The organism is Dactylosporangium sp. NPDC049742 (assembly GCF_040674675.1).
Taxonomy (GTDB): domain Bacteria; phylum Actinomycetota; class Actinomycetes; order Mycobacteriales; family Micromonosporaceae; genus Dactylosporangium; species Dactylosporangium maewongense.
On record NZ_JBFANF010000062.1, the window covers coordinates 1 to 56,988 of the forward strand.

Annotated in this window: 49 protein-coding genes, 3 pseudogenes and 1 riboswitch (1 of these 53 only partly in view); of the genes and pseudogenes, 22 read left to right on the top strand and 30 right to left on the bottom strand. The window is 73.4% G+C overall.

Annotated elements, in window-relative coordinates; all coding sequences use genetic code 11:
- The 4 genes and pseudogenes from AB0J72_RS46070 to mraZ all read right to left on the bottom strand — a co-directional run.
- Positions 1–238 (bottom strand): annotated as a pseudogene (locus AB0J72_RS46070) (penicillin-binding protein 2); the annotation flags it as partial.
- A gap of 263 nt (positions 239–501) precedes the next feature.
- Positions 502–1,062, bottom strand: a complete 561-nt coding sequence (locus AB0J72_RS46075; protein WP_363411891.1) for a hypothetical protein — start codon at positions 1,060–1,062, stop codon at positions 502–504.
- A gap of 36 nt (positions 1,063–1,098) precedes the next feature.
- A complete protein-coding gene (gene rsmH, locus AB0J72_RS46080; RefSeq protein ID WP_363411893.1) occupies positions 1,099–2,052 on the bottom strand; it encodes a 16S rRNA (cytosine(1402)-N(4))-methyltransferase RsmH in 954 nt (317 codons plus the stop codon).
- 335 nt (positions 2,053–2,387) lie between these two features.
- On the bottom strand, positions 2,388–2,819 hold the full coding sequence (gene mraZ, locus AB0J72_RS46085) for a division/cell wall cluster transcriptional repressor MraZ (RefSeq protein WP_344504031.1): 432 nt from the start codon (positions 2,817–2,819) through the stop codon (positions 2,388–2,390).
- Positions 2,820–3,259: 440 nt separating this feature from the next.
- Between mraZ and AB0J72_RS46090 the strand changes: the two genes are divergently transcribed.
- A complete protein-coding gene (locus tag AB0J72_RS46090; RefSeq protein WP_344503914.1) occupies positions 3,260–4,504 on the top strand; it encodes a MurT ligase domain-containing protein in 1,245 nt (414 codons plus the stop codon).
- Positions 4,494–5,207 (top strand): glutamine amidotransferase, encoded by a 714-nt coding sequence (locus AB0J72_RS46095; protein ID WP_363411895.1) that lies wholly within the window; start codon positions 4,494–4,496, stop codon positions 5,205–5,207. Before AB0J72_RS46090 ends, AB0J72_RS46095 begins: the two co-directional genes overlap by 11 nt.
- Positions 5,208–5,265: 58 nt before the next feature.
- On the opposite strand, the gene leuS is transcribed toward AB0J72_RS46095, so the two are convergent.
- Both leuS and AB0J72_RS46105 read right to left on the bottom strand, forming a co-directional pair.
- Complete coding sequence (gene leuS, locus AB0J72_RS46100; RefSeq protein ID WP_363411897.1) at positions 5,266–8,103, bottom strand: leucine--tRNA ligase; 2,838 nt, start codon at positions 8,101–8,103, stop codon at positions 5,266–5,268.
- Between the two features lie 186 nt (positions 8,104–8,289).
- The gene (locus AB0J72_RS46105; RefSeq protein ID WP_363411899.1) at positions 8,290–9,897 is read right to left on the bottom strand and encodes a serine/threonine-protein kinase; all 1,608 of its coding nucleotides are present in this window, start codon (positions 9,895–9,897) and stop codon (positions 8,290–8,292) included.
- A 283-nt stretch (positions 9,898–10,180) separates the two neighbouring features.
- On the opposite strand from AB0J72_RS46105, the gene AB0J72_RS46110 reads away from it, so the two are divergent.
- From AB0J72_RS46110 to AB0J72_RS46120, 3 genes are read left to right on the top strand one after another with little or no spacing between them, the layout of a single operon-like run.
- Positions 10,181–11,239, top strand: a complete 1,059-nt coding sequence (locus tag AB0J72_RS46110; protein ID WP_344503910.1) for a MoxR family ATPase — start codon at positions 10,181–10,183, stop codon at positions 11,237–11,239.
- A gap of 2 nt (positions 11,240–11,241) precedes the next feature.
- Positions 11,242–12,540, top strand: coding sequence for a DUF58 domain-containing protein (locus AB0J72_RS46115; RefSeq protein ID WP_344503909.1), 1,299 nt, complete (start codon positions 11,242–11,244; stop codon positions 12,538–12,540).
- Positions 12,537–15,020, top strand: coding sequence for a DUF3488 and transglutaminase-like domain-containing protein (locus AB0J72_RS46120; protein WP_363411901.1), 2,484 nt, complete (start codon positions 12,537–12,539; stop codon positions 15,018–15,020). The genes AB0J72_RS46115 and AB0J72_RS46120 overlap by 4 nt, the downstream gene beginning before the upstream one ends.
- A gap of 1,786 nt (positions 15,021–16,806) precedes the next feature.
- Here AB0J72_RS46120 and AB0J72_RS46125 read toward each other — a convergent pair.
- Positions 16,807–17,190: a DUF3040 domain-containing protein gene (locus tag AB0J72_RS46125; RefSeq protein WP_363411903.1), complete on the bottom strand. Its 384-nt coding sequence runs from the start codon at positions 17,188–17,190 to the stop codon at positions 16,807–16,809.
- Between the two features lie 151 nt (positions 17,191–17,341).
- A complete protein-coding gene (gene dinB, locus AB0J72_RS46130; protein ID WP_363411905.1) occupies positions 17,342–18,655 on the bottom strand; it encodes a DNA polymerase IV in 1,314 nt (437 codons plus the stop codon).
- Between the two features lie 127 nt (positions 18,656–18,782).
- Between dinB and AB0J72_RS46135 the strand changes: the two genes are divergently transcribed.
- Positions 18,783–19,193, top strand: coding sequence for a hypothetical protein (locus AB0J72_RS46135; protein WP_363411907.1), 411 nt, complete (start codon positions 18,783–18,785; stop codon positions 19,191–19,193).
- Here AB0J72_RS46135 and AB0J72_RS46140 read toward each other — a convergent pair.
- From AB0J72_RS46140 to thiE, 9 genes and pseudogenes are all read right to left on the bottom strand, one after another.
- Positions 19,190–20,338, bottom strand: coding sequence for a nucleotide pyrophosphatase/phosphodiesterase family protein (locus AB0J72_RS46140; RefSeq protein ID WP_363411909.1), 1,149 nt, complete (start codon positions 20,336–20,338; stop codon positions 19,190–19,192). The two genes, AB0J72_RS46135 and AB0J72_RS46140, sit on opposite strands and share 4 nt — an antisense overlap.
- Positions 20,338–21,060, bottom strand: coding sequence for a methyltransferase domain-containing protein (locus AB0J72_RS46145; RefSeq protein ID WP_344503903.1), 723 nt, complete (start codon positions 21,058–21,060; stop codon positions 20,338–20,340). Before AB0J72_RS46145 ends, AB0J72_RS46140 begins: the two co-directional genes overlap by 1 nt.
- A 20-nt stretch (positions 21,061–21,080) precedes the next feature.
- Entirely contained in the window at positions 21,081–22,619 is a 1,539-nt protein-coding gene (gene thiC, locus AB0J72_RS46150; protein WP_363411911.1) for a phosphomethylpyrimidine synthase ThiC, read from the bottom strand.
- Between the two features lie 128 nt (positions 22,620–22,747).
- Positions 22,748–23,584 (bottom strand): bifunctional hydroxymethylpyrimidine kinase/phosphomethylpyrimidine kinase, encoded by an 837-nt coding sequence (gene thiD, locus AB0J72_RS46155; RefSeq protein ID WP_363411913.1) that lies wholly within the window; start codon positions 23,582–23,584, stop codon positions 22,748–22,750.
- On the bottom strand, positions 23,581–24,096 hold the full coding sequence (locus AB0J72_RS46160) for a thiamine phosphate synthase (RefSeq protein WP_363411915.1): 516 nt from the start codon (positions 24,094–24,096) through the stop codon (positions 23,581–23,583). Before AB0J72_RS46160 ends, thiD begins: the two co-directional genes overlap by 4 nt.
- Positions 24,090–24,836: a thiazole synthase gene (locus AB0J72_RS46165; protein WP_363412006.1), complete on the bottom strand. Its 747-nt coding sequence runs from the start codon at positions 24,834–24,836 to the stop codon at positions 24,090–24,092. Before AB0J72_RS46165 ends, AB0J72_RS46160 begins: the two co-directional genes overlap by 7 nt.
- A 43-nt stretch (positions 24,837–24,879) precedes the next feature.
- A complete protein-coding gene (gene thiS, locus AB0J72_RS46170; protein ID WP_344504029.1) occupies positions 24,880–25,086 on the bottom strand; it encodes a sulfur carrier protein ThiS in 207 nt (68 codons plus the stop codon).
- Positions 25,085–25,195: riboswitch (TPP riboswitch) on the bottom strand. It overlaps the preceding gene by 2 nt.
- Positions 25,196–25,220: 25 nt before the next feature.
- A complete protein-coding gene (gene thiO, locus AB0J72_RS46175) occupies positions 25,221–26,273 on the bottom strand; it encodes a glycine oxidase ThiO (RefSeq protein ID WP_363411917.1) in 1,053 nt (350 codons plus the stop codon).
- 545 nt (positions 26,274–26,818) lie between these two features.
- A pseudogene (gene thiE, locus AB0J72_RS46180) lies at positions 26,819–27,415 on the bottom strand (thiamine phosphate synthase); the annotation flags it as partial.
- Positions 27,416–27,427: 12 nt separating this feature from the next.
- On the opposite strand from thiE, the gene AB0J72_RS46185 reads away from it, so the two are divergent.
- Positions 27,428–28,402 (top strand): aldo/keto reductase, encoded by a 975-nt coding sequence (locus AB0J72_RS46185; RefSeq protein WP_363411919.1) that lies wholly within the window; start codon positions 27,428–27,430, stop codon positions 28,400–28,402.
- 58 nt (positions 28,403–28,460) lie between these two features.
- Here the strand turns inward: AB0J72_RS46185 and AB0J72_RS46190 are convergent, their stop codons facing one another.
- A complete protein-coding gene (locus tag AB0J72_RS46190) occupies positions 28,461–28,901 on the bottom strand; it encodes a hypothetical protein (protein ID WP_363411920.1) in 441 nt (146 codons plus the stop codon).
- 171 nt (positions 28,902–29,072) lie between these two features.
- Here AB0J72_RS46190 and AB0J72_RS46195 point away from each other — a divergent pair, with 171 nt between their 5' ends.
- Positions 29,073–29,438: a hypothetical protein gene (locus tag AB0J72_RS46195; protein WP_363411922.1), complete on the top strand. Its 366-nt coding sequence runs from the start codon at positions 29,073–29,075 to the stop codon at positions 29,436–29,438.
- On the top strand, positions 29,431–29,829 hold the full coding sequence (locus AB0J72_RS46200) for a hypothetical protein (protein ID WP_363411924.1): 399 nt from the start codon (positions 29,431–29,433) through the stop codon (positions 29,827–29,829). The genes AB0J72_RS46195 and AB0J72_RS46200 overlap by 8 nt, the downstream gene beginning before the upstream one ends.
- Before the next feature lie 3 nt (positions 29,830–29,832).
- Here AB0J72_RS46200 and AB0J72_RS46205 read toward each other — a convergent pair whose 3' ends face one another.
- From AB0J72_RS46205 to AB0J72_RS46220, 4 genes and pseudogenes are all read right to left on the bottom strand, one after another.
- Positions 29,833–33,156, bottom strand: coding sequence for an error-prone DNA polymerase (locus tag AB0J72_RS46205; protein WP_363411926.1), 3,324 nt, complete (start codon positions 33,154–33,156; stop codon positions 29,833–29,835).
- The gene (locus AB0J72_RS46210) at positions 33,156–34,694 is read right to left on the bottom strand and encodes a DNA polymerase Y family protein (protein WP_363411931.1); all 1,539 of its coding nucleotides are present in this window, start codon (positions 34,692–34,694) and stop codon (positions 33,156–33,158) included. Before AB0J72_RS46210 ends, AB0J72_RS46205 begins: the two co-directional genes overlap by 1 nt.
- 85 nt (positions 34,695–34,779) lie before the next feature.
- Positions 34,780–35,358: pseudogene (locus AB0J72_RS46215) on the bottom strand (hypothetical protein); the annotation flags it as partial.
- Positions 35,359–37,317: 1,959 nt separating this feature from the next.
- Complete coding sequence (locus AB0J72_RS46220; protein WP_363411933.1) at positions 37,318–37,851, bottom strand: SAV_6107 family HEPN domain-containing protein; 534 nt, start codon at positions 37,849–37,851, stop codon at positions 37,318–37,320.
- Between the two features lie 102 nt (positions 37,852–37,953).
- Here AB0J72_RS46220 and AB0J72_RS46225 point away from each other — a divergent pair, with 102 nt between their 5' ends.
- On the top strand, positions 37,954–38,082 hold the full coding sequence (locus tag AB0J72_RS46225; RefSeq protein WP_363411935.1) for a hypothetical protein: 129 nt from the start codon (positions 37,954–37,956) through the stop codon (positions 38,080–38,082).
- Positions 38,083–38,257: 175 nt separating this feature from the next.
- Here the strand turns inward: AB0J72_RS46225 and AB0J72_RS46230 are convergent, their stop codons facing one another.
- Positions 38,258–38,818, bottom strand: a complete 561-nt coding sequence (locus AB0J72_RS46230; protein ID WP_344506327.1) for an XRE family transcriptional regulator — start codon at positions 38,816–38,818, stop codon at positions 38,258–38,260.
- Between the two features lie 47 nt (positions 38,819–38,865).
- Here AB0J72_RS46230 and AB0J72_RS46235 point away from each other — a divergent pair, with 47 nt between their 5' ends.
- The 8 genes from AB0J72_RS46235 to crtI are packed head-to-tail and all read left to right on the top strand — an operon-like array spanning position 38,866 to position 45,871.
- On the top strand, positions 38,866–39,774 hold the full coding sequence (locus tag AB0J72_RS46235; protein WP_363411937.1) for a class I SAM-dependent methyltransferase: 909 nt from the start codon (positions 38,866–38,868) through the stop codon (positions 39,772–39,774).
- Between the two features lie 42 nt (positions 39,775–39,816).
- Positions 39,817–40,761: an EamA family transporter gene (locus AB0J72_RS46240; RefSeq protein WP_363411939.1), complete on the top strand. Its 945-nt coding sequence runs from the start codon at positions 39,817–39,819 to the stop codon at positions 40,759–40,761.
- 10 nt (positions 40,762–40,771) lie between these two features.
- Positions 40,772–41,260 carry a YbaK/EbsC family protein gene (locus AB0J72_RS46245; RefSeq protein WP_363411941.1) on the top strand — a complete coding sequence of 163 codons (489 nt, stop codon included), beginning with the start codon at positions 40,772–40,774 and terminating at the stop codon, positions 41,258–41,260.
- Positions 41,257–41,925, top strand: a complete 669-nt coding sequence (locus tag AB0J72_RS46250; RefSeq protein ID WP_363411943.1) for a monooxygenase — start codon at positions 41,257–41,259, stop codon at positions 41,923–41,925. Before AB0J72_RS46245 ends, AB0J72_RS46250 begins: the two co-directional genes overlap by 4 nt.
- The gene (locus AB0J72_RS46255) at positions 41,922–42,458 is read left to right on the top strand and encodes a GNAT family N-acetyltransferase (protein WP_363411945.1); all 537 of its coding nucleotides are present in this window, start codon (positions 41,922–41,924) and stop codon (positions 42,456–42,458) included. The genes AB0J72_RS46250 and AB0J72_RS46255 overlap by 4 nt, the downstream gene beginning before the upstream one ends.
- A complete protein-coding gene (locus tag AB0J72_RS46260; protein WP_363411947.1) occupies positions 42,455–43,195 on the top strand; it encodes a carotenoid biosynthesis protein in 741 nt (246 codons plus the stop codon). The genes AB0J72_RS46255 and AB0J72_RS46260 overlap by 4 nt, the downstream gene beginning before the upstream one ends.
- Positions 43,177–44,370 (top strand): glycosyltransferase, encoded by a 1,194-nt coding sequence (locus AB0J72_RS46265; RefSeq protein WP_363411949.1) that lies wholly within the window; start codon positions 43,177–43,179, stop codon positions 44,368–44,370. The genes AB0J72_RS46260 and AB0J72_RS46265 overlap by 19 nt, the downstream gene beginning before the upstream one ends.
- A gap of 40 nt (positions 44,371–44,410) precedes the next feature.
- The gene (gene crtI, locus AB0J72_RS46270; RefSeq protein WP_363411951.1) at positions 44,411–45,871 is read left to right on the top strand and encodes a phytoene desaturase family protein; all 1,461 of its coding nucleotides are present in this window, start codon (positions 44,411–44,413) and stop codon (positions 45,869–45,871) included.
- Positions 45,872–46,115: 244 nt separating this feature from the next.
- Here crtI and AB0J72_RS46275 read toward each other — a convergent pair whose 3' ends face one another.
- Both AB0J72_RS46275 and metF read right to left on the bottom strand, forming a co-directional pair.
- A complete protein-coding gene (locus tag AB0J72_RS46275; RefSeq protein ID WP_363411953.1) occupies positions 46,116–46,805 on the bottom strand; it encodes a CDP-alcohol phosphatidyltransferase family protein in 690 nt (229 codons plus the stop codon).
- Positions 46,786–47,703 carry a methylenetetrahydrofolate reductase [NAD(P)H] gene (metF, locus tag AB0J72_RS46280; RefSeq protein ID WP_363411954.1) on the bottom strand — a complete coding sequence of 306 codons (918 nt, stop codon included), beginning with the start codon at positions 47,701–47,703 and terminating at the stop codon, positions 46,786–46,788. The genes AB0J72_RS46275 and metF overlap by 20 nt, the downstream gene beginning before the upstream one ends.
- 185 nt (positions 47,704–47,888) lie before the next feature.
- Here metF and AB0J72_RS46285 point away from each other — a divergent pair, with 185 nt between their 5' ends.
- Complete coding sequence (locus tag AB0J72_RS46285; RefSeq protein ID WP_363411956.1) at positions 47,889–49,328, top strand: helix-turn-helix transcriptional regulator; 1,440 nt, start codon at positions 47,889–47,891, stop codon at positions 49,326–49,328.
- Positions 49,329–50,188: 860 nt separating this feature from the next.
- Positions 50,189–51,253 (top strand): polyprenyl synthetase family protein, encoded by a 1,065-nt coding sequence (locus AB0J72_RS46290; RefSeq protein WP_363411958.1) that lies wholly within the window; start codon positions 50,189–50,191, stop codon positions 51,251–51,253.
- On the opposite strand, the gene AB0J72_RS46295 is transcribed toward AB0J72_RS46290, so the two are convergent.
- The 4 genes from AB0J72_RS46295 to AB0J72_RS46310 all read right to left on the bottom strand — a co-directional run bounded on the left by AB0J72_RS46295 (position 51,189) and on the right by AB0J72_RS46310 (position 52,806).
- Positions 51,189–51,524, bottom strand: coding sequence for a lycopene cyclase domain-containing protein (locus AB0J72_RS46295; protein ID WP_363411960.1), 336 nt, complete (start codon positions 51,522–51,524; stop codon positions 51,189–51,191). The two genes, AB0J72_RS46290 and AB0J72_RS46295, sit on opposite strands and share 65 nt — an antisense overlap.
- Positions 51,521–51,853, bottom strand: a complete 333-nt coding sequence (locus AB0J72_RS46300) for a lycopene cyclase domain-containing protein (RefSeq protein ID WP_363411962.1) — start codon at positions 51,851–51,853, stop codon at positions 51,521–51,523. Before AB0J72_RS46300 ends, AB0J72_RS46295 begins: the two co-directional genes overlap by 4 nt.
- A gap of 2 nt (positions 51,854–51,855) precedes the next feature.
- A complete protein-coding gene (locus tag AB0J72_RS46305; protein ID WP_354903467.1) occupies positions 51,856–52,203 on the bottom strand; it encodes an Rv2175c family DNA-binding protein in 348 nt (115 codons plus the stop codon).
- 117 nt (positions 52,204–52,320) lie between these two features.
- On the bottom strand, positions 52,321–52,806 hold the full coding sequence (locus AB0J72_RS46310) for a hypothetical protein (protein WP_363411965.1): 486 nt from the start codon (positions 52,804–52,806) through the stop codon (positions 52,321–52,323).
- 89 nt (positions 52,807–52,895) lie between these two features.
- On the opposite strand from AB0J72_RS46310, the gene AB0J72_RS46315 reads away from it, so the two are divergent.
- Together AB0J72_RS46315 and AB0J72_RS46320 are read left to right on the top strand one after the other, a co-directional pair.
- Positions 52,896–54,887: a PASTA domain-containing protein gene (locus tag AB0J72_RS46315; RefSeq protein ID WP_363411967.1), complete on the top strand. Its 1,992-nt coding sequence runs from the start codon at positions 52,896–52,898 to the stop codon at positions 54,885–54,887.
- An 89-nt stretch (positions 54,888–54,976) separates the two neighbouring features.
- Positions 54,977–55,837: a deoxyribonuclease IV gene (locus AB0J72_RS46320; protein ID WP_363411969.1), complete on the top strand. Its 861-nt coding sequence runs from the start codon at positions 54,977–54,979 to the stop codon at positions 55,835–55,837.
- A 919-nt stretch (positions 55,838–56,756) separates the two neighbouring features.
- Here AB0J72_RS46320 and AB0J72_RS46325 read toward each other — a convergent pair.
- Positions 56,757–56,988, bottom strand: partial view of a hypothetical protein gene (locus tag AB0J72_RS46325; protein WP_363411971.1) — the 3' portion only. It continues 206 nt past the right edge of the window; 232 of the gene's 438 nt are visible here — the last part of the coding sequence; its start codon lies off the right edge, out of view — the gene reads right to left on this strand; its stop codon occupies positions 56,757–56,759.

Below are 56,988 nucleotides of genomic sequence, written 5' to 3' on the forward strand. Positions count from 1 at the left end.
TCCGCCGCGGGTCGGTCGCCCGCCGCGGGTGCTGGTCCGCGGCGGTGTCCGGATCGCGCGGGCTGTCGGCGGCCCGGCCGGCGGCGCGGCGGCCGGTGTCGGCGCGGCCGCCCTGCAGCACCTCCAGCGCCGGCCGGAACGGGTCGCCCCGCCCCGTGCCACCGTGCTCGACCGACGCGTCGCGGACGGAGCGGCCCCGGGGCGTGTAGCGGCGCGCCTCGGACATCGTGCCGCGCACCGGCGGCTCGGCCCCGGGGTCGGTCCCGGGACTGGCCCTGGGGTCGCCGGCACGGGAACGGGCGGCCGCACCGGCACCCCCCGCGCCTGCGCGACCGCCCGTCCGCTGTCGGCCGGCGTCACTGCCGCGACCGGCCTCCCGTCCGGCGCCCCCGCGCCGCTCGGTGCTGCTCCGCCGATCAGGAGTGTCGCCAGCCATCGTCCTGCAACTTCCCGTTGTTGAGTTTGGCTTCGTCGCTGTGCCTCGGATGTGCTTCTAGCTGCTTACTTGCCGGGGCCGGGCATCTCGAGCCGGCTGCCGTCGGGCAGCTGCAGGTACGCCGGCGTGCGCGACGGCACGAGGCCCAGCCGCTTGGCCCGCGCCGCGAGCGTCACCGGCGACTCCTTGTCGGCCAGGTCGCTGCGGAGCCGCGCCTCGTCACGGTCGAGGGTGCTCTGCTTCGTCCTGAGCGCGTCGAGCCGGAACGCGTTCTCGGCGATCCGCGTGTTGAGCACGAGGATGCCGATCACGCCGAGGAGCACCAGCACGAGCACGAGCGCCACGAACGGCGCGCGCGGCGCGGTGACCGGCGCCGGTGGCGCGACGCGCAGCCTCGGCCGCTGCTCGTCCCGGACCTTCTTCTCCTGCGGCGCCCGCCGCGGGATCGCCGGTCTGTCCTGCGGTGCAGGCTGGGTGGTCCCCCGATCCGGCTGGAGCGCCGTCGCGCCGTCGATCGGCGCGTCGCTCCGCTCGTCAACCTGGCGCGCCGTGGTCCGGCCCCCCGACCGCGATGCACCCTGCTGACTTCTGCGCGGCCGGTCGGCCGGCAGTGTCGTCACGTTCATCTCACACCTCCCCCAGAGGTTGTGCCTTTGTTGCCGCTACTTGCTGTCCGCGGGTTTCCTGCGTTCGACGGCTCTGAGCCGCACGGACGCCGCCCGTGGGTTGGCCGCCACCTCGGCCGCGTCGGGGAGCTCCGCTCCCCTGGTGAGGACTCTCAGCTCCGGCTCGCTGCCCGCCGGCACGAACGGCAGCTCGACCGGCACCGTCGACCGCGACCGCCCGGCGATCGCCTGTTTGACCAGGCGGTCCTCGAGCGAGTGGTACGACAGCACGACCATCCGGCCGCCCGGCTTCAGCGCGTCGAGCGCCGCCGGCAGCGCCCGCTCGAGCACGGTGAGCTCGCCGTTGACCTCGATCCGCAGCGCCTGGAACGTGCGTTTGGCCGGATGCCCGCCGGTCCGCCGCGCCGGCGCCGGGATCGAGTCCCGGACCAGCTCGGCCAGCCTGGCGGAGGAGTTCAGCTCCCCCTTGCCGCGCTCCCGGAGGATCGCCTGCGCGATCCGGGAGGCGAACTTCTCCTCCCCGTACACCCGCAGGACGCGGGCGAGATCGCCGTGGCTGTAGGTGTTGACCACCTCGGCCGCGGTGACGCCCCGCGTCTGGTCCATCCGCATGTCCAGCGGCGCGTCCTGGGCGTAGGCGAACCCACGATCGGCCTCGTCGAGCTGCATCGACGACACCCCCAGGTCGAACAGCGCTCCGTCGATCCCTTCACCGTCCAGCACCTCCTCGAGCTCGTCGTAGACGGCGTGCACGAGGCGGGTCCGGTCCGCGTACGGCGCCAGCCGCTGCCCCGCGAGGCGCAGCGCCTGGGTGTCGCGGTCCAGGCCGAGCAGCCGCACCTCCGGGTGCGCCAGCAACACGGCTTCGGCGTGCCCACCGAGGCCGAGCGTGGCGTCCAGGTGCAGCGCGCCCGCGTGGTCCAACGCCGGGGCGAGCAGCTCGAGGCAGCGCTCGAGCAGCACGGGAACGTGAATGTCCCGCTCCCCCATCGTCGACCCCCTACCGCGGCGGGTTCGCGGCCCGCCGTCGTGCTGAACGTTGCTGTTCCCTGTGCTCCGGTGAGCTGAAACGTGATTCACGTCCTGCTTCGCGGGTCGGCGGCGGTTTCCGGTGCGCTGCTGCGCATTCCGTGCGGTGCTGTGCTCCGGCGCGCCGTTGTGCTGATCGCGCGCCGTTGTGCGTTTCGGTGCGGTAGTGCACGAGCGCCGTACCGCCAGCTCCCCATCCGCTCGCTCCGCCCTGGCGCCGGGGAAGTGGCGTCAGGACCTTGGAGCGGCTGGAGAGCTCGCGGCACGGCGTCCGACTGGGTGCCTGCAGATGGACCTCACAGCCCGCCCGGCAGCACCCCCTCCTCGATCCCGGCGAAGTCGTCTTCGCTTTCGGCAAGGTAGGTGTCCCATGCCTGGCGGTCCCAGATCTCCACCCTGGTGCTCGCGCCGATCACGACGAGCTCGCGGTCCAGCCCGGCATACTCGCGGAGATGCGGCGGGATGGTGACCCGACCCTGACGGTCGGGGACCTCGTCGTGAGCACTGGCGAAGAACACCCGGCTGTAGGCCCGGGCGGCCTTGTGGGTCATCGGTGTCGCACGAAGCTGTTCGGCGATCCGGGCGAACTCGGCGCCGGGAAACACGTAGAGACAGCGCTCCTGCCCCTTGGTGATCACGACACCTCCCGCCAGCTCATCCCGAAACTTGGCCGGCAGGATCAACCGGCCCTTGTCGTCCAGGCGGGGAGTGTGGGTGCCGAGAAACATCGACATCCACCCCTTCCCACCGCGAACGGTCCCCCCGGGGCCGGCCGAGCCCCCCGGCTCCGCCATCGCGCTCCACTGTACTCCACTTCCCTCCACCGTCAACGAGAAAACACCGGAAGTGACATCGGCGTGCGTGAAGAAATCCCACGTCAAACGGGGTGCGCCGGGGTGGAGGGCGGTTGGCCGACCGGTCACCCATACGGTCGGTTCGGCTGATCGTAAATATGGATAAACCGCCCATGAGGTCGGACTTCGCCGGTGCTTTATGGCTCCGTTAAGGTCCTCCGCGGCGCTGTTCCGGATGCAGTGGAGGGAAGTGGAGGGTTCCGGGACGAGCGGTGGGGTGAGCCCGCGGTCGGTTGTCGGACGGTGGACGGCGTTGGGTGCGTGATCCGTGGCAGGTAGGGTCTGCGGCATCGCCGGAAGACAGTGGAAGTGAGATGACGGACCACAAGCTCCCGATGCGGGCGAAGCTCGCCACATCGTTGTCGCGCGGCGCTGCCGCACTGTCCCGCGCCACCGGCCGGGGTGACGGCTCCGTCATCGGCGGCCGGCTCGCCCTGATGGTCGACCCCAACCTCCTCGCCGAGCTCGCGGCGGGCCGGGAGATCGCCCTGATCTCGGGCACCAACGGCAAGACCACCACGACCCGGCTCACCGCGGCCGCCATGGGCGTGCTCGGCGACGTCGCCACCAACAGCCTCGGCGCCAACATGCCCACCGGGCACACGTCGGCCCTGGCGAAAGCGGGCGCCACGCCGTATGCGGTGCTGGAGGTCGACGAGCACTACCTGAAGCAGGTCCTCGACGCGACCCGCCCGAGGGTCGTCGCGCTGCTCAACCTCAGCCGCGACCAGCTGGACCGGGCCAAGGAGGTCGCGATGATGGCGGCCCTGTGGCGCGACGCGCTGCCCGGCCGCGACCTGCACCTCGTCGCCAACGCCGACGACCCGATGGTGGTGTGGGCGGCGGGCAAGGCCGTCGCCTCCGGCACCGGTGTCACCTGGGTCGCCGCGGGCCAGCGCTTCCACGACGACTCGTGGGTGTGCCCCGAGTGCGGCGCCTCCATCTTGCGCAACGGCGACCAGTGGGCCTGCGTCGCCGGCAACCTGAGCCGGCCGGTGCCGACCTGGGCCGTCTCCGGCGACGGGGTCGTCGACAGCACCGGCGCCTATCACCACATCGAGCTGCAGCTGCCCGGCCGGGTCAACCGCGCGAACGCCGCGACCGCCCTCGCCGTCGCCGCCCACTTCGGCGTCCCCCCGGCGAAGGCCGTGCCCGAGCTGGCGAAGGTCGCCTCGATCGCCGGCCGCTACGCGGTCGTCGAGCGCGACGGCAGGGTCGTGCGCCTGCTGCTGTCGAAGAACCCGGCGGGCTGGCTCGAGGCCTTCGACATGGCCGACGACGTGCCGACACTGCTGTCCATCAACGCCCGCGACCCCGACGGCCTGGACACGTCGTGGCTCTACGACGTGGACTTCTCGCCCCTGCGCGGGCGGCGCGTCCTCGTCACCGGCGACCGGGCCATGGACCTCGCGGTCCGGCTCGAGGTCAACGAGGTGCCGTTCGAGCACGTCAAGTCGTTCTCGCAGGCGCTCACGCTGATCCCGCCGGGCCGTCTCGAGGTCATCGCCAACTACACCGCATTCCAGGACATCCGAGCGGAGCTGGACCGTGTCAACTGAGTCGCGCCTGCGCCTGATCTGGCTGTACCCGGACCTGCTGTCCACGTATGGCGACCGGGGCAACCTGCTGATCCTGGCCCGCCGCGCCGACCTGCGCGGCCTGCCGGTCGAGTGCGCCGAGGTCCGCGCCGACCAGGCGGTGCCGTCCGACGGCGACGTGTACCTCATCGGCGGCGGCGAGGACGGCCCGCAGGCCCTGGCCGCCCAGCGCCTGATCGCCGACGGCGGCCTGTGCCGGGCCGTCGACCGCGGCGCCACCGTCTTCTCCGTGTGCGCCGGCTACCAGCTGCTGGGCAACTCCTTCTACGCCAAGGGCGCCAAGTGCGCCGGCCTGGGCCTGCTCGACCTGGACTCCGACCGCGGCGAGACCCGCGCCGTCGGCGAGCTGGCCGGCGAGTGCGACCCGGCGCTGGGCCTGCCGACCCTCACCGGCTTCGAGAACCACGGCGGCCGGACCCACCTCGGGTCCGGTGTCCGCCCCCTGGCCCGGGTCACCGCCGGCATCGGCAACGACGGCCGCTCCGAGGGCGCCTGGCACGGCCGGATCCTGGGCACGTACTCCCACGGCCCGGCCCTCGCCCGCAACCCCGGCATCGCCGACCTGCTCCTGCGCTGGGCCACCGGCATGACCATGGAGCCGATCGACGACCGCTGGCCGACCCGGCTGCGCGACGAGCGCCTCGGCGCCGTCCTCAACAAGTAGCCGCCGCACACGCGAAGGGCGCCCCCGGAGAACCGGAGGCGCCCTTCGCGTGCTCGATCTAGACGACGATCGAGACCATGCGGCCCTGCACGACGATGACCTTCTTCGGGGTCTTGCCGGCCAGCTGCGCGGCGACCTCGGCCAGGGCGGCCTCGCGGACCGCCTCCTCCGGCGCGTCGGCGGCGATCTCGAACGTGCCGCGGACCTTGCCGTTGACCTGCACCGGGTACTTCACCGACTCGGCGACCAGGAACGCCGGGTCGGCGACCGGGAAGTCCGCGTAGGCGATCGACGACCCGTTGCCCAGGCGCTGCCACAGCTCCTCGGCCAGGTGCGGCGCGAACGGGGAGACCATCCGCACCAGCGGGTCGACGACCTCGCGGGGGGCGCCGGCCGGGGAGACCTGGGTGGCGCGGTTCGTCAGCTCGATCAGCTTCGCGATCGCCGTGTTGAAGCGCATCTCCTCGATGTCGACCCGGACGCCGTCGATGACGCGGTGCAGCAGGCGGCGGGTCTCGTCGTCCAGGACCGTGTCGGTGACGCGGGTCGCGTCGGTCTGCTCGTCGACGACCAGGCGCCAGACGCGCTGCAGGAAGCGCTGCGCGCCGACGACCGCGCGGGTCTCCCACGGGCGGGACACGTCCAGCGGGCCCATGGACATCTCGTAGACGCGGAAGGTGTCGGCGCCGTACCGCTCGCACATCTCGTCGGGCGTGACGACGTTCTTCAGCGACTTGCCCATCTTGCCGTACTCGCGCTTGACCTTCTGCGAGCCGTAGAAGAACTGCCCGGGTGAGCGCTCCTCGACCTCCTCGGCGGGCACGTAGACGCCGCGCTCGTCGGTGTAGGCGTAGGCCTGGATGTAGCCCTGGTTGAACAGCTTGCGGAAGGGCTCCTCGCTGCTGATGTGGCCCAGGTCGAACAGCACCTTGTGCCAGAACCGCGCGTACAGCAGGTGCAGCACGGCGTGCTCGACGCCGCCGACGTACAGGTCCGCGCCGCCGACGTCGCCGGGCTTCTGCGGGCCCATCCAGTACCGCTCGTTGTCGGCGGCGACCATGTCGTCCTTGTTGGACGGGTCCAGGTAGCGCAGCTCGTACCACGACGAGCCCGCCCACTGCGGCATGACGTTGGTCTCGCGGGTGTACGCCTTGGGCCCGTCACCCAGGTCCAGCGTGACCTCGACCCATTCCTTGGCGCGCGACAGCGGCGTCTCGGGCATGCTGTCGGCGTCGTCGACGTCGAACGTCCGCGGCGAGAAGTCCTCGACCTCGGGCAGCTCGACGGGCAGCATCGAGTCGGGCAGGCCGATCGGCAGGCCGGTCTCGTCGTACACGATCGGGAACGGCTCACCCCAGTACCGCTGCCGGCTGAACAGCCAGTCCCGCAGCCGGTACGTGATGGCGCCGACGCCGTGCCCCTCGGCCTCCAGCCACTCGATGATCCTGGCCTTCGCCTCGACGACACCCAGGCCGTCCAGGAAGGAGGAGTTGATCGCCGGGCCGTCGCCGGTGAAGGCCTTCCCGTCGAAACCGTCGGTGGGCCGCACCGTCCGGATGATCGGCAGGTCGAAGACCTCGGCGAACTCCCAGTCGCGCTCGTCCTGGCCGGGCACCGCCATGATCGCGCCGGTGCCGTAGCCGGCCAGCACGTAGTCGGCGATGAAGACGGGGACGCGCGAGCCGTTGACCGGGTTCACCGCGTACGCGCCGGTGAAGACGCCGGTCTTCTCCTTGGCGTCGGCCTGCCGCTCCACGTCGGACTTGCCCGCCGCGAACTCGCGGTAGGCGGCGACCGCCTCACCCGGGGTGGCGTGCCCGCCGGTCCAGACCGCGGGGATGCCGTCCGGCCAGGCGGCGGGGACCAGCGAGGAGACCAGCTCGTGCTCCGGGGCCAGCACCATGTACGTGGCGCCGAACAGCGTGTCGGGGCGGGTCGTGAACACCCGGATCGCGGCACCGGTGCCGGTGGCGAAGTCGACGTGCGCGCCCCGGGACCGGCCGATCCAGTTGCGCTGCATGGTCTTGACCTTCTCCGGCCAGTCCAGCCGCTCCAGGTCGTCCAGCAGCCGGTCACCGTACGAGGTGATCCGCATCATCCACTGCCGCAGGCTCCGCTTGAACACGGGGAAGTTGCCCCGCTCGCTGCGCCCGTCGGGGGTGACCTCCTCGTTGGCCAGCACGGTGCCCAGCCCCGGGCACCAGTTGACCGGCGCCTCGGAGATGTACGCCAGCCGGAACCCGTCGATCACCTCGCGCCGCTCGACCGGCGTCAGGTCCGCCCACGCGCGGCCGTCCTCCAGCGCCCGCGCGCCGGAGGTGAACTGCTCGATCAGCTCCTCGATCGGGCGGGCCTTCTGCGCGTCGGGGTCGAACCAGGAGTTGAAGATCCGCAGGAAGATCCACTGGGTCCAGCGGTAGAAGTCGGTGTCGGTGGTGGCGACGCTGCGACGGTCGTCGTAGGCCAGCCCCAGCCGGCGCAGCTGGCCACGGTACCGCTCGACGTTGGCCTCGGTGGTGACCCTCGGGTGCGTGCCGGTCTGCACCGCGTACTGCTCGGCGGGCAGGCCGAACGCGTCGAAGCCCATCGGGTGCAGCACGTTGTAACCGGCCATGCGGAAGTACCGCGTGTAGCAGTCGGTGCCGATGTAGCCCAGCGGGTGACCGACGTGCAGCCCCGAGCCGGACGGGTAAGGGAACATGTCCATCACGTACAGCTTCGGCGCGCCCGCGCGCGGGTGGCTCGGGTCGCTGAGCGGGCCGGTCGGGTTCGGCGCGTAGAAGGTGCTGTGCTCCGACCAGTAGTCCTGCCAGCACGCCTCGATGTCCGCCGCCATCGCCGCCGTGTAACGGTAGGGCGGGATGTCGACCGCTCCGTCGGTCACAGCCTCACTCATGACTTCTCGCCGCCTTCGGGTCTCGGGTGTCCAACATTGTCCGGGCATGAAAAAACCCCTCACGCAGGAGGGGTCGCCGTGCGGACGCAGTCAGTGCGTCAGCACGGCTCGCTAAGAAGCCGGACAGCCCATGTCATGCCTCGGAGTGTACCGCAGGGTCCGCGCCCGCTCGCAGCGCGTTTGTTTTCAGTCGCGGACGGCCGCCGGTACACCGCCGGAGCACCGCACCTCGAACCGCAGGCGCTGCCCGGCCAGGCTGAACTCCACCCGCGACTTGTTGCGCGGCCCCGCCTGCAGGGAGACCAGGCTGCCACCGGCGGCGGGCTCGGCGCCGGTCACGTTGACCTGGTCGCCGGCGCACGCCGCGACGACGACCCCGCCGGGCGTGCCGATCCTGACGGGCGGCCCCTCCACGGGGGTGGTCTGTCCCCTGCCGGTGTTGCCGGTGTGCCCGGGGTTTCCGTTCCCGTTCGCGGCGTCTGTACCGACCGGGCCGCCGCCGCCCGATCCGCCGGCTCCGCCGGACGTGCCGCCGCTCTGACCGCCCGCACCGGTGCTCGGGCCGACGTCCGCCGGGGTGGCCGGGGTGTCCGGCGAACCGGTCGCGGCCGGCGCGCCGCGGGCCGCACCCACGGTGACCTGCGGCTCGCTGGTCGGGCGGCTCAGCGCGAACGTCACCAGCAGCACGGCCACCGCCACCACGACCGCCATCCCGGCGAGCACCCGCCGCCGCTCACCCGCGTCGTCACCGGTGTCGTCACCGGTCGCGTCCGTCGCGTGCTCTGCTTCGGCTGGCGCGACCGGGACGGGGGCAACGGGGGCGGTGGCGTCCGGGGCCGGATCGACGGGGGCGGTGGCGTCGCCGAGGGCCGTGGTGCCGTCCGTCCGGGCCGCTGCTCCGGCGGCCGTCAGCCGCGGCGGCACCGCCGGTACCAGATGCAGCTCTTCGGCGCTCGGACGCGGCGACACGCCCGCCGCCGCGGCGAGCACGGCCGCCGCCTCCTCCGCGGACGGTCGGGCCGCGGGCGCCTTGACCAGGCAGCGCATGCACAGATCCCGGACCTGCGGCGGCACGCCCGGCAGGTCGGGCAGCGGATCGGGCGCCACGGTCACGTGCGAGCGCAGCATCTGGGCGGTGGTCTCGCCGTCCCACGGCAGGCGGCCGGTGAGGCACCGGTAGAGCAGCATCCCGAACGCGTACACGTCGCTGGCGGGCACCGCCTCGTCGCCGACGAGCCGCTCCGGCGCGAGATAGGCGGGCGTGCCGAGGACCAGGCCGGCGTCGTCGAGGCCGCCGTCCGGGTCGCCGTGGACGCCGACGATGCCGAAGTCGAGGAGCTTCGCCGCGCCCGGGGTGAGCACCACGTTGCCGGGTTTGACGTCGTGGTGCACGAAGCCCTCGGCGTGCGCGGCGGCCAGGCCGGCGGCGACCTCGGCGCAGACCCGGATCGCCGCGGCGGGGCTGAGCGGGCCCGCGGTCAGCCGCTCGGCGAGCGTCGGCCCGCGCAGCAGCTCCATCACCACGAACGGGCTGCCACCGGCGGTCTCGCCGTAGTCGTAGACCCCCGCGACGTTCGGGTGCGAAAGGCTCGCCGTGGCCCGCGCCTCGGTCCGGATCCGCTGGCGCCAGGCGGGGTCGGCGGCGAACGGGCCGGCGAGGACCTTGACGGCGACGGCCCGTCCGAGGACCTCGTCGCGGGCGTCCCAAACGACCGACATGCCGCCTTCGCCGAGCCGGTCGGCGAGGCGGTAGCGACCGTTGAGGAGCTGCCCGACATTCTGCTCCTCGTGCATGGGTCCAGTCTGCCGGAATCGGCGCCGGCCGCATCCCGGCAGATCCGTTTGTTGGACATTTGCGGGGGTACGTGCGGCTCGCCGCGGGCCCGCGGAAAAAACGTCGCGGACAGTCACGGCCGTGATGTCCGGAATGACGTTTTCCGGTGCGGCGCGGTGTGCGATCCCCGGCTAGCCTGAGGGGATATAAACGGCTCGGCTTGCCAACGTTTCCGTGCAACCGGGCGGTCCACCTACGGGTCTATCACCTAACGGTGGCCACAGCAGGAAACGAGGAGGCCAGTTGACCAGGCACCGCACGTTCGAGGAGCTCGGGGCCCCACTCCCCAGCCCGGAGTTCCGCGCCGCGACCGATGCGATCGTCGCCAACATCGAGCAGGTCATCGAGGGCAAGACCGCCACCGTGCGGCTCGCGCTCGCCGTGCTGCTCGCTGAGGGCCACCTCCTCATCGAAGACGTACCCGGCGTCGGCAAGACCAAGCTCGCCAAGGCCCTGGCGAAGTCGATCGACTGTTCGGTCCGGCGCATCCAGTTCACGCCCGACCTGCTGCCCAGCGACGTCACCGGCGTCAGCGTCTACAACCAGGAGACGCGCGACTTCGAGTTCAAGCCGGGCGCGGTGTTCGCCAACATCGTCGTCGGCGACGAGATCAACCGGGCCTCGCCGAAGACGCAGTCGGCGCTGCTGGAGAGCATGGAGGAGCGCCAGGTCACGGTCGACGGCGCGACCTACCCGCTGCAGGTCCCGTTCATGGTCATCGCCACGCAGAACCCGATCGAGATGGAAGGCACCTACCCGCTGCCGGAGGCGCAGCGCGACCGGTTCACCGCCCGGATCGCGATGGGCTACCCCGACATGGGTGCCGAGCTCGCGATGCTCGACGTGCACGGCCGCCACGACGCGCTCGACGACATCCTGCCCGTCTCCGACGCCACCCAGGTCCGCCGCATGATCGCCACCGTCCGTGACGTACACGTCGCCGACGCGGTGAAGCAGTATGCGGTCAACATCGTCACCGCCACCCGCGAGTCCGGCGAGCTGCGTCTGGGCTCGTCGCCCCGCGCGACGCTCCAGCTGCTGCGCACGGCCCGCGCCGTCGCCGCCCTCGAAGGGCGCGAGTTCGTGCTCCCCGACGACCTGCAGGCCCTGGCCGTGCCGGTCCTCGCGCACCGGGTCATCCCGACCGCCGAGGCGCAGCTGTCCCGCCGCACCACCGACGCGATCATCGCCGAGCTCGTCCACCGGCTGCCGCTGCCCTCGGACCGGCAGCCGCGCTCGCCGTATGACACCCGACCGGCCGACCGCACCCAGCCGCGCGGGCAACAGTTCGGGGGTCGCTGAGCATGCGGGAGGCGCTGCGGGGGCTCACCACCCGGGGCCGTAGCTTCCTGGCCGCCGCCGCAGCGGCCCTCATCGCGTCGCTGATCCTGGGCGAGCGCGACCTGCTCCGGGTGGCGGTGCTGCTCGCGGCGCTGCCGCTGCTGTCCGCCGCGTATGTGGGCCGCACCCGGTACCGGCTGTCCTGCAGCCGCACCCTGGACCCGCACCGGGTGCAGGTCGGCGCCAGCGCGCGGGTGATCCTCCGCCTGCAGAACCTGTCCCGCCTGCCCACCGGCACGATGCTGCTCGAGGACCGGCTGCCGTATGCGCTCGGCAGCCGGCCGCGGCTGGTGCTGGAGAAGCTGGGCGCGCACCAGGCGAGCTCCGTGGCCTACACGGTGCGCGCCGACGTCCGCGGCCGGTATGAGGTCGGCCCCCTGGTCGTGCGGCTCACCGACCCGTTCGGGCTGTGCGAGCTGACCAGGGCGTTCCCGTCGGTCGACCGGCTCACCGTCATCCCGCAGGTCGTGCCGCTGCCGTCGGTGCGCCTCGCCGGCGAGTTCGCCGGCTCCGGGGAGAGCCGGGCCCGGTCGGTGGCCGTGCACGGCGAGGACGACGCCGCGACCCGCGAGTACCGCTACGGCGACGACCTGCGCCGGGTCCACTGGCGCTCCACCGCCCGGACCGGCGAGCTCATGGTCCGCCGCGAGGAGCAGCCGTGGGAGAGCCGGGCGACGGTCGTGCTCGACACGCGCTCCACCGCCCACCGCGGCGAGGGACCGACCGCCAGCTTCGAGTGGGCGGTGTCCGCCGCGGCCAGCGTCGCGGTGCACCTGCGCCACGCGGGCTACAAGATGCGCCTGGTCACCGACGCCGGGGTCGACGTCGACGCGACCGAGATCGACGGCGACGGTCCCCTGCTGGATCAGCTGGCCGACGTACGGCTGGCGCAGCGCGGCGACATCGGCACGCTCATCGAGCGGGTCCGGCGGCGCAGCGACGGCGGGCTGATCATCGGCATCTTCGGGCTCCTGTCGTCGGCGGAGGCCGAGCTCCTGGCCGGGTTCCGGTCCAACAACGCGACCTGCGTCGCCCTGTTCATCGACTCCTCGACGTGGCTCAACCTGCCGACGGCGGCCCGCGAGGAGGCCGACAAGGCCCACGGCGTCGCCTCCCTCGCGCTGCTGCGCAGCGGGTGGCGGGTCGTCGAGGTGCCGCACGGTGCGAAACTGCCGGCACTGTGGCCACAAGCGGGACGGGGGTCGCAGGGCTTCGCCTGGCGGGCCGCGTCGGCCGAGAGCGTCGCCGGAGGCGTGCGGTGAACCAGCGCAAGCACCTGACCCTGATCGCGGCGGGGTCCGCCTACCTGTCGGCGCTGCCGCTGTTCAACGTCTTCGAGGAGATCACCTGGGCGGTCCGGGCGTTCCTCGTCGTGGCCGCCATGTGCGGCGTGGCGGTGCTGGTCCGCAGCCTGCGGGCGCCGACGTGGGCGCCGAGCGCCGCGATGGCGGTCGCCGCGCTGTTCGGGCTGACCTGGCTCTACCCGAGCTCCACGGAGTACATCGGGATCATCCCCTCCCCCGGCACGCTCAAGCACTTCGGCCAGCTGCTGAGCACCGCGTCGACCGAGATGAGCGAGTTCGCGACGCCGGTCGGTGACCGGCCCGGCTTCCTGTTCCTGGCCACGCTCGGCGTAGCGGTCGTCGCCCTCGTCGTCGACCTGTTCGCCGTCGTGCTGCGCCGCCCCGCCCTCGCCGGCCTGCCGATGCTCGCGATCTACTCGGTGCCGGTCACCGTCACCGCCGAGAGCACCAGCTGGCTGCCGTTCGCGCTCGGCGCCGTCGGGTTCCTGTGGCTGCTGGTCACCGACAACGTCGACCGGGTCCGCCGCTTCGGCCGCCGCTTCACCGGCGACGGCCGCGACGTCGACCTGTGGGAGCCCTCGCCGCTCGCCGCCGCCGGCCAGCGCCTCGGCGCGGTCGGTGTGATCGCGGCCGTGCTGCTGCCGCTCGTGCCGTTCGCGATGCCCGCCGGCGTGATCGACTCGATCGGCGCCGGCGCGGGTGGCGGCGGCGGGATCGGCCCCGGCGGCAAGAACGGCAAGCAGGTCAGCATGTTCGCCCTGCTCTCCGGCCAGCTCAACCGGGACAAGTCCTTCGACATGGTCAAGGTGACCAACGTCAGCAACGACCCCAACCCGTACTACCTGCGCTTCAACGTGCTCGAGGAGCTCACCAGCAAGGGCTTCAACGCCAAGCCGATCACCGGCGGCAAGAGCGTCAGCGCCGGCCTGGCCGCCCCCGGCTGGAACGGGTCCGTGAAGACCACCACCCACAAGGCCAGCATCGAGGTCACCAACGAGCTGGCGATCTACTTCCTGCCGATCTACACCTGGCCGACGAAGCTGGAGAAGATCGACAACAACTGGTCCTTCGACCCGAACACCGCCGTCGTGTACTCCAGCAAGCAGACGACGGCGAAGAAGAAGTACACCGTCGAGTACACCCGCCCCGAGATCAGCCCCGACGACCTGCGCAAGGCCGCGCCGATCAAGGAGAACGACCCGGCGGTGCACGGCACCCTGACCGTCCCGGCCAACAACACCGTCAAGGACAAGGTCGCCGAGCTCACCAAGGGCAAGACCACGGAGTACGACAAGGTCAAGGCGATCTACGAGTACTTCTCGCAGGCCAACGGCTTCGTCTACGACACGAGCACCGGCTCGGACACCAGCGGCTCGGCCATCGCCGACTTCCTCAAGAACAAGCGCGGCTACTGCGCCCAGTACGCGGCCGCCTTCGGCTGGCTCCTGCGCGAGGCGAAGATCCCGTCCCGGGTCGCCTTCGGCTTCGCCCGCGGCGGCACCCGCCAGGGCCAGACCATGACGCTCACCAACTTCAACCTGCACGCGTGGACCGAGGTGTACTTCCCGGGCTACGGCTGGCTGCCCTTCGACGCCACGCCCCCGCAGGCGATCGGCGGGTCGGTCTCCACGTCGTACCTGCCCAACGCCGCCAGCGAGCAGATCGACCCGGCCGACGAGAACCTCCGCAACCGCCCCGGCGGCGCCCCGAGCAGCAGCGCCGAGGCCGCCCCCGCCGGCGACAGCGGCAACAACCCCGGCAACGTCGGCGGCGTCGGCCCCGACACGCAGGACGCCACGCTGGTCTCGGTGCTCGCCGTCGGCGGCGCCTGGCTCCTGGGCAGCCTGCTCGTCGTGGCGCTGCTCCTGTCCCCGGCCCTCGTCCGCAACCGCACCCGCCGCACCCGCCTGACGGCCGCGGCCGCGACCAAGGACGTGTCGGGCGGCCCGCCCCCCGAAGGCGCCCCACCGGGCGTCATGGTCCTGCTCGCCGACGACGGCGAGGCCCGCTCCCAGGCCCACCACGCCTGGGACGAGCTGGTCGACACGATGGTCGACTACAACGTCCTCGTCGACGACGCCGAAACCCCCCGCGCCACGGTCAACCGCCTCGTCACGAAGGAACGCCTCCGCGACCAGGCCGAGCAGGGCGTCCGCCTCCTGAGCACCGTGGAGGAGCACGCCCGCTACGCCCGAACCCCCCTGACCGGCGGCCAGCTCCGCTCAGCCGTCGACGACGTCAGGACCGCGTTCGCCGCCCGCGCCACCCGCAAGACCCGCATCCTGGCAGTCCTCCTGCCCCCGTCGGTCCTGCGCCGCTGGCGCGCCGCCACCACCCAACGCTCCAGCAACGCCACCCTGGCTCTCGGCCTAGCCTGGGACAAACTCATGCGCGCCATCAGCGTCCGCCGCTTCGTAGCCCGCCGCGCCGACCGCTGACCCACCCTCACCCACCAGGCGCCCCGGACCCTCACCCGTCCGGGGCGCCTCTCTCACCCCCGGCCACAGCGCCGGGGACGGGACAGCCCCGCCCCTGGCGACAACCCCAGCCCAGACGACAGCCCCGGCCCAGGCAACACCCCTTGCGACAGCGACGAGACAGCCCCGGCAACAGCCACGGCCCAGGCGACAGCCACAGCAACGGGGACCGGGACGGGGAGAGCCCGCTACAGCCACGGCGACGGGAACAGCCCCTGCAACAGCCTCAGCCCAGGCTAGCCTCGGCCCAGCCAGGCCAGGGCGACCTGCGTCCGGGTCGCGCCGAGGCCACGGCGACGGGCACGGGACAGCGACGGCCTAGGCGACAGCCCCTGGCCTAGGCGACAGCGGCGGCCAGCTGACAGCCCAGGGGACGGGCACGGGACAGCCTCGGCGACAGCGACGGCCCAGGCGATAACCACGGCCCAGGCGACAGCCACAGCAACGGAGACCGGCACGGGGAGACCCCCGCGACAGCCACGGCCCCCGGCGACAGGGACAGCCCCCGGCGATTGCCACAGCGACGGGGACGGGGAGAGCCCGCGACAGCGACGGCGACGGCGACGGCGACAGGGACAGCCCCGGCAACAGCCACAACCCAGGCAAAGCCTCAGCCCAGGCCACGGCGACAGGGACAGCCAGGGCCCCGCAACAGCCGCACCTAGGCAGCCACGGGGGACGGCGACAGCCACTGCTCAGGTCATGTCCAGAGCGAGAGCGCCCACCGCGACCACGCCCGCGCGCCGGCACCATTGCCCCTGCCGTCACCCCTGATCAACTTCCTGCACTGGCACGGACAGCGACCGTCATGACCTAGTCCCCCCGCGACCGCACCGGCAGGACACCCACCGACACGATGATCCAAGGCCAGATCCGGTCACCCCGACAGCCAGAACCGTCCTTCGATCAACCCACCAACGCCACCCTCACCGCCGCAGCACCCCTCGACACAGCGATCAGAGGACACAACCAGCCACGCCAGCACCCCGGCGCCGTCCTCTGATCAACCCACCCCGCAACGACCAGCAACGCGAGCGCCGCACTCAACGGCTGCTCACCCTCAACCCGGCAGCCGGCGCGAAGCCATCGTCCGCGGCCCACCGTGCCAACTGCCCCCACCCGAACGCCACCGACACACCCCGGCCAACACCAGGCACGCCGAACCAACCCCGCGGCGAACCACCCCACGACCGGACTAACCCGCGGCTGAGACAACGCGCCTGGCCAGACCGCGGCACGGGATGACCTGCGCCGTGCTGGTCCCGCGGTGAGATGCCCCGGGGTCGATTGCCTGGGGCGGAGTGGCTCTGGGCGGGTCGCCCCGGGGTGAGCTGGCGGGGAGGGTGACCTGAAGGGTGAGCCGCAGCGCAGGCACGGCGCAGACCAGGAACGACGCAGGCCAGATGCGACGCAGGCCGGGCAGGACTCCACACCAGGCACGACCCCAGACCAGGCGCGACGCGGACGAGACCAGGCGCGACGCAGCGCAGGACGAGAGGCAGCACGAGGCGCGAGGCAAGGCGCGGCGCGTCACGAGGCACGACTTGAGGCCCGGGGCGGCGAGGCGCGAGGCCCGGGGCGGCGCGGGGCGGGGCGGTCAGGGGCGAGACAGCCCGCCCCGCGGTGCCGGGGCGGGCTGGGCAGGGTGTGGGGCGGGGCGGTCGACGGAGGAGTTCCGTGGGCTGGGCAGACGGGCAGGCGCGTCGACGAGGAACCGTGTCGACGCGCCCTGCCTGGCCCGGGTGGGTCAGGCGTCGCCTTCAGGGCGGCGGCGCCAGCGCTCTTCCAGGCGGTCGACCAGGCCGCCCCTGCGCTGCCGGGTGCGGCGTGTGGCGGTGCCGCCGACGGCGTGCAGGTCGGTGCTCTGTCCGCGGCGGTACGCCTGGACGCCGAAGACGAGGGCGCCCAGCATGACGACGAAGCCGCCGACGCCGAGGGGTGGGATTGAGATGGCGACGCCATAGACCAGTAGCGCCATGCCGGCGAGTAGGAGCACCGCGGCGGCGATCATCCGACGCTTGGCATGGAACCGCGGGTCGGTGGCTCGCACCGCCGAGGCAAACTTGGGGTCCTCGGCTAGCGACCGCTCGATCTGCTCGAACAGCCGCTGCTCGTGTTCCGAGAGCGGCACGGCACTCCTCCCCGGTCGCGAAGGTCGACCCTGATGGACCGACAGTCCGGCACAGCCCGTCGGGCTGCGTACTGGCAAGTTTACGAGGGGCTCACCGGGTCGGAAAGCGGGACGATGGTCCGGCCGTGCCGATTTTCCGTCGAGTCGTGCTCTATCTGCCCCCATTGTGGCGTGTCGGCGGTCCGGAAGGTGGGTCGGGGGCGGGTGCGGCGCCGTTGCCGTCGCCGCGGAGGCCGTCGCCGCGCAGGAGACTGGCGGGCTTGACGAGGCCCGCGCCGAAGCGGGCGGCGACCGCGTCGGCGGCGCGTTCGGCGTCGCGCCAGCCGTGGTCGCGCTCACCGAGCGTCATCTGGCGTGGCGCTCCGTCAGCGGAGGTGAGGCTCTCGACGCGGACGCCGATGAGGCGGATGCGCTCGCCAGGGCGGGCGGAGGTGAACAGGGCCCACGATATCTCGAAGATCTCCCGGGCGACGTCGGTCGGGACGTCTACGGTGCGTGACCGGCTGAGCGTCTGGAAGTCGGCGAGCCTGATCTTGACCGCGATGGTGCGGCCGGCCTGGTCGGCGTGGCGGAGGCGCTGGGCGACCTTGTTGGACAGGGCGAGCATCGTGCGTCGGATGATTGACAGGTCGCTGACGTCGACGTCGAACGTGGTCTCGGCGCCGATCGACTTCTCCACGTGGTCGGGAATCACCCGTCGGGGGTCACGCGCCCACGACAATTCGTGCAGATGGTGGGCGGCGGCGTCACCGACGGCGGCGCGGAGCATGCCGAGCGGGGCGGCGGCGAGGTCGCCGACGGTCTTCAGGCCGAGCCGCTGGAGGGTCTCGGCGGTCCGGTCGCCGACGCCCCACAGGGCGCTGACGGGCAGCGGGTGCAGATACCGCAGGGCCAGGGCGGCCGGGACGACGGCCATGCCGTCGGGCTTGGCGCGGGTCGAGCCGAGCTTCGCCATGAACTTCGTCGAGGCCACCCCGACGGAGCAGGTCAGCCGCTGCTCGGTGGCGACCCGGCGGCGGATCAGGGCGGCGATCTCGGCGGGCCGGCCGAGCAGCTTGCGGGCGCCGGCGACGTCGAGGAACGCCTCGTCGAGCGACAGCGGCTCGACCAGCGGCGTCACGTCGCGGAAGATCGCCATGACGGCGCGGGACGCCTCCGTGTAGGCGGCGAAGTCGGGCGGCAGGAAGACGGCGTGCGGGCAGAGCCGCTGCGCCCTGCTGCCGGGCATGGCGCTGCGCACCCCGAACCGGCGGGCCTCATAGCTGGCGGCGGACACGACGCCGCGCGGGCCCGCGCCGCCGACGATGACGGCCTTGCCGCGCAGCTCCGGGCGGCGGCGGATCTCGACCGACGCGTAGAACGCGTCCATGTCGACGTGCAGCACCGTGCAGCCGGTGTCGTCGGCGTCGGGTCCGAACTCCCCCGCACCCGAACCGTCCCTCGGCACCACCTGACTCCGCCCCATGCCCGCACTCTAACCAGACCCCCCGACAAAAAACGGCAAGCGAGACCCGGCAAGAAACGGCAAGCCAGACCCCGGCAGACAAGCGGCAGCGTTTGACGGGAAGTTAGGATTGCCTTACCTTCCTGAGATGCCCCTACTCGCGCTGACGTCGCCGCTGGCGCCCGTCGTCGCGGCCGTGGAAGGGCTCAGGCTGCAGCATCCGGACCTCGTCCGCTGCGTCGCCCGGGGGTTGATGACCAGCGGCGGCGACGGCTGGCGCCCCGGCACGGACCGGTGCGCCCTCGCCGTGCTCCTGGTCGCGGGCTGGACCGGGGCGCGCAGGGTGCCGCTGCCGGCCTGCGGCGAGACGTTCCTCAACCAGGCCGGCCAGCTCGGGATCCGCCGGGCACGGGTGGCGGTCCTCCAGGACGACCCCGTCGCGGGAGCACCCGGCGTGGTGGTCGCCGCGTCGAGGCACGAGCTGCTCCAGATCGTCCTGGAGCACGCGGTCGACGCGGGTCCGGAGCTGCGCAGCACACTCCGGAAGCTGAAGGCCTAGCTGCGCACCACCAGCAGCGGGATCTGCATCTCCGCCGCCGTGCTCGACCCGTGGAACGCCACCATCTTCGTATACCGCAGCGGCTCGTGCTCCGTCGCCATGATCGCCCACCGCTCGTGGCAGATGACGACGACGTCGCCGATGCGGGCGAGGTGCTGCTGCGGGATCGGCCCGAACCAGCCTCCCGCGACCGCCTCGGCGCGGCTGAGCACGGTGGCCCGGTCCCCGAGGACCCCCCGCCAGGTGGCGATGACGTCGTCGTGCGCGCCGGGGACGGCGTGCAGATACCGCACCCGCGGCTCACCCGCGACGACCGCGACGCCGGTCCGCAGCCGGGCGTCCTGGTCGAGGTCGAGGCGCCGGTCGGCGGGGATGTCGACCTGCCCGTGGTCGGCGGTCACGACGAGCGCCGAGTTGGGCGGCAGCCCGTCGACGAGGCGGGTGAGGAGCCGGTCGGCGTCGGCGACGGCCGTCCGCCACTCGCCGGTCCCGATGCCGAAGTCGTGCCCGGCGCGGTCGACGTCGGGCAGGTACCCGTACACGAGGCGGGAGGACCGCAACGCGAACAGCATCGAGGCCGCGACCTCGTCATAGGCGATCCCGGCGCCGAACCGGGCCCCGCGGTAGGCGGACACGGACAGGCCGGTCCGCTCGAACTTCGGGTTGCTGACGACGGTGGGGGCGAGCCCCGCGTTGCCGGCCCGGGTGAACGCGGTCGGCAGCGGCTGCCACTGCGCGGGGTCGGGCTGGTCCTCCCAGTGCAGGTGGTTGACGAGCTTGTCGGTGCCGGGCTGGTTGAGCACGATGCCGACGATGCCGTGGGCGCCGGGCGGGGCGCCGGTGCCGAGGGTGACGAGGCTGACCGGGGTCGTCGACGGGAACCCGGCGGTGATCGAGCGGGCGGTGCCGAGCCGGCCGCCGAGGAAGTCGGTGATCGTCGGCGCGTGGGGCGCGGCGACGCCGAGCTGGTGCCAGCCGAGCCCGTCGAGGAGCAGCACGGCGACCCGGTCGACGCCGGCGAGGGCGGCGCCGAGGCCGAGGGCGTCCCGCTCATACGGCATCCCGAGGACGCTCAGCACGCTGGGCATGACCTCCGCGAGGCTCGCCTGCCCGTAGCGGGGTGCGACGGGGTCGAGCGGGCCCATCAGTGTCTCCTGCAGAGCAGGTGCAGCTGGGTGGCGATGTCCCGGTAGGGCGGGGTGCCGGCGAGGGCCAGCTCGAACGCCTGCAGCGCCTCCGGCTCGCTCTCCGCGACGCTGCCGGGCACCAGGTCGGCGATGATCCGGACGCCGTGGATCTGCTCGACCTCGAACCCGCCGCCGGTCAGCAGGGCCGTGGCGGTGCCGACGTCATAGCGCCGGCTGAGCCGGTCACGGGTGTCGCCGCGCCCGTCGGGGCTGGCGACGAGCAGCGACGCGGCGGCGAGGTGCCCGCCGATCGCCCTGGCGAGGACGGCGGCGGCCCGGTTGGCGACGACGACGCTGGCGGCGCCGCCGGGGCGCAGGGTCGCGGCGAGCGCGGTGACGACCTTGTGCGGGTCGTCGACCACCTCGAGCATGCTGTGGCACAGCACGAGGTCGACGCTGCCGGGCGGGACGAGGTCGGCGAGGCCGTCGCCGTCGCCCTGCACGGCGGTGATCCGGTCGGCGACGCCGGCCTCGTCGGCCCGCCTGGTGAGCGCGGCGAGGGCGTCGGGGCTGGGGTCGACGACGGTGACGGCGTGCCCGGCGCGGGCCAGCGGCACGGCGAACCCACCGGTGCCGCCGCCGACGTCGAGGGCGGTCAGGGGGTGGTCGGCCGCGGCGATCTCGCGTCGCAGGACCTGCCAGACCACCGCGGTGCGTGGCGACGCCACTGAGGACTCCACCCCCCGACCTTAATACCCACCTACGACACAACCGGCAGGTATACCTGCCCGCCCGACGCGACGAACTCCTCGGACTTCGCCTGCATCTCCAGCGACAACGACTGGCTGATCTTCATGGAACAGAACTTCGGGCCGCACATCGAGCAGAAGTGCGCCGTCTTCGCCGCCGACGCCGGGAGCGTCTCGTCGTGGTACGAGCGCGCCGTGTCCGGGTCCATCGCCAGGTTGAACTGGTCCTCCCAGCGGAACTCGAACCGCGCCTTGGACAGCGCGTCGTCCCACGCCTGCGCGCCGGGGTGGCCCTTGGCGAGGTCGGCGGCGTGCGCCGCGATCTTGTACGCGATGACGCCGGCCTTGACGTCGTCGCGGTTCGGCAGCCCGAGGTGCTCCTTCGGCGTGACGTAGCAGAGCATCGCCGTGCCGTACATGGCGATCATGGCGGCGCCGATCGCGCTGGTGATGTGGTCGTACGCGGGCGCGACGTCGGTGGTGAGCGGTCCGAGCGTGTAGAACGGCGCCTCGTGGCACCACTCCATCTGCAGGTCCACGTTCTCCTTGATCTTGTGCATGGGCACGTGGCCGGGGCCCTCGATCATGACCTGCACGTCGTGCCCCCACGCCACCTTCGTCAGCTCGCCCAGCGTGCGCAGCTCCGCGAGCTGCGCCTCGTCGTTCGCGTCGGCGATCGAGCCGGGGCGGAGCCCGTCACCGAGGGAGAAGGCGACGTCGTACCGGGCGAAGATCTCACACAGCTCGGCGAAGTGCGTGTACAGGAAGTTCTCCTCGTGCCGCGCCAGGCACCAGGCGGCCATGATCGAACCGCCGCGGGAGACGATGCCCGTCACCCGGCCGACGGTCATCGGCACGTACCGCAGCAGCACCCCGGCATGCACGGTCATGTAGTCGACGCCCTGCTCCGCCTGCTCGATGACGGTGTCGCGGTACGCCTCCCAGGTCAGCTTGAGCGGGTCGCCGCCGACCTTCTCCAGGGCCTGGTAGATCGGCACGGTCCCGATCGGCACCGGCGAGTTGCGCACGATCGCCTCGCGGGTGGCGTGGATGTGCTTGCCGGTGGACAGGTCCATGACCGTGTCCGCGCCCCACTTCGTCGCCCAGGTGAGCTTCGCGACCTCCTCCTCGACGCCGGAGGAGACCGCGGACGTGCCGATGTTGGCGTTGACCTTCACCAGGAAGCGGCTGCCGATGACCATCGGCTCGCTCTCCGGGTGGTTGACGTTGTTGGGCAGGATCGCCCGCCCGGCCGCGATCTCGTCGCGCACCAGCGACGGGTCGACGCCCTCGCGGATCGCCGCGAACTCCATCTCCGGCGTGATGATCCCCTGCCGCGCGTAGTACAGCTGCGTCCGCTCTCCCCCATGATCGCCGCTGCGGGCCGCGATCCACGGCGCGCGCAGCGGCGGGAGGCCGGCGGGCGGGTCGTTCAGCGGGCCGCTGGTGTCGTAGAGGCGCACCGGCGGGTTGCCGCCGCTCAGCTCGACCTCGGCGAACGGCACACGGATGTCGTCGCGGGACCCCTGGACGTGGACCTTGCGCTTCATGGCGCATCCTTTCGTGGGCTGTGGGCACGGCGAAGCGGGCACGCCATGAGGCGCACCTGTTCGCGTTTTCGGCAGATGTACTGAGCGAGCGGGCCGGACCAGAAGATCCGCGGGCCGGACCTGGTGGGTTACGGAAGCGGGCCGGAGAAGGGACCCCACGCGAGCGGACCGTGCCCGGCGCCGAGCCGCCAGCCGGACGAGGCGCTCAAGGCCGACTGCACGTACTGCTTCGCCCCGGCGAGCGCCTCGGCGAGAGGCTCCCCGAGCGCGAGCCGGGCCGCGGTCGCCGCCGCGAACGTGCACCCGGTGCCGTGGTTGTTCGCGGTGTCGACCCACGGCAGCGACAGCAGCTCGACGGTGCCGCCGACGCAGACGACGTCGACGGCGTCGCGGCTGCCGCGCAGGTGGCCGCCCTTCACCACGACACACTTCGGTCCGGTCGCGGCGAGGTCCTGGGCGGCCTTGATCGCGTCGTCGACGTCGGTGACGTCCCGGCCGAGCAGCACCGACGCCTCCCGCAGGTTGGGCGTGACGACGGCGGCGTGCGGGAAGAGCAGGTCGAGGTACGCGCGTTCGGCGTCCCGGGTGAAGAGCCGGTCCCCGGACGACGCGACGAGCACCGGGTCGACGACGAGGCCGGGCAGCCGCGGCGCGTACGACGCGACGAGGGCGACGGTCTCGGGTGTGGCGAGCATGCCGGTCTTGACGGCGGCGACGGGCAGGTCGGCGAGGACCGCGTCGAGCTGCGCCCCGACGAACCCGGGGTCGACGGCGGAGATCCCCCGCACGCCGACCGTGTTCTGCGCGGTGAGTGCGGTGATCACGCTGGTGCCGAAGACCCGGTGCGCGGCGAACGTCTTCAGGTCCGCCTGGATCCCCGCACCCCCACCGGAGTCGGACCCGGCGATGGTCAAGGCGACGGCCGGGTTCACGCCGTCACCTCCGCTGCGCTCCGGGCCGGTCACGCGGTCATCAGCTCCTTGACGAACCTCGCGGGGTCGTCGGCGCGCATGACGGCGCCCATGACGGCGACGCCCGCGGCTCCCTCGTCGAGGCAGTCCCGGACCCTGGCCGGCGAGTCGACGCCGCCCAGGGCGTACACCGGCAGCGGGACGACCAGCGCCATCCTGGCGAGCGCGGCCAGCCCCAGCGGGGGGCCGTAGCCGGGTTTGGACCGGGTCGGGAAGATCGGCGACAGGGTCGCGAACCCCACCTCCGCCTCGGCCGCGGCGAAGAGCTCCGCCTGGTCGTGGCACTTGCGGTACGCGGCCGTGTCCTCCGCCAGCACGAGCCGGCCCTTGACGCCGTCGAGCATGCCGCGGAGCCGGTCGGCGAGGTCGGCGCGGGCCCCCTCGGGCAGGTCCTGCTCGCCGAGGACGACCAGCCGCGCGCCGCCGTCGATCGCCCGGTTGACCACCTCGTCGAGCGGCCGGTGCGCCTGCCGGCGGTCGGTGAACAGCACCAGCCTCGTCACCATGGCAGTCCCCCCATCGGGCTCGAGGCGGTCGCGTACAGGCGGCGCGGGATCCTCCCGGCGGTGTGCGCGAGCCGGCCCGCCTCGACCGCGAGCCGCATCGCCTCCGCCATGCGCGCGGGGTGCTCGGCGCGGGTGACCGCGGTCGCGAGCAGCACCCCGTCGCAGCCGAGCTCCATGGCGAGGGCCGCGTCGGAGGCGGTGCCGATCCCGGCGTCGAGGATGACCGGCACGGCCACCTTCTGCCGGATGAGCGCGATGTTGTGCGGGTTGCGGATGCCGAGGCCGGAGCCGATGGGCGCGCCGAGCGGCATGACCGCGGCGCATCCGGCGTCGGCGAGGCGCTGGGCGAGGACCGGGTCGTCGGTGGTGTACGGCAGGACCGTGAACCCGTCCTCGACGAGCCGCTCCGCGGCGGTGACCAGCTCGACCGCGTCGGGCAGCAGCGTCTCCTCGTCGCCGATGACCTCCAGCTTGACCCACGCCGTGCCGAACGCCTCCCTGGCCAGGTGGGCGAGCTTCACCGCCTCGGTCGCCGTGTAGCAGCCGGCGGTGTTGGGCAGCACCCGGACGCCGCACCGTTCGACGACGTCGAGCAGCGACGGCGCGCCCGGGTCGAGCCTGCGCAGCGCGACCGTGACGAGCCCGGTGCCGCTGGCCCGGATCGCGGCCTCGAGCGCGGCGTGGCTGGTCGCCCCGCCGGTGCCGAGGATGAGCCGCGACGGCAGGTCCTCCCCGGCGATGCTGAGCTTCGCGCCGTTGGCACCACCGGTGCCGTTGCCGAGGTCAGCCACCTTGGACCGCCGTGAGGACGTCGATGGTGTCGCCGTCGACCGGCCTGGTCCCGGCCCAGTCGGCCCTCGGCACGACGGACCCGTTCAACGCGACGGCGACGCCCCGCGGGTCGGCGACCCCGGCGAGGCCACGGACGACGTCGGCGACGGTCGCGGTGTCGTCCACATCGGCGGCGACCGCGTTGACCACGAGCTGCATACGGCTCACTCCTGACTCCCTGCGCCGGCATGATCCGGATCAGGTTCGACGGTCGGGGGCTGACAGCCCCCCTCTCAGCCCGGTCATACCGGACTCCCGTGGGGTACGAGCTGACCATAACCCCGCCGCGGTCCTCAGGTAAAGCGGCCCACCCCGTACGCGCTGATGTCCACGTCCGTCGATCCCTTGGTGACCAGGTCGGCGACGGCGTGCGCGGTGACCGGCGCGAGGAGCACGCCGTGCCGGTAGTGCCCGCCCGCGACGTACACGTTGCCGGGCGGGTGCCCTTCGAGCCGGCCGAGGATCGGGGCGTTGTCCGGGGTCCCGGGGCGCAGGCCGGCGAGGGTCTCCGCGAGCGCCAGCTCGGCGACCCCCGGCAGCAGGTCCGCGGCCGGTCGCAGCAGGTCGAGCACCCCACCGGCGGTCACCGTCGTGTCGGCGCCGCGCTCCTCCTCCGTCGCCCCGACGACCAGCTCCCCGTCGGCGCGCGGCACCAGGTACACGTGCCGCCCCAGCGCGACGCCCCGCACGACGTGCGTGAGCAGCGGCTCGGCCCCCCGCAACCGGAGCAGCTGTCCCTTCACCGGCCGCACCGGCAGCCCGGTCAACCGCCCGATCCCGATCCCGTTCGCGACGATGATCACATCGTCCCGCAGGCTGGACAGGTCCTCGACGTCCCGCTCCACCCACGTCACCGGCAGCCGCTCCGACCGCAGCGCGGCGAGCAGCAGCCGCGGGTCGACCTGATGGTCGCCGGCCGCCTTCGCCCCGCCGCGCACCCGCGGGCTGAGCATCGGCTCCAGCTCCCGCAGCTCCCGCCCCCGCAGCGGCTCGACCGGCAGCCCCGCCCGCAGGTAGTAGTCGACGAGCCGCCGCACCTCGGTGAGGTCGTCGTCGGTGAGCGCGACGAGCAGCGTCCCCTCCGTCCGGTACCCCAGCGGCATCCCGGTCGCCGCGCTCAGCTCCGCCGCGAACCCGGGCCACCGCCGCATCGACTCGAGCATCAGGCCCTGCAGCGCCTCCTCCCCGAAGCTCGCCTCGGCCGCCGGCGCCAGCATCCCCGCCGCGACCCGGCCCGCCCCCCGCCGCGGGTCCCGGTCGTACACGGTGACCTGCTCCCCCCGCCGCGCCAGCTCCCACGCGACGCTGAGCCCGACGATCCCTCCCCCGACGATCCCGACCTTCACGCCACCCCTCCAGCCGGACCCTGCCCCGACGCCGCATGCCCATCGGCGTGGCCGGCGCCCAGCGAGCGCGACCGACCGCCTTCCCCAGACGGACGGAGGCCGTCACCTTCGAACGGGCGGGACCCGCCGCCTTCCCCGGATGAATCCAGACGCAAGCGCCCGGATTTATCCGGCATTTCGCTTTTGTCCGGTGCAGGGATGACGGTCGAAGTGGTCATGGAATCAGCTGCGGGAGCAGTCGCGCTATCGCCCGCTGAACTGGTCGCGGCCGGTCCGGACATGGAGACGGCAGACCCGGTCGCCGACCCGGCTGCGGGGGGTGCGCACACGGAGTCGGCAGTGGACGGAGCAGCAGTGGACGGAGAAACGGCGGAAGGGTCAGCGGCAGAAGAGGAGCGGCCGACCGAGGAAGCATCGCCCGCCGAGGAGGAGCCGGGAGCGGGGGGATCGCCGGCAGGAACACCGACTGCAGACGCAGCGGCCGGGGAAGGCGGTGCCGGGAGGGAGGCGGTTGACGGAGGGGCGGCGGCGAGGGCCGCGGCGAAGGCGGCGGCCGCCGCGGCCGGGTCGGGGGCGGTGCTCATCGCGCCGACCACGGCGACGGCATGGGCGCCCGCCGCGAACAAGGTCGCGGCGCGGGACGGGGTGACGCCGCCGATGGCGATGACCGGGACGTCGACGGCCTCGACGACGGCGCGCACGCCGGAAGGGCCGATGGCGGCGGGGAGGCCGGTCTTCGTGGTGGTCGAGTACGCGGGGCCCACGCCGAGGTAGGAGGCGCCGTCGGCGACCGCCTGGCGGGCCGAGACGGGGTTGCGGGCGGTCGCGCCGAGGATCGCGTGCGGGCCCAGGACGCGGCGGGCGGCGGACACGGGCAGGTCGTCGGCGCCGACGTGGGCGCCGTCGGCACCGGCGGCGAGGGCGATGTGCAGGCGGTCGTTGACGAGGCAGACGGCGCCCGCGGCGCGGCAGAGGGCGACGACGCGCAGGGTCAGCTCGTACGCCTCACGGTCGGTGACGCCGTCCTCGGGGCGGACCTGGACGACGGTGAAGCCGGCGGCGAGCGCGTGCCCGACGACGCCGAGGACGTCGCGGCCGGGCCGGGTATCGGTGATGAGATGAAGTCGTCCTAGCACCGCGATAGTTTTTCAGACATGAAGCAGGTGCGACTTGGCCGGACCGGGCTGAAGGTCTCCGAGATCTGTCTCGGCATGATGAGCTACGGCGATCCCGCGTGGCGTGACTGGGTGCTCGACGAGGAGGCCGCGGACCCGTTCGTGCGGCGTGCCGTCGAGGCCGGGATCACGTTCTTCGACACCGCCGACGTCTACTCCCTCGGCGCCAGCGAGACCGTGACGGGGCGGCTGCTGGCGAAGTACTTCCCGCGCCGCGACGACTACGTGCTGGCCACCAAGGTGTACAGCGTGATGAGCGACCGGCCCAACGACTCCGGGCTGTCGCGCAAGCACATCCTCGCCGGCATCGACAACTCGCTGCGGCGGCTCGGCGTCGACCACGTCGACCTGTACCAGATCCACCGCTTCGACCCGGAGACCCCGGTCGAGGAGACCATGGCGGCGCTGCACGACGTCGTGCGGTCGGGGAAGGCCCGGTACATCGGCGCTTCCAGCATGTACGCGTGGCAGTTCGCGAAGATGCAGCACACGGCCCGGGCCAACGGCTGGACGGAGTTCGTGTCGATGCAGAACCACTACAACCTCGTCTACCGCGAGGAGGAGCGGGAGATGCTGCCGCTCTGCGCCGACCAGGGCATCGGCGTCATCCCGTGGAGCCCCCTGGCCAGGGGCATGCTGGCCGGCAACCGCGGGCGCGGCGACGAGCGGCGCACGACGAGGGCGGCGAGCGACGCGTTCAGCTCCATGTACACCGACGACGACTTCGCCGTCGTGGACGTCAACGCGGAGGTGGCCGGCGAGCGCGGGGTCGCCCCGGCGCAGGTGGCGCTCGCGTGGCTGCTGTCCAGGCCGGTCGTCACGGCGCCGATCGTGGGCGCGACGAAGCTGTCGCACCTGGAGGACGCGATCGCCGCGACCGGGCTGACCCTGGACGAGAAGGAGATCGAGCGCCTCGAGGCGCCGTACGCGCCGCACCCCGTCCTGGGCCACTGAACGGGTCACCGAAACGGCGAAAGGCCGGCCCGGGAGGGCCGGCCTTTCGCGGTGGAACTCAGTTGGAGGCGACACCGAGCGCGGCGCTGCCGCCGTCGGTGTGCAGCTCGGTGCCCGAGGCGAACGTGCTGTCGAGGCGGGCCTGCAGGGCGTCGAGCTGGTCGTACTCCGACGCCGACGAGTGCTCCGAACCCTCCGCGGCGAACACGTGGTCCGCGTTGGCCTCGTTGTGGTCGTACGAGGTGAAGTCCGACTCCTCGTACTGCGCACCCGACGGGTCCGTGAACGACACGTGGTGACCCTGGTCGAACGACGTCGACTCGGCCGACGCGGAGTCCTGCTCGTACACGCCGAAGTTCGAGTCGTAGTTGTTGTCAGCCGCGTGCACCTGGTGCAACTGGTCCAGCGACTCGTGGTCCGCACCGGCCTCCACGTGACCGTAGTCGGTGCCGCCGTCGTAGCCGTGGTCGCCGTTGTCGCCGCTGTCCCACTCGCTCATGTCATCCCCCAGCTCACTGATGTCCGTGTTGCCTTGCTGTCACCCAAGACGTTAGGCGTTCTCGGAAAGCATTGAATCCCCGAAACGTGCCACCGCCCAGCACAGTGCCAGGTAGGCGACAGTCCCAGCCCGGGGCGGGCGCTCCGGGGCCGCCGGATTACGCTGTCGGCCGTGATCGGGCCTCTGGCAGTCGCCGTGTACGTGCTGTCGCTCGCCCTCGCCGCCTGGGCGTTCGCCGAGTTCTTCCGGCACCGCGAGCCGACCCGCCCGCTGTTCCAGGGGCTGGGCGTCGTCGGGCTGCTCGTGCTGGCGCAGGTCGTCGCGCTCGGCATCGGGCTCGCCCGCGGGCACGGCCCCGAGGAGGGCGGCGAGGTCGTCACCCTCGTCGGGTACATGCTGACGGCGGTGCTCCTGCCGCCCGCCGGCGCCGTCCTCGCCAGGATGGAGCCGACCCGCTGGGGTTCCCTGCTCATCGGCAGCGCCGCCGTCATCGTGCCGGTGCTCATCCTGCGACTCGGACAGATCTGGAATGGCTGAGGACACCATCCACAAGGGCCCCGGCCGGGTCCTCGTCGCGATCTACGGCGTGTTCGCGCTCGCCGCGTCCGCCCGCGCCAGCGTGCAGATCGCGACGAAGTTCGGCGACGCGCCCCTCGCGTACACGCTGTCGGCGCTCGCCGCGGCCGTCTACATCGTCGCGACCGTCGCCCTGGCCCGCGGCGCCCGCCGGGTCGCGCTCGCCGCCTGCGCGTTCGAGCTGCTCGGCGTCCTCGCCGTCGGCACGCTCAGCGTGGTGGACGGCGCGGCGTTCCCGGACGCCACCGTCTGGTCCGACTACGGCCAGGGGTACGGCTACGTCCCCCTCGTCCTGCCGATCGTCGGCCTGTGGTGGCTGCTGCGGACGAAAGCGGGCAAACCAGCCGCATGAACGTCACCGGAAGTCGCGGGACGCCGACCGGATCGGCAGGCTCAGCGCCGCCAGGTGGTCGGCCCGCAGGTTGAGCACGCCCTCGACCTTCTCGAGGACGCCGCGGACGACCATGGCGTTCGCGGTCCGGGCGACTCTCCGGTACCGCTGCCAGAGCCCCGGTGTGCAGGTGACGTTGAGCATCCCGGTCTCGTCCTCCAGGTTGATGAACGTGACCCCGGCCGCGGTCGCGGGGCGCTGACGGTGCGTGACGATCCCGCCGACGGAGACCCTGCGCCCGTGCTCGACGGTGTGCAGCCGCTCCACGGAGTGCGCGCCGATCCGGTCGAGGTAGTCGCGCGCGAACTGCGCCGGGTGCGCGTCCGGCGCCAGGCCGGTCGCCCACACGTCGGCGATCATGCGCTCCACGGCGTCCATCCCGGGCAGCATCGGCGCCTCGAGACCGCCGGTCGTGCCGGGCAGCCGCCCTTCCGTCTCCCGCGCGGCCGCGCCCGCCGCCCACAGCGCCTCCCGCCGGCTGAGGCCGAGCCCGGCGAACGCGTCCGCGGTGGCGAGGGCCTCCAGGTGCGGGGTGGTGAGCCCGGCCCGCCGGGCGAGGTCGCTCATCGACGTGAACGGCCCGCCGCCGGCGCGTTCCGCCTCGATCCGTTCGGCGACGGCGGTGCCGAGGGACCGGACCGCGGACAGCCCGAGCCGCATGACCGGCCCGCCCCGCCCCCAGCCGGCGGGCCCGGCCACGAGGTCCTCCGACGGCAGGGGCGCCTCCAGGGTGGCGTGGGCGTCGCTGAGGTTGACGTCGGGGCGGCGGACGGTGACGCCGTGCCGGCGGGCGTCGTCGACGAGCGACTGCGGCGAGTAGAACCCCATCGGCTGCGCGTTGAGCAGCGCCGCACAGAACGCCGCGGGGTGGTAGCGCTTCAGCCAGGCGCTCGCGTACACGAGATAGGCGAAGCTCATCGCGTGGCTTTCCGGGAAACCGTAGTTCGCGAACGCCGACAGCTTGTCGAACAGCTCGTCGGCGAGCGGGCCGGCGATCCCGTTGCGGGCCATTCCTTCGTACAGGCGCTGACGGATGCGACGCATGCGTTCCATCGACCGTTTCGACCCCATGGCGCGGCGCAGCTCGTCGGATTCCGCGGGGGTGAACCCGGCGACGTCGATCGCCATCTGCATCAGCTGTTCCTGGAAGAGCGGCACGCCGAGGGTCTTGCGCAGCGACGGTTCCAGCAGCGGATGCGGATAGGTGACCTGCTCCTGTTTGTTCTTGCGGCGGATGTACGGGTGGACCGAGCCGCCCTGGATCGGGCCGGGACGGATCAGCGCGACCTCGACGACCAGGTCGTAGAACTCGCGGGGTTTGAGCCGTGGCAGGGTCGCCATCTGCGCGCGGCTCTCCACCTGGAACACCCCGACGGAGTCGGCCCGGCACAGCATGTCGTAGACCTCGGGGTCGTCCAGCGGCATGAGGGAGATGTCGAGCTCGCCGCCGATCATCTCGAACGCGTAGCGCAGCGCCGACAGCATGCCGAGGCCGAGCAGGTCGAACTTGACGAGCCCGGCGGCCGCGCAGTCGTCCTTGTCCCATTGCAGGACGGTGCGGCCCTCCATCCTCGCGTGTTCGACGGGGCACACCTCGATGACGGGCCGGTCGCAGATGACCATGCCGCCGGAGTGGATGCCGAGGTGCCGCGGGAAGGTCTGCAGCTCGTTGGCGTAGTCGAGGACCGGCGGCGGGATGTCGTCGACGTCGGCGGTGCTCACGTCGCCCCACCGTTCGACCTGCCGGCTCCACGCGTCCTGCTGCCCCGGCGAGTGCCCGAACGCTTTCGCCATGTCCCGGACCGCGGATTTCGGCCGGTACGAGATGACGTTCGCGACCTGGGCGGTGTAGTGCCGGCCGTACTTCTCGTACACGTGCTGAATGACTTTCTCGCGCTGATCGGACTCGATGTCGATGTCGATGTCGGGTGGCCCGTCGCGTTCCGGGGACAGGAACCGTTCGAACAGCAGCCCCCATTTGACGGCGTCGACGTTGGTGATGCCGAGCGCGAAACAGACCGCCGAGTTCGCCGCGGATCCGCGGCCCTGGCAGTAGATGTTGTTCTCCTTGCAGAACGTGACGATGTCGTACACGACGAGGAAATAGCCGGGGAAGTTCAGCTCTTCGATCAGGGCCAGCTCGTGCTCCAGCTGCGCGTGCGCTTTCGCGTTGCCGTGGTAGCGGTCGGCGGCTTTCGTCATCGTCAGGTGCCGCAGCCAGTCCATCTCCGACATGCCGGGCCGCGGCACCGGGTAGTCCGGCAGCCGGGGCGCGACGAGCTGCAGGTCGAACGCGAGCTCCCGCCCGTACGCGGCGGCCCTGGCGACGGCGCCGGGCCAGGCCGCGAACCGGGCCGCCATCTCCGCGCCGCCGCGCAGGTGGGCGGTGCCGGCGGCGGGCAGCCAGCCGTCGATGTCGTCGAGGCTGCGCCGGGCGCGGACGGCGGCGAGCGCGGTCGCCAGCCGGCGGCGGCCCGGGGTCGCGTAGTGGACGTTGTTCGTCGCGACCGTCGGCAGGTTCCGCGCGGCGGCGAGGTCGGCGAGGGCGTCGTTGCGTTCGTCGTCGTCCGGTCCGCCGTGCGACGTCAGCTCCACCGCCACCGATCCGGTGCCGAACAGCGCTACCAGCCGGTCCAGTTCCCGCGCCGCTTGCTCCGGGCCGTGCTCCAGGAGCGCCGCCGGGACGTGGCCTTTCCGGCAGCCGGTGAGGACCAGCGCGTGGTCGCGGAGGGCCGCCGCGGTCTCCTCCAGGTCGTAGACCGGCCGGCCCTTCTCGCCGCCGCGGAAGTGGGCCTCGCTGATGGTGCGGGCGAGCCGCGCGTACCCCTGCGGGCCGCGCGCCAGGACGAGCAGGTGCCGGCCGAGCGGGTCGGGTTCGCCGTTCTGCGGGCCGGGCAGCCCCAGCGACAGCTCCGCGCCGAACACGGTCCGGATGTCGAGCTCCCTGGCCGCCTCCGCGAACCGGACGACGCCGTAGAAGCCGTCGTGGTCGGTGATCGCGACGGCTTCCAGGCCGAGCCGGGCCGCGGTCTCGGCGAGCTCCTCGGGGTGGCTGGCCCCGTCGAGGAAGCTGAAGTTGGTGTGGCAGTGCAGCTCGGCGTACGGGACCGCGTCGGTGGGCCGTTCCAGCGGGGGCGCCGTGTACGCCTCGCGTTTGCGGGTCCACGCCGGCGAGTCCCCGCCGTCGCCGTCGTCGGCGGCGAGGACGTCGGGGTGGTACTCGCCCTTCCTGCCCGTCAGTCTCCGTTCGAACTCCCGCCAGGGGATGTCGGGGTTGCTGAATCCCATCAGTCGTAGAGTCCTTCCACGTGCCAGGCGCCGTCCTCGAGGACGGCCAGGACCGCCCGCTCGTCGGCGAGCCGGAGCTGGAACCGGACGCGGCGGCTGGCTCCCTCGTCGTCCCACCAGCGTTCGTCGACCGGCCACGGCCCGGCCCACGCGATCACCTGCTGCGGTTCCCCGCCCATCTGGATGTGCGCCGGGGCGCCGCTGAGCTCCAGGCGGCCGCTGACCCGCACCGGCTGCCCGTCCTTGTCGGTGACGGCGGCGGGCGGCGGCTCCCGGTACACGGTCGCCGGCGACGGTGACGGCAGCCGCCCCGGCCACGGCGCGTCGGTGCCCCGCGCGACCCGTTCGTCGCCGAACGCCACGAGCCGGATCCGGCTGCTGTCGGCGCGCCCGCCGTCGAGGACCGCGGTGAGGACCGCGTCGGGGCCGAGGAGCCCCTGGACGCGGGTGAGGGCCCGGTGGGCGCGGTCGCGTTCGTCGCCGGCCTCGCCCCACAGCCCCGGCTGGAGCCCGAGGTGCTCCAGCACCCCTTCGGGGACGAGCCGCAGCCGCGCGATCCCCCCGGTCGGGGTGTGCCTGCTCTTGAGCCAGCCGTCGAGCTGCCAGCGGACCCGGTCGGCGATCGCGTTGACGCTCAGCAGCCCGTCGTGCCGCCACGTCCGCAGCAGCTCCTGTCCCGTGACGGTGACCGCCTCGATCCCGAGCCGCGTGCAGGCGAGCCCGTGCCGCTGGAGCCCTTCGTGCAGCCGCTCGGCGAGGCCCCGGGCCGCGAACGCGGCGGCGTCGACCCGCTCGACCGGTTCGTCGAACGTCTCCGTCACGTCCAGGTCCGGCGGCGGCTGCCGGGGCGCGAGCGGCCGCTCGTCCCGCCCGCCGGCGAGCCGGTGCGCGAGCGCCGCGTCGAACCCGAACCGCGCCAGCACGTCCGGCCCCGGCAGCGCCGCGAACTCCTTGAGCGTGTGGATCCCGAGCCGCCGCAGCAGGTCGGCCAGCTGCGGCCGGCCGAGCGCGCTGATGCTCAGGTCCGCGAGGAACCCCGGCGTCTCCCCCGGCGGCACGAGCACCCCGGCCCGCGCGGCCAGCCCCGCCGCGAACGTCCCCTCGGCGACCCCGACCTGCGCCTCCACGTCGCACCGCTGCGCGATCTGCTCCACGAGCCGCTCGGCCGCCTGGGCCTCACCTCCGTAGAACCGCGCGGGCCCCCTGGCCGCGAGCGCGCACGCCCCCGGCCGCAGCGTCTCCACCCCCGGCGCGACCTCCTCGACCGCCGCGAGCACCGGCTCGAACGCCCGCATGTCCCGCCCCGGGTCGTGCTCCAGCACGATCAGGTGCGGGCACCGCCCCTGCGCCTCCCGTTTCCGCAGCCCCCGCCGTACCCCTTCCTCCCGCGCCGCCGGCGACGTGGCCAGGACCCGGTTCGCGTGCAGCACCGCCACCGGCTGCTCCGCCGGATACCCGTCCACGATCTCCGCCGCCACCACCGGCCAGTCGGGACACCAGATCACCATCGTCCGCGCCGCCTGCTCCGCCGCCGCCATGTCAGCCGACCCTTCGCAGGCCGGCGGCGGGGGCGGTGCGCGGCATCTTCGCGTCGCGGACGGGCGGCAGCGGCCCTTCCAGCGCCGGCAGCCACAGCGTCACCTCACGCGCGGCGCTCGCCGCTCCCCGGCCGCGGGCCTGGATCGTCAGCTCCCGGCAGCGCAGCCGCCCCCGCCCTTCGCCGAGCCCGCCCCAGGTCTGCTGGACCGGCGCCACCGTCACGTCCGCGCCGGCCCACACCCCGGCCGGCATGAGCACGCTGCCCCGCTGCCTGGCCCGCGCCGCCAGCCGCCCCGCCACCGCCGGCGCGACCGCCCCCGGCACCGCCGCCACCACGATGTCCACCCCGTCCAGCAACGCGGCGACGATGCTCGCCCACTCGGCCCCCGGGTCCGGCACCAGCGCCAGCCGCTCCAGCACCACCCCCATCTCCGCCGCCGCCACCGGATTCAGCGACGGCATCCCCACCACCGCACACCACGACCCGGCCCGGCTCGCCGCCGCCAGCAACGCCAGCAGCACCGACGACGTCTGCACCGCGATCGTCGCCCCCCGCCGCAGCCCCCCGCCCGGCAGCAACGCCCGCAGCCCGGCCAGCACCGGCAGCACCTTCCCGCCCCCGACCCCCGCCCCCGCCGCGTGCTCACTGGCCGGACGCACCACCCCCGCCCCGACCAGCCCGGCCAGCCCCCGCCCACCCCCGGCAGCACGCTCACCGGCCGCCCCCCGCCCGCTCCCGGTGGCCTGCTCACTGACGGGCCGCGCCACCCCCGCCCCGGCCGTCTCTCCGTCGCCGCGCCGCTCCCCGACCACCCGCAGCTGCCCGGCCGACCCGCCACCCCGGACCTCGCGGACGCCCTGGGCACCCTGCGCCTCCGGAGCTGTCTCAACCGCGGCGTCGACGCCGGCCGCTTCGACCAGCTCCCGCCCGCTCCCGCTGGCGTGCTCACCGGCGGGCCGCGCCACCCCCGCCCCGACCGGCCCCCGCCCGTTCCCGGCGGCGTGCTCGCTGGCCGGACGCACCACGCCCGCCCTGATCAGCCCGGCCAGCTTCCGCCCGGCTTCCTCTCCGTCGCCGCGCCGCTCCCCGACCACCCGCAGCTGCCCGGCCGACCCGCCACCCCGGACCTCGCGGACGCCCTGGGCCTCCGGAGCTGCCTCGACCGCGGCGTCGGCGTCGAGGGCCGGGACGGACTGCAGCCCCCGCCGGAGGGCAGCGTCGCTCGCGCCCGCAGCCCCGTTCACGACGTCGCCAGCGACGCGTGCGTCATAGGACCCGGCGGCCGCCGATGCCGACGTGCCAGCCACGGCACCTGCTCCCCCACTGTCGTACCGTTCTCCCCCGCCGCGCCCGGCCCACCGCTCCGGTGCCCCTGACACGACGCTGTCCCCACTGCCCTGCCAGCCCCTGACCCGAGCCGGTCCCGCGACCCGCTGTCCCAGGTCAGCGCACCCGCCACGCCACGGATGTCGCGCGATACACGCTCAGCTCGACCGCCACGCCTCGGAACATCACGAAGCGCCGCTCCACGCCTCCGCTCAGCACCGACCCGGCACAGCGACCGGCACGACCCGGACAGGCGGCCCGCTCACCTCGTCCACCGACGCCCGGTCCACCGCTCGCGCCATGATCGAAGGCCAGATCCGGCGATGCCGGCAGCCAGACTCCTCCTTCGATCAAGCCGGCCCCGCAACGTTCATCGTCCGGAGCGTCGTCCCACCCGGTCCGGCATCCGAACCCCCTCGCCGTCCCGACCGGCGGCGCGGCCCGACCGGACGCACACCCCGGCAACCCTCGACCACGCGAGCACGCAGCCCCGAACCCGCCCCCGTGACCACGGCACGGCCCCAGCCCGAACGTGACCCACGCCTCGAACCCGGGACAGGCCATCCCCGACCGGCAACCGGCCGCGACCGGGCACGACCGCGCGACACGGCGGCGCAGTGGACCGTGCCGGCATGAACGCCGAGCGTCGAGACCTGCGGCCCGTGGACTGAACGCCGCAGCTCAAAGCAGTCGTGTTTCAAGGCTTCACCGGGTTCTTCGACGCCGGACCGAGCCGCCTCCACTTCGGAACCGGCTGGGCGTGGGCGTACCGAGGCCATCCGTGGCCAGTTGCAAAGGAAACGACGAAGGCGGGCGATCACCCACCGAAACCCCACCTACCGGACAGCCCAACCGCCCCGGCCGATCAGGCCGGCCCGGTCTGCCTCTTCACTCCCGCCGACCCTGAGCAACCCGGTCAGCCCAAGTGATCCAGGCGATCCGGTGGTCCAGACAGTCCGGTGATCCAGGCAGTCCGGTGGTCCAGGCGGTCGAAGCGGATCGGCAGGTCCGGGCGGATTGGCAGGTCGAAGCGGATCGGCGGGTCCAAGCGGCCCGGGTGATCCAGGCGGTTCCGGCGGTCGAAGCGGGTCGGCCGGCCTCGGCGGGCTGATCGGTCTCGGCGGAGCGACTGGTCCCGGCGGTCCGGATGGTCCGGCTGGTCCCGCCGATCCGACCGGACCGGACCGGCCGGACAGGCCGAGCGGTGGGCCGGGCGATGGGCCGGCGGGCAGGCTGGACGGCGGGCCGAGCGGTGGCTGCCTGGTCCGGCGGTGCTGTCCTGGCACGGCCGCGGGTCAGCTGGCGAGGCCCTCGAGCCTGGGCTGATACGAGAAGCCGAGGCCGACCTCGACCACGGCGATGAACTGCTCCGCGGAGCGCATGAGGTCGTCGGCCTCCCGGGCGGTGACCACCCGCGGGATGCCCGCCTCCGCGGCGGAGCGCTTGCTGGCGCCGGCGGCGAAATAGGCCGCCCAGTCGCTCAGCTCGGGCGCGACGAGCACCAGCAGCGACCACACGCTCGTCACCTTGCTGCGGCGGCCCGGCGCGGCGGGCACGGCCCTGGCGGCGAGGACGGCGGCGGCGGCGCGGAGCGCGGCGAGGTGGGCGGTGGCATAGCGCATGCCGTCGGTGCGGATCTCCGCCGCCTCTTCGATGCCTCGGCGGGCGAGGGTCAACAGCTCCCGCGGCGTGCGGTGGGGAAGCGCGTGCGCGGGAACCGGAAGCTGCTGCCGGGACGCACCACCAGCCGCGCCGGTGACCGGAGCGGTGGCCGGAGCGGTCGGGAATCGACTGACGTTGGACGGCTGGGTCGAACGGTTCGCCGGCATGGTCTCTCCCTCGGTGGTGCGTCGGTGGGCCCCGCTCTGGGTCCCCGTGGTGCGTGCGGGCCGCCGCTGGGGGAGTAGCGGTGACGCGCGGGTCGTGCGGATGTGACGGTCGAACGGCGCGACCCCGCCGGCCGGGCGTGGAGCTTCCCCACACCACCCCCGGCCGGCGGGCCGGCTGGGCCGCTGCCCGCCGCCCGGGGGTCGTGGGCGGCGAGCAGCGACCCCACCTGAGGCCAGACCCGCGAAAATCCGGCCTCCGCGGTGTCGCGGACCGCGCTCGGGAAGAACGCCGCGAATCGTCTTCCCGAAGCAGTTCGAACACTCGTTCGACTGAGATAAGACTACACCCGGGGGCCGGGAAAGTCGCCACGACGCGGGCAGATTTTTCGAACATCCGTTCGTACGATCACTCGTGCAGGTGACTGCGCTGGCCGTCGTGGTCGAAGACGCAGAGGATCTCCGCCGGCCCGTCGTGGGCGCCGAACGCGTGCGGCGTCATGGTGGAGAACGCGGCCGCCTGACCCGGCTCGACCAGGATGGTCCGCTCCCCCAGCCGCAGCACGACGGTCCCCGACAGCACGGTGAACCAGTCCTTGCCCGGATGCACCCGCAGCTCCTCCGGCACCGGCCGGGTGATGCGCATCTTGGCCACGGAGACGCCGTGCGGCCCCGGCTCCCGGGTCATCATCCAGGTGGTCACGCCGTGCGCCTCGTCGCGCCGGGGGCGGATCACCACGTCCTCGTCGTCGACGGACTCCACGAGCTGGTCCAGCGTGGTCCCGAGCGCGCGGGCGATCGGGGCGAGCTGGTCCAGGGCGATCCGCCGGTGACCCGTCTCGATCCGGCTCAGCGTGGAGGGGCTCAGGTAGCAGCGCGAGGCGAGATCGTCGAGCGACCAGCCCTTGGCCACCCGCAGCCCGCGGATCCGCTTGCGAACGAGGCCGTCGAGCTCACCGTCTTGCGTCATACGCAAGATTGTATGCCGCGACGGCAAAGCGCGGCTATGGTCGAGCCATGCCCCAGAACCACACCCACAGCCACGCACCCGGCCACGCCCACAACCAGGCACCCGGCCACGCCCACGACCAGGCACCTGGCCAGAGCCACGGCCACAACCACGCCCATCAGCACGACCACCAGGACCTCGCCGACATCCTCGACCTCGACGCCGAGGTGCTGCACGAGCACCTCACCGAGGTCATGGCCTGGGTCCACGAGCAGACCGGCGACGTCGCGACCGTGCTCGACCTGGGGGCCGGGACCGGCGCCGGCACCCTCGCGCTGGCCCGCCGCTTCCCCGGCGCGACGGTCACCGCCGTCGACGTGTCGCCGCAGATGCTGCAGTACCTGCGGCACAAGGCCCACGCCGCGGGGCTCGCCGACCGGATCCGCACCGTGGAGGCCGACCTCGACGGTGCAGACAGTGCGGGCGCGGACGGTACAAAGGCCGCGGCTGCCGACCTGGTGTGGGCGGCCAACTCGCTGCACCACCTGGCCGACCCCGTCGCCAGCCTGGCCCGCATCCGCGGCGCGATCCGCCCCGGCGGCCACCTCGTGGCGTTCGAGATGGACTCGTTCCCCCGGTTCCTGCCCGGCGACGAGCTCGAGACCCGCTGCCACGAGGCCGTCACCGCGATGCGCGCCGGCGACATGCCGCACCTCGGCGCCGACTGGGGCCCGCTGCTGCAGGCCGCCGGGTTCACCGTCCAGGCGCAGCGCCGCTTCGAGATCGACCTGGAGCCGCCGCTGCCGGAGGCCACCGGCCGCTACGCGCAGACGTCCCTGCGCCGCCTCCGTCAAGGGCTCGAAGGGAAGCTGAGCCCCGAGGACCTGACCGCGCTGGAGGCGCTGGCGGACGTCGTACCGACGCGGCCGGACCTCACCGTGCAGGCACGGCGGACCGCCTGGATCGCCACACCGTAAGGGGCGTCATCCCCACCCGCACCTGACCTGTATCTTCTGCGGGTGACCCACCAGCCAAGGCCCGCCACCGGCGTCGCGATGGTCCTCGCCGGCAGCTTCCTGTTCGCCGTCAACGGCACCGTCGCCAAGCTCGCCGCCGGCACCGGCATCGACGCGCCGCAGCTCACGACGCTGCGGGCCGGCGGCGCGGCGCTGGGGCTGTTCGCGCTCGCGCTGGCGTTCCGGCCGTCCCGGCTGCGGATCACCGGACGGGAGGTGCCGATCCTCGTCGCGTACGGGCTGGCCGGCTTCTTCTTCGTCCCCATGCTCTATTTCGTCGGGATCGGGCGCCTTCCGGTCGGCATCAGCCTGCTCTTCGAATACACCGCACCGGTACTGGTGGCGCTGTGGGCCCGCTTCGTCCAGGGGCACCGGGTCCGCCCCCGGCTGTGGGTGGGGCTCGCCGCCAGCCTCGGCGGGCTCGCCTGCGTCGCGGAGATCTGGGGCGAGCTGCGCCTCGACGCGGTCGGGGTCGCCGCCGCGCTCGCCGCCGCCGTCATGCTCGCCGTCTACTACCTGCTCAGCGCGCGCGGCGTCGCCAGCAGGGACACGCTGTCGCTGACCGCGTACGCGTTCGCGGTGTCGGCGCTCGCCGGCTCGGTGGTCCGGCCATGGTGGGACTTCGACTTCGCCCGCACCACGGTCACCACCCACGGCGTGCCCGTGTGGCTGCTGCTGATCTACATCGTCGTCGGCGGGTCGATCGCGCCGTACCTGCTGCTCGCCGGCGCCATGCGGCATCTGCCGCCGACGAGCGTCGGCATCATCGGCATGTCGGAGCCGGTGATCGCCACCATCGTGGCCTGGCTGGTCCTGCACGAGCACCTGAACGCGGCGCAGATCTGCGGCGGCGTCCTGATCCTCGCCGGGGTCGCGCTCGCCGAGACCGCCCGCGTCCAGACGAAGGTGGAGCAGCGCCGCCCCGAAACTGTCGGTGCCCCGAACTAGAGTCGGTCGCATGCAGGCTCATCCCAACGTGCAGGCCATCCAGGACGCTCTCGACGCCGCCGGCGCCCGCAATGCCGCCGGCGACCCGTGCCAGGTCAGGGTGCTCACCGAGCCGGTCCACACCGCCGCCGCGGCCGCGGCCGCCGTGGGGGTCGAGGTCGCCCAGATCGCCAACTCGTTGATCTTCGAAGCCGGCGGCGACCCGTTACTGGTCCTCACGTCCGGCGCGCACCGCGTCGACACCGCGAAGGTCGCCGCGCTGCTCGGCACCGGCAAGGTCAAGCGCGCCACCGCCGAGTTCGTCCGCGAGCACACCGGCCAGGTCATCGGCGGCGTGTCGCCGCTGGGGCACCCGAAGCCCGTGCGCACCCTCGTCGACGTCGACCTGGCGCGGTTCGGCGAGATCTGGGCCGCCGGCGGCATCCCCCAGGCGGTGTTCCCCATCACGTACGAGGAACTCGTCCGCATCACCGCCGGCACCCCCGCCGAGGTCGCGTGACCGTCCGGTTGCACGTGTGGCGGGTGCGGAAGCGGGCGGTGCCGCTCGCCTTCTGGGGGATGGCCGCCGACCGGCGGGCGCTGCGGCGGCGGGCGGAGTTCGTGAAGCTGCTCGGCACCGGGAAGGGCAGCGACTTCGGTGCGGGCAAGGCGGACCTGACCCGCTGGGCGGCGATCGTCGTCGGCGACCCCTCGGTGGCGCCGCCGATGCGTGGCGCCACCGCGAGCTGCGCCGTCACGCTGGAGCCGATCGCGAGCCGCGGCACGTGGGCGGGGCGGGCACCGTTCGACGACGGCGGTGACGCGGCGCCACCCGTACACGCGAAGGACGGCATGATCGCGGTGCTGACACGGGCCAGGTTACGGCCCCGCAAGGCGCCCGCGTTCTGGAAGGCGATCGACCCTGTGTCCCGCGCGCTGCCCGGCGCCGACGGCATGATCTGCGCGTTCGGCGTCGGGGAGGCACCCGTAGGATTCCAGGGCACGATCAGCCTGTGGCGCAGTGCGGCGGATGTCGTGCGTTTCGCGTACCGTCAGCCCGAGCACGCCGCCGTCGTGGACCGCACGGCCCGCGAAGGCTGGTATGCGGAGGAGTTGTTCGCCCGGTTCCGTGTGCTGGACGTCACCGGCGACCGCGAGGTGATCGGTTGGAGGGACCGCCCGTGAGGCTCGTGCGGTGGCGCGGGGAGGACCTCCTCGCGCGACTCGACGACGTCATCGCCGTCTACGGGGAGGCGATGGGCTACTCGGTGCAGCTCCTGCAGACCCGCCGCGGGTATGTGGCCGGCCACACCAGGCGCGAGTCGTTCCAGGCCGTCGCGACCCTCGACGACGACGACAACCTCCTCGGCTTCGGCTACGGCTACCGCGGCACGTCCGGCCAGTGGTGGCACGACCAGGTGCGCAACGCGCTGCGCCGGGAGCACCGCAAGTTCTGGCTCGGCAACTGCTTCGAGCTCGTCGAGCTGCACGTCCGGCCGCACGCGCAGGGGCACGGCATCGGCGCCCGGCAGCTGCACGACCTGCTCACCCAGGCGCCGCAGCAGACGGTGCTGCTGTCCACCCCCGAGGCGCCGGAGGCGACGTCCCGCGCGTGGCGGCTCTACCGGCGGTTCGGGTTCGTCGACGTCCTCCGCCACTTCAACTTCCCGGGCGACGACCGCCCGTTCGCCGTCCTCGGCCGGCAACTGCCGCTGTGAGAGCGCTCTGGGCGCTGCTCGCGGCGCTCGTCCTCACCGAGATCGCATACCCGCTCGTGCACGGCGGCACCCGGGCCGCGCTCACCGTCGCCACCGTCGTCGCCGGCTACCTGCTGTCCGTCGGCCACGCCTGGCTGTCCCGCGGCCCGCGCGCCGCCGCCGTCCTCGTCCTCGTCACCACCGGCGGTGGGTTCGCGGTCGAGGCGGCCGGCCGGTCCACCGGCTACCCCTTCGGCGACTACGACTACACCGGCTCGCTCGGGCCCAGGCTGCTGGGCGTGCCGCTGACGATCCCCCTCGCCTGGACGTGGATGGCGTGGCCGGCGTGGGTCGCCGCGGCCCGCCTCACCCGGCGGCGATGGGCGCGGGCCGGGATCGCGGGGCTGGGCCTGGCGACCTGGGACCTCTTCCTCGACCCGCAGATGGTCGCCGAGGGCCACTGGCGCTGGTCCTCCCCCGGCGCCGCGCTGCCCGGCGTCCCCGGCATCCCGCTCACCAACTATCTCGGTTGGCTGGTGGTCGCGTCGGTACTGGCAGCGGCGCTCACGCTCTGGTTACCCGACGCGCCCGGCGCCGACGACCGGCCGATGTATGCGCTGTACCTATGGACGTACGCCTCGAGTGTTCTCGCGCACGCGGCGTTCCTCGGCATGCCCGCGTCGGCGGCGTGGGGCGCTCTGGGGATGGGGCTGGTCGCAGTCCCGTTGGCGGTGACGCTGTGGCGGGCGCGGTCCTGACCCTGCTGGTGCTGCTCGTGTTCGCGCTGACCGCGCACACCGTGGTCAACGCGCGCCTGCTGCGCTCTCCCCGTGCGGACTCTCGTCATGCGCCGGGCGCCGGTGCTGGTAACGCTGCTTCTGTGGCCGGCGCTTCAGGTGCGGACGCTTCGGGTGCGGGTGCTTCGGGTGCGGGTGCTTCGGGTGCGGGCCGGGTCGCGGTACTGCTGCCGCTGCGGGACGAGGCGGCGCGGGTCGAGCCGTGTCTGCGGGCGTTGCTGGCGCTGCGCGGCGCGCCCAGGATCCTGGTCCTCGACGACGGCTCCACCGACGGCACCGCCGACCTCGTCCGGTCCGTCTGCGGCGACCGCGTCACGCTCCTGGCGGGCAGGCCGCTGCCGGCCGGTTGGCTCGGCAAGCCGCACGCGTGCCAGCAGCTCGCCGACGCGGCCGGGCTCGCCGGCGACGCCGACCTGCTGGTGTTCCTCGACGCCGACGTGATCCTGGCCCCCGGCGCCGTCGAAGCGGCCGCCACGCTGCTCGGCGACGCTGAGGTGGGGCTGCTCAGCCCGTACCCACGCATCATCGCGGGCAGTCCGGGCGAACGGCTCGTCCAGCCACTGCTGCAGTGGTCGTGGCTGACGTTCCTGCCGCTGCGCGCGATGGAACGCTCCCCCCGCCCGTCGCTCGCCGCGGCCGGCGGGCAGTTCCTGCTGGTCACCCGGGCCGCGTACGACCGCGCCGGCGGGCACGCCGCGGTCCGCGACAAGGTCCTCGAAGACATCGAGCTGGCCCGCGCGGTGAAGCGCACCGGCGGCCGGATCGCGCTCGCCGACGGCTCCGACCTGGCCACGTGCCGCATGTACACCTCGTGGCGCGAGGTCGTCGACGGCTACAGCAAGTCGCTGTGGGCGTCGTTCGGCTCCCCCGCCGGTGCCACGGCCGTCGTGTCGCTGCTGCTCGGCCTGTACGTCCTGCTGCCCCTCACCGTCCTCGCCGGCTGCTGGCAGGGGCTCGCCGGCTACCTCCTCGGCGTCGCCGGGCGGGTCGTCAGCGCCCGGACGACCGGCGGCCGCGCCTGGCCCGACGCCCTCGCCCATCCCGTGTCCGTGCTGCTGTTCGCGTGGCTGGTCCTGCGCTCCTACCGCCGCCGCGGCCGCGTCTCCTGGAAGGGCCGCCCGACATGGCAACCGTGACCGCCACCCGCGGCCGCGTCTCCTGGAAAGGTCGCCCGGCATGGCAACCGTGACCGTCATCGGCGCCGGCGTCGGCGGCCTCGCGACAGCGGCCCGGCTCGCCGCGGCCGGCCACAAGGTCACCGTGTTCGAGCAGGCCACCACCGCCGGCGGCAAGCTCGGCCGGCACGAACGGGTCACCGCCGCCGGCACCTTCCGCTTCGACACCGGCCCGAGCCTGTTCACCCTGCCGCAGGTCGCGGCGGAGCTGTTCGCGCAGACCGGCGGCCCCGCCCCCGAGCTGGACCTGGTCGCGCTGGATCCGCTGGTACGACACCACTTCCCCGACGGCACGACCCTCGACTCCTGCGCGGGGGCCGGATTCGAGGACCGGATCGCGGCCACGTTCGGCGCCGACGCCGCCGCCGACTGGCGGCACCTGTGGCAGCGCGCCGCCCGCGTCTGGGAGACCTCGTGGCGGCACGTCCTCACCGCCCCCGTCGACAGCCCGCTGCAGCTCGCCGGCCTGGCGTGGCGGCTGCGCGACCTGGCCGCGATCGCGCCCGGCCAGACGCTGCGCGGCCTGGGCCGCCGGCACCTGCGCGACCCCCGCCTGCGGATGCTGCTGGACCGCTACGCCACGTACACCGGCGCCGACCCCCGCCGCGCCCCCGCCGCGCTGCTCGCGATCCCCTACGCGGAGCTGGCGTTCGGCGGCTGGTACCTCCGCGGCGGCCTCGGCACGCTCGCCGACGCGCTGCTCGCCCGGTGCGCCGCGCTCGGCGTCACCGTCCACCTCGGCACCCCCGTCGAGTCCGTCCTCGTCGAAGGCCCGCGAGCCGCCGGCGTCGTCCTCACCGGCGGCGCCACCGTCCGCTCCGACCTCGTCGTCGCCAACGCCGACGCCCTCCACCTCTACCGCGACCTGCTCCCCACCCCACGCCGCGCGGCCCGCCTGACCCGGCGCAGCCTCGGCGGGTTCGTCCTGCTGCTCGGCGTCCGCGGCACGACGCCACAGCTCGCGCACCACACCGTGTTCTTCCCCCGCGACTACGACGCCGAGTTCGACGCGATCTTCGGCTCGCCCGCCCGCCCCCCGGCCGACCCCGCCGTCTTCGTCACCTCGGCCGACGACCCCACCGCCCGCCCCACCGGCCACGAGGCGTGGTTCGTCCTGGTCAACGCCCCGCCGCACGGCGAGTTCGACTGGCGCTCCCCCGGCGTCGCCGACAGCTACGCCGACCGCGTCCTGTCGATCCTCGCGTCCCGCGGCGCCGACCCCCGCGACCGCCTCCTCTTCCGCGACGTGCTCACACCCGCCGATCTCGAGGCCTCGACCCGCTCCCCCGGCGGCGCCATCTACGGCACCGCCAGCCACGGCCTCACCGGCCTCCTGCGCCCCCCGACCCGCGGCACCGTCCGCGACCTGTTCCTGGTCGGCGGCTCCGTCCACCCCGGCGGCGGCCTCCCCCTAGTCATGCTGTCCGCCAAGATCGTCGCCGACCGCATCGGCCCCGCCTAGCGCCTGTTCCACTCGGCCGCTCGTCCCCCACGGGACGCGCGTGGCACGAGGCCCGGGGCCGTCAGCGTTCGACTCGCCGAGCCGTAGACGCCTCGTTGCGTGCCACCCAGGGCAGGACGGCAGGCAGTCGGCGTCGGGCTGACCGCTTCACCAAGCGACCGTACAGCAGCCGCCGAAATCGCCTTCCGACGTCGTCACCGATGGTAATACCTCGCGGTCACGGCCATGGAGCCCCGTCACCGGGTCATGACAGAGCGCGACGGACGGCGATGGCGAGTTGCGTAAAGCCGGCAGAAGTCAGGGCGGCCATCACCGCGAGCACGGCGAGGGCCGTCGCGGACTCCCAGCGGCCGAGGGCGGACGCGCCCGCGACGGCGAGGAGGCCGAAGATCGTGACGAGGACGCGGGTCGGGCGTTCCGCGACGGTGACGGTGCCGATGTCGGACATGCCGGCGACGGTGGCGCGGGCGCGGACGTACTCGTGCAGCCACATCCCGCCGCCGCAGGCCGCCGCGAGCCAGGCCGGCCCGCCGAGGAGGACCAGCGCGACCAGCCAGCAGGCCTCGGCGACCCGGTCGGCGGCGGAGTCGTAGACCTGGCCGAGGCGGCTTGCCCTGCCGGTGACGACGGCCAGGACGCCGTCGACGGTGTCCGCGACCGCTGACAGCAGCACCAGCACCGCACCGGCGAACGCCCAGCCGCCCCCGCCGATGACGGTCAGCGGCACCGCGACGGACAGCAGCAGGCCCAGGACCGTGACCGTGTTCGGGCTGCGGACACCCACGCGGACGAGGGCGGCGCCCAGCTCGTACGAGATGCGCAGCCAGCCCCGCACGAGCGGCGGTGCGGACCTCGGGTCGTAGCCGCCGTGTGCCGCCGCCCACCGCTCGGCATAACCGTCCCAGTCGTGGACGTCAGACGCGGGCGCCGACACCGAGCTGCTGCCAGACCTCCCGGGTCGCCGTCGACCGGTTGAGCGTGATGAAGTGAATCCCCGGCACTCCCTCGTCGAGGAGCCGCTGGCACATCTCGCTGGCCAGGTCGATGCCGAGGCGCCGCACCGCCTGCGGGTCGTCGGCGACCTGCTCGAACCGGGCGGCGAGCGCCGGCGGGAAGGGCGCGCCGGACAGCTGCTGCGAGCGGGCGATGGTGCCGATCGCCGTGACCGGCATGACACCGGCGACGATCGGGGTGTCGCAGCCGGCGGCCGCGACCCGGTCCCGCAGGCGCAGGTAGTCGTCGGCGTCGAAGAACATCTGCGTGATCGCGAAGTCGGCGCCGGCCCGGCATTTGCGGACGAAGTTGGCCGTGTCGGATTCGATGTCCGCCGACCTCGGGTGCTTGTACGGGAACGCCGCCACCCCGACGCTGAAGTCCCCCGACTCGCGGACGAGCCGGACGAGCTCCTCCGCGTAGAGGACACCCTCCGGGTGCTGGACCCACTCGCCCATCGGGTCGCCGGGCGGGTCGCCGCGCACCAGCAGGAAGTTGCGGATGCCGGCGCCGGCGAGCTGACCGATGACGTTGCGCAGCTCGGCCACCGAGTGGTTGACCGCCGTCAGGTGCGCCATCGGCAGCAGCGTCGTCTCCGTCGCCACCCGCTCGGTCACGGCGACGGTGGTGTCCCTGGTGGTGCCGCCCGCACCGTACGTGATGGAGACGAACGACGGCCGAAGGGGCTCCAGCTCCCGGATCGCCTGCCACAGCTGGCGCTCGCCCTCCGGGGTCTTCGGCGGGAAGAACTCGAAGGAGAACGTCGGCGCCTCCGCCGCGATCAGGTCACCGATCGCCGCGGGTCCGCCACCCATCACAGAAGGAAGTCCAGAAGCCACGCCCCGACTGTAGTGCCCCCGGCACCGCGGCCGGGAGGTCGCGTCGGCGAATCATGTCGTACCCCTGAGGTAGAAAGACGTTGGACGGTTCGACGGCCGCGGGCATCGCGAAGGCCTGCGGCACGCCGGGCGTCCTGCTGGACCGCGAGAGGACGGGGGTCGCTGGTGCCAGGAGGTCGTGACCCATGTCCCAGAGGATCGACCCGCCCGCACACCCGGGCGAGACGCTCGGAGTGCTGCTGACCCGCCTGCGACAGGCACAGGGCAAGTCGCAGGTGCGGCTCGCCGGGCTGCTGTGCGCCGCGTCGGGGCTGCCGACGCTGACCCGCCACGAGATCTCCAGGTGGGAGCGGGAGGAGCGCATCCCGAGCCGGGTCTGGCTGTGCTGGCTCGCGCTCGTGCTCGACACCCCGCTGGACGACCTGGAGCGCGCCGCGGCCCACACCCGCCGGCGAAGGGAGCCGACCATGACCACGCCCACGATCTCGACCATCACGGCGACCATCCGGCCTGTACCGCGTCCGCCCGGCCCCGCTTCGGCCGGCGCCTCCACGGACCGGGTCGCGCCGCCCGGCTCCGTCCCGCACGGGCCGGCGACGCACGGCACCGGCCCGGGCACGGGCATGGCCCGCCCGAGCGAGGTGGATGACGTGGGCGGGCGGATCGCCGGGTTGCGGCGGATGGATGACCTGGTCGCGGGGCCTGAGCTGGTGGCGCTCGTGCTCGCCGGGCTGCGGTCGGCGGTGCGGGCCACCGGCACGGGATGCGGGCCGCCGGCGGCGGTCGCCGAGCTGGTGCAGCTGCATGCCTGGGTCGCGGCCGACGCGGGGCGGCCCGTGCCTGACGGCGCCGTGCGGGGTGGGGTGCGGGCGGCGGTCGCCGGCGGTGACCGGGCCCTCGCCGGGCACCTGCTCGGTTGTGTCGCGCAGGCCGCCGGGGAGCGTGGTGACGCCCGGGCGGCCGTCCGGGCCGCGGTCGCGGCCGAGCGGGTCGCGGGTGCGTGCGACCCGGCGACGGCGACCGTGCTGGCGCTGCGGACCGCGTTCGCCGCCGCGGCGGCCGGCGATCGGCGGTCGTGCGACGGCGCCCTCGCGACGGCGGAGCGGGCGCATGCCCGCCGGGGCTCCGTGGCCGAGCCGCCGTGGCTGTACTGGCTGGACGACGCCCACGTGGAGGCCCTGGCCGGCCTGTGCCTGACCGCGGCGGGGCGGCCCGCGGCGGCGCTGCCCCGGCTCGGTGCGGCGCTGCGGGATCCGGGCGTCCGGTTCCGCGCCGCGGGTCTGGTCAGCGCGGCGCTGGCCCGCGCCCACCTGGCCCGCGGCGACCTCGACGCCGCCTGCACCACGGCCGCCGAGACGCTGCTCACGTGCGTCGAGTCCGGGTCGTTCCGGGTGCTGCGCCAGCTCCGGGCCTTGGAGACCGCGCTGCACGCCGCCGCGGGGCGGGGGCGGCGACCCGCGGCGCTGGTCGTGTACACGGAGCTGGCCGAGTCTGCCGCCGGCTGCCTGCCGGGCGCCGCTCCACCACCGGCACGCCAGGGGCACGCCCGCGCCGGTTCGTTCGCCGCGCCGGCGGTGGCTCGGACGGGCGGGTCGGACCAGCTCCGGGGAAGGGTGGCCAGCTGAACCTTCGCAGACGTCCCGACCACACCGACGAGACCGACCGACCTTGACAACTGAACAGCGAGGGCGCCGAAGGCGGCACGGCCGGACGGCCTGCGAGTCGCCCGTAGGCTCCAGGCGCCGGGGTCCGGGCACACCGACGCGCCGGGGCCTGTCCACGTGCCGGTCCGCCGCATCGCCTACAACCGCGCCGCCGCGAACAGGCCAGCGCGAACAGGCCAAAGCGGACGGGCCAAAGCGGACGGGCCAAAGCGGACTGGCCAAAGCGGACGGGCCAAAGCGGACGGGCGGGGCCAGCCAGAGCGAGGTGGAGGGGGCGGGGCGCGGAAAGGGCGAGGTGAACGGGCAGAGCGGAGGGCAAGGTGAACAAGGTGTGGCGGGGCGGACGAGCTCCAGGAAGGGTGGCCAGTCGAACCTTTGGACCCGCAGGCCGGGATGCCGCTGAGCGCCGCTGCACCGTCGACGCACCAGGGCTGTCCACCCGCCGGGTTCGCCGGGTTCGCCGCGTCGCCCGTGACCGAGCCAGGGGCGACGGGCTGGGACGGGCCGAGACGGTCCGCTGCGAGCCTCAGTCCGACGGGTCGGGGCGGGCCGAGGGCAACGGGTCGGGGCGGGGCCGACGGGTCGGGGCGGGGCCGACGGGTCGGGGCGGGCAGGTCGAGGCCGAGGCCGGACCGGCAGCCCGCCGATGACGATGGCGCGTTCATGGTCCCGGGTGAGTGCGGTTCGGGCACACGGTGGGTGAAGGAGTGATTTCGCAGGGTGGAGTGGGTCCGTCGGGTGGACGGGGTGGGAGGCGGAGTGGATGACGGGGGTGGGGACCGGAGCGGCGGTCCGCGCGGATTCGGGCTAGCGTCTCTGCCGTGACGCACCCCTTCCTCGACCGGGCCGAGCTTCGCACGCGGGTGCGGCAGGCACTCGACGACTTCCTGCGGCAGCGGCGGAGCAGGCTCGCGGAGATCGAGCTGGAAGCCCTCGCCCCGGTTGCCGACGCGATCGAGGCGCTCGTGGTGCAGGGGGGTAAGAGGCTGCGGCCGGCGTTCGCGTACTGGGGGTACCGGGGCGCGGGCGGGGCCGATGACGACGCGGTGGTGGCGGCGGTCGCGGCGCTGGAGCTGGTGCAGGCGAGTGCCCTGATCCACGACGACGTGATGGACGGGTCGGAGACGCGGCGCGGGGAGCCGGCGGTGCACCGGAGGTTCGCGACGCTGCACACGCGGGCGGGGTGGCGGGGCGATCCGGACGGGTTCGGGACGGCGGCGGCGATCCTGCTCGGGGACCTGTGCCTGGTGTGGTCCGACGAGATGCTGCACGCGAGCGGGCTCGGGGCGGACACGCTCGCCAGGGCGCGGCCGGTGTTCGACGAGATGCGGACCGAGGTGACGATCGGCCAGTACCTCGACGTGCAGACGCAGGCGACCGGGGACACGTCGACGGCGCGGGCGAGCCTGGTGGCGCGGTTCAAGTCGGCGAAGTACACGATCGAGCGGCCGCTGCTGCTGGGGGCGGCGATCGCCGGGGCGCCGGAGGAGCTGAACAAGGCGTACGCGGGGTACGGGCTGCCGCTCGGCGAGGCGTTCCAGCTGCGCGACGACGTGCTGGGCGTGTTCGGCGACCCGGTCGTGACGGGCAAGCCGGCCGGCGACGACCTGCGCGAGGGCAAGCGCACGTACCTGGTCGCCGCGGCCATGGAGGACAGCGGTGCCGACGACGCGTGGAAGCTGCTCGGCGACCCGGAGCTCGACGCCGCGGGGGTCGCGCGGTTGCGGGAGGTCATCGTCGGGAGCGGCGCCCTGGACCGTACCGAACGCCGCATCGCCGACCTGACGGCCGAGGCGCTGGGAGCGTTGGACGGGGCGCACCTCACGGCGGAGGCGCGGGAGGTCCTGACGGGTCTGGCCCAGGCCGCGACGCAGCGGACAGTCTGACCCACAGCGACAGGGTCAGCACGATCAACGCGAAGCCGAACAGGAGATCCTCGACCGGGGCGTACACGAGCCGCAGCCCCAGAATGTCGGCCGGGTTGTACAGGACGACGCCGCGGCCGGTCAGGATCCCGTTGGACAGCAGCTGGAAGCCGAAGATGATCGGGTAGGTGCACCAGAACACCTTGCCGAGCACCACCCGGCTCCGGATCGCGAAGACGTCGATGAGGACGGCGGCGACGACTCCGGTCACGGCGGCCATGGTGTACGTCATGGGCGCCGCCGCGCGGAGAGCCGCAGCAGGGTCTGCCGGGTCGCCTCGAAGCCGAGGATCGCGCAGACGGGCACGACGAGGAAGAACAGCACTTCCTCCAGCGGCAGCCCACCGGGGAAGACGACCCCGACCATCTGCGCCGGGTCGAACGTCCAGTGTCCCGCGCGGATGGCGAGCAGGTCCCAGCCGATGAAGAGGGCGGCGACCGGGGCGATGGTCAGGACGAGCCGCCGCACCTGCCGGAGCACGCCGACCTTCAGCAGCGGCTCGAGCCACAGCGCGCCGAAGAGACAGCCGGCGAGCACCAGCAGGTACGTGAAGGGGAGCACCGCTAGAAGCCCAGGGCCTGCGCGCGGCGCTTGACCTCGGTGGCCCGGTTACCGCGCAGCGCCGCCGCGGGCGTGCCCGGCAGGGTGTCGTCCGGCGTGTACAGCCACCGCAGCGCCTCATCGTCGTTGTACCCAGCGTCGTGCAACACCGTGAGGACGCCGGGCAGGTGCTTCACCACACCGTCGTCGCTGATGAAGTCGGCCGGCACGCGCAGCACACCGTCCTGGCGGACGGCGAGCAGCTTGCGCTCCCGGACGAGCTGGTGCACCCGGTTGACCGGGATGCCGATGCGTTCAGCGACGTCCGGCATGGTCAGCCACTCGGTGGGGCCCACTGGTTGTTCGGTCACAGGGAACACAGTGCCATGTCGCTGGGACGCATACCGACGGAGGGGAACGGCTGTGGGGCTCTGGCTCAAGGTCCACCATGAGGTCACCGGTGCCTGGCGTTCCGCGCGCTACGACGTCTACCGGCAGGTGAGCCGGCGGAAGCTGACGCAGCTGCTGACCGCGGAGACGGCGGAGTTCACCGGGTTCACCCCGCGGCACCGGGCCGTCCCGCGCCGGGAGCGGCCGCGCCGGGTGGCGGCGACGAGCGGGGTGGCGCTGCTCGTCGCGGGTGGGGCGGCCGGCACGTACCTCGCGGTCGCCGGCAGCCTGACCGCGCTGCGCACCTCGCCGCCGGCGTCGTCGGTGGCGGCCGCGGCGGCGAAGCCGACGGCCGTCGTCCCGGAGACCTCCGGCAGCGCGCCGGAGACCCAGAAGGCGTCGCCGCGGGCGCAGGTGCGGCGGTCCGCGCCGCCGCCGGTCCTGGCGATCCCCGCCGTGCCGCCGCCGGCGGTGGTGCCGACGACGAAGACGGTGGAGGGCACGCCGTCGCCGTCGGCGAGCCCCAGCCCGAGCGCGACGGCCAGTCCGTCACCCTCCGTATCGACGCCGTCGCCAACCCGCACGGCCTCAAAGACTCCAAAACAGGGACAAACCAATGGTGGTATGGCAGGAGGCTGAGGAATCCGGTTCACCAGCCGTACACTCGCAGCCAATGGATACCACGGTCGCCGATCCCCTACTCGGTGCGCTTGTAGACGGGCGCTACCGCGTTCGCTCCCGTGTCGCCAAGGGCGGCATGGCGACGGTCTACACCGCACTCGACGAGCGGCTCGAGCGGACCGTCGCGCTGAAGATCATCCACCCTGGACAGTCGCACGATCCGAAGTTCGTCAACCGGTTCACGGACGAGGCGAAGACGATCGCGCGGCTCACCCATCCCAACGTCGTCGCGGTGTACGACCAGGGTACCCACCAGGGGCTGCCGTATCTGGTCATGGAGTTCGTGCGGGGCCACACGCTGCGCGAGGTGCTCGCCGAGCGCCGCCGCCTGCAGCCGCAGGAGGCCCTCGCGATCATGGAGCAGATGCTCGCCGCGATCGCCGCCGCGCACCGCGCCGGTCTCGTCCACCGCGACGTCAAGCCGGAGAACGTGCTGGTCGCGGAGGCCCCCGGCGACTCGCACAACATCATCGACGGCGTCGTCAAGGTCGCCGACTTCGGCCTGGCCCGCGCGGTCGAGGCCAGCGCCGACGAGACCGGCTCGCACCTCATGGCCACGGTCGCCTACGTCGCGCCGGAGCTCGTCACCGACGGCCACGCCGACCCGCGCACCGACGTGTACTCCGCCGGCATCGTGCTCTTCGAGATGCTGACCGGCCGGGTGCCCTACGAGGCGGACCGCCCGGTCGAGGTCGCGTGGCAGCACGTCGACCGCGACGTGCCGTTCCCCTCGCGGTACGTGCCGGGGCTCCCGCCGGCCATCGACGACCTGGTGACCCGTGCGACCCGCCGCGACCCCGGCGCCCGCCCCACCGACGCGGGCGCGATGCTCGCCGAGGTGCAGGCCGTCCGCGAGAGCATCGGCATGGAGATCGCCACCCGGTCGCGCCCGCTCGCGCAGCCGACGGTGATCGTGCCGCAGGTCGAGTCGGTGCCGCAGACGCAGAACGTGTACCGCACCGGCGCGATGGCGATGGAGCCGGCCCGGCCGTCGTGGGCGAAGCTGCCCAGCCCCTCCCCCGCGCAGCCGCCCGCCCGCCGGCGCCGCGCCGCCGAGCCCGAGCCGGTCGGGCCCGCCGCCCGGCTGGCGGAGCTGCTCGCCCAGATCAACGCCAACCCGCGGACCCGGCTCGCGGTGATCGCCTCGATGCTGACGCTGGGCCTGCTGGTGGCGATCGGCGGGTACTGGATCGGCGTCGGCCGTTACACGGACGCGCCCGACCTGACGACGATGTCCAGCGACATGGCCGGCCAGCAGGCCAGGGCCGCCGGGTTCAAGGTGAAGTTCGGCCCGCCGAGGTTCGACGCGAAGATCGCCAAGGACAAGGTCCTCGCCCAGGACCCGGCCGCGCACGCGCGGATCCTGGACGGTGGCACGATCACGCTCACGCTGTCGCTCGGCCCCGAGATCCACAAGGTGCCCGACATCGCCGGCAAGGAGTACGACCTCGCCCTCGTCGACATCCAGGCGACCGGGCTGCAGGCGACCCGCGCCGAGAAGTACGACGACGCGGTCCCCGCCGGCTACGTGGTCGAGACCGAGCCGAAGATCGGCACCGAGGTCAAGCCCGGCCAGACGATCAAGATCTTCGTCAGCAAGGGCCCCAACCCGGTGAAGGTGCCGCTCGTCATCGGCAAGAACGTCGAGGACGCCAAGCAGTCCCTCACCAAGGTGAAGATCGCCATCGGCAAGATCGAGCCGGTCGACAGCGACAAGCCCAAGGACGAGGTCGTCTCGCAGAGCATCGGCGACGGCAACAGCGTCACCGACGGCATGGTCATCGACCTGCAGATCTCCAAGGGCCCGGCGCTCGTCACGGTGCCCGAGGTCCGCGGCCAGCAGCTCGACCAGGCCCGCCAGCAGCTGGAGTCGATGGGGCTCGCCGTCGACGTGCAGGGCTTCGGCACGGTCCGGCAGATGGACCCGCAGCCCGGCACGCAGGTGCCGCCGGGCACACGCATCCGCCTGCTCGCGTACTTCTAGTGGCGGCTTCCTTCTAAATGGCGGCTTCGGTACAGGTGGCGGCTTCGGTACAGGTGGCGTCTTCGGTACAGGTGGCGTCTTCGGTACGGGTGACGGCTGAGACACCGGTCGGCGGGCACGCGCTCGTCGCCGGTGGCCTGGCCAAGGCGTCGCGGCGTTACGTCGAGCAGACCGGCGCGACCGCCGTGCAGATCTACGTGTCCAACCCGCGCGGCTGGGCGCTCGCCGAGGGCGACCCGGCCCAGGACGCCGCGTTCCTCGCCGGCTGCGGCGACTGGGGCGTGTCCGCGTACATCCACGCCGCACTGCTGGTCAACCTCGGCTCCCCGACCGCGGCGACCGTCGAACGCTCCGTGGCCACCCTCGAGCACGCCCTGCGCCGCGGCAAGGCGATCGGCGCACGGGGCGTGGTGTTCCACGCCGGTTCGGCCGTCGACGCCGTCCATGCGGAGAAGGCTTTGGATGTCGTACGAGAGGTGCTCCGGCCACTCCTAGACCGCGCCGCTCTGGAGGGCTGGCCGCCGCTGCTGGTCGAGCCGAGCGCCGGAGGGGGCCGGTCGCTGGCGTCCAGGGTCGAGCACCTGGAGGCGTACCTGACCGCCGTGGACCACCACCCGCAGCTCGGCGTCTGCTTCGACACCTGCCACGCCTGGGCCGCGGGCCACGACCTGGCCTCCCCCGGCGGCATGACCGCCACGCTCGACACCCTGGTCAAGGCGGTCGGCCCGGCCCGGCTGCGCCTGATCCACGCCAACGACTCCAAGGACCCCTGCGGCTCCACCCGCGACCGCCACGAGTCACTGGGCAAGGGCACGATCGGCCCGGCGGCGTTCGCGGAACTGGTCCGCCACCCGGCCGCGGCCGGCGTCCCCCTCATCGTCGAAACCCCCAGCGGCGACCTGTCCGCCGACCACGCCACCGACATCGCCCTGCTCCGCGCCGCCCTCTGACCCTTTGCCCTTTGACCCCAGCAGGAAGAACTACGGAGGGCAACCTTCAGACTCCGCGCCTGAAGGTCAATTAGTTGGTGTGATGTAGGGTGCAATAGACCGGCACGCACCGCCGACCAGGTCCGCCATCCGGCGCCGTGCCTGTCATGCGAGTCGCCGCTGTGGCCCGCAGGACCGAAGCCGCCCAACCCGCCTCCCACACACGCCCGCGCGCACGGAACCCGCCCCGGCGGCAGGCGCACGGACGACAGGCGCACGGACGACAGGCGCGCGGACGACAGGCGCGCGGACGACAGGCGCGTGATCGCGTCCGGGGCGGGGCGGCGTGCTCGGCGGGCGCCGGTTGGTGGTGCTGCATGTGTGCTGGACCGCAGACGGCAGGATCGCGTGCCCGCAAGCGCGCCGAACCTGCCGCCCGGCAAGCTCCCTCGCCACGCGAGATCTGGGGCTGCCCCGCCACGCGCGGATGGTGCTGTTTCGCCACGCGCGATCTGGGGCTGCCCCGCCACGCGCGGACGGTGCTGTTTCGCCACGCGCGATCTGGGGCTGCCCCGCCACGCGCGGACGGTGCTGTTTCGCCACGTGCGATCCAGCGGGAACGGGGGTCAGGTCAGAGGCTCGCCGCTCGGGACAGACCCGAGGCGTCACGACCAGGCCCGACGACCGGCGTCCAATTGTCACCGCTGGCCCGACATGACAATGCCGGCATCGGGATCGCCGCGCTCCAGGAGGCCACGTCGCCGGCTCATCTGGCGCCCGTGTTCGTGAGAACACGCGTCACTTGTCGACAAGTGTGAGCCGCAGGTCGAACCAGGATCGGGGACGCCAGTGCGCACTCGTCGGCCACGTCCAGAGTCGACACGACACCGCCCAGGGTTGTGCTCACCGACCTGCTGGGCACCGCTGAACGGCGGCGAACCTAGGTGCAGGCGAGGTCATGCCGGTCGGGGCGGAAGACGATCTCGAGCGCGTACTGCGGTGAGCCGCTCGATCCGTGCAGCGTGAACCGGACCTGCTGGCCGTCGAACCGGCGGTCGGCGCAGAGCAGGACGGCCAGGTCGCCGGTCGCGATGGTCCATCCGCCGTCTTCGAGGAGACCGCGGTAGTACGCGACCACCGCGTCCTGGGGGAGGGACGGGTCCGCGCCGATC

What these genes read in the sequence shown, in the direction of transcription:
- AB0J72_RS46220 (WP_363411933.1), bottom strand. Translation starts at nt 37,851, where the DNA reads ATGCCGGCGAACCGTTCGACCCAGCCGTCCAACGTCAGTCGATTCCCG.
- rsmH (WP_363411893.1), bottom strand. Translation starts at nt 2,052, where the DNA reads ATGGGGGAGCGGGACATTCACGTTCCCGTGCTGCTCGAGCGCTGCCTC.
- AB0J72_RS46160 (WP_363411915.1), bottom strand. Translation starts at nt 24,096, where the DNA reads ATGGTGACGAGGCTGGTGCTGTTCACCGACCGCCGGCAGGCGCACCGG.
- AB0J72_RS46105 (WP_363411899.1), bottom strand. Translation starts at nt 9,897, where the DNA reads ATGCACGAGGAGCAGAATGTCGGGCAGCTCCTCAACGGTCGCTACCGC.
- mraZ (WP_344504031.1), bottom strand. Translation starts at nt 2,819, where the DNA reads ATGTTTCTCGGCACCCACACTCCCCGCCTGGACGACAAGGGCCGGTTG.
- AB0J72_RS46115 (WP_344503909.1), top strand. Translation starts at nt 11,242, where the DNA reads ATGCGGGAGGCGCTGCGGGGGCTCACCACCCGGGGCCGTAGCTTCCTG.
- leuS (WP_363411897.1), bottom strand. Translation starts at nt 8,103, where the DNA reads ATGAGTGAGGCTGTGACCGACGGAGCGGTCGACATCCCGCCCTACCGT.
- crtI (WP_363411951.1), top strand. Translation starts at nt 44,411, where the DNA reads ATGGCAACCGTGACCGTCATCGGCGCCGGCGTCGGCGGCCTCGCGACA.
- AB0J72_RS46235 (WP_363411937.1), top strand. Translation starts at nt 38,866, where the DNA reads ATGCCCCAGAACCACACCCACAGCCACGCACCCGGCCACGCCCACAAC.
- dinB (WP_363411905.1), bottom strand. Translation starts at nt 18,655, where the DNA reads ATGGGGCGGAGTCAGGTGGTGCCGAGGGACGGTTCGGGTGCGGGGGAG.
- AB0J72_RS46210 (WP_363411931.1), bottom strand. Translation starts at nt 34,694, where the DNA reads ATGGCGGCGGCGGAGCAGGCGGCGCGGACGATGGTGATCTGGTGTCCC.
- AB0J72_RS46315 (WP_363411967.1), top strand. Translation starts at nt 52,896, where the DNA reads ATGGATACCACGGTCGCCGATCCCCTACTCGGTGCGCTTGTAGACGGG.
- AB0J72_RS46230 (WP_344506327.1), bottom strand. Translation starts at nt 38,818, where the DNA reads ATGACGCAAGACGGTGAGCTCGACGGCCTCGTTCGCAAGCGGATCCGC.
- AB0J72_RS46075 (WP_363411891.1), bottom strand. Translation starts at nt 1,062, where the DNA reads ATGAACGTGACGACACTGCCGGCCGACCGGCCGCGCAGAAGTCAGCAG.
- AB0J72_RS46285 (WP_363411956.1), top strand. Translation starts at nt 47,889, where the DNA reads ATGTCCCAGAGGATCGACCCGCCCGCACACCCGGGCGAGACGCTCGGA.
- thiS (WP_344504029.1), bottom strand. Translation starts at nt 25,086, where the DNA reads ATGCAGCTCGTGGTCAACGCGGTCGCCGCCGATGTGGACGACACCGCG.
- AB0J72_RS46205 (WP_363411926.1), bottom strand. Translation starts at nt 33,156, where the DNA reads ATGGGATTCAGCAACCCCGACATCCCCTGGCGGGAGTTCGAACGGAGA.
- AB0J72_RS46135 (WP_363411907.1), top strand. Translation starts at nt 18,783, where the DNA reads ATGCCCCTACTCGCGCTGACGTCGCCGCTGGCGCCCGTCGTCGCGGCC.
- AB0J72_RS46295 (WP_363411960.1), bottom strand. Translation starts at nt 51,524, where the DNA reads ATGACGTACACCATGGCCGCCGTGACCGGAGTCGTCGCCGCCGTCCTC.
- AB0J72_RS46090 (WP_344503914.1), top strand. Translation starts at nt 3,260, where the DNA reads ATGACGGACCACAAGCTCCCGATGCGGGCGAAGCTCGCCACATCGTTG.
- AB0J72_RS46185 (WP_363411919.1), top strand. Translation starts at nt 27,428, where the DNA reads ATGAAGCAGGTGCGACTTGGCCGGACCGGGCTGAAGGTCTCCGAGATC.
- AB0J72_RS46190 (WP_363411920.1), bottom strand. Translation starts at nt 28,901, where the DNA reads ATGAGCGAGTGGGACAGCGGCGACAACGGCGACCACGGCTACGACGGC.
- AB0J72_RS46200 (WP_363411924.1), top strand. Translation starts at nt 29,431, where the DNA reads ATGGCTGAGGACACCATCCACAAGGGCCCCGGCCGGGTCCTCGTCGCG.
- AB0J72_RS46140 (WP_363411909.1), bottom strand. Translation starts at nt 20,338, where the DNA reads ATGGGCCCGCTCGACCCCGTCGCACCCCGCTACGGGCAGGCGAGCCTC.
- AB0J72_RS46245 (WP_363411941.1), top strand. Translation starts at nt 40,772, where the DNA reads ATGCAGGCTCATCCCAACGTGCAGGCCATCCAGGACGCTCTCGACGCC.
- thiC (WP_363411911.1), bottom strand. Translation starts at nt 22,619, where the DNA reads ATGAAGCGCAAGGTCCACGTCCAGGGGTCCCGCGACGACATCCGTGTG.